Below are 57,671 nucleotides of genomic sequence, written 5' to 3'. Positions count from 1 at the left end.
TGGCGAAGGGATTGCTGCGCGCCGCATCGAGCACGATGACGCCCGCCTTGATCGGCAGCGCCGATAATTGATGGCTGTAATCGGAGATGCGGATCGCCTCGACCGGCACGTCGGTGTCGCGGGCGATCTTGGCGTCGACCGGCACGAAGTAGTTCTCGCCGGTGAGCTGCACGCCGTAGCCGGCGAGATAGACGAAGGCCACGGCATTGGGCCCCGCGTCCTGCACCTTCTGAATGAAATCGCGGAACGATTTGCGCAGCGTCTCGCCATCGAGGTCGCGCGCTCCGACCACGTCGAAGCCTGCGGCCTGCAACGTCTGCGCGATCAGGCCGGCATCGTTTGCGGCGGTCTGCAACGCACCGGCCTGATAGGCGCCGTTGCCGACCACGAGCGCGAGACGTTTCTCCTGATCCTGCGCATGGACGGGAAGCGACGAGAGCGACACCAGACCGACGATCAATGCCCACAGAATGCGCGCCATAGTGGTCGTCCCTTTTCTTCTCGAGAGTTGGCGTTACGGATGGAAAAGCTACTTCCGTGAATGCGCGCTGAACAGGATTGCGGCAATTGTGGCAATCCTTGGTCTGCACGGTCGCAGGCAACCCGGAATCGGCTTCCCGGGCGCGCGCTATCAGGCGATATTACGCAGATAAAACAGGCAAAAAAGGAGCGCTCGATGCCAATCGCCGGACAAGGTATGCTGTTGACCTCGATGGATATCGCCAGCTTACACGAAGCTGAATTCAACCGCTGGTACGATCGCGAGCATCTCGAAGAACGGATCGCGATCGATGGATTCCTGGAGGCCCGCCGCTACGTCGCTCATGACGGCAGGCCGAAATATCTCAGCCTCTACTCGACCGCGACCTTCGAGGTGCTCGAGAGCCCCGCCTACCGCAAGGCGCTCGCCAACCAGACCGACTGGTCGAAGGCCAACATCGCGCGCTTCCGGAACATGATCCGCGGGGTTGCGCGCATCACGGTCAGCCACGGCGTCGGCCGAGGCGCAGCCCTCGGCATCATCCGCCTGCGCCCGCCGGCCGAAGGGGCGGACAGACTCCGCGCTGCATTGCGGGAGCAACTCGATCCGGCCGCGCGCGACGGCATCATCTCGATGCACCTGTTGGAGAACGACCCCGTGCTGTCGAAGCCGCTGACGCCGGACGCCGGGAAAGCCGATCCCGGTGCCGGCGACTGGTTCGTGCTGATCGACGCCACAGATGTCGGCGCGGTCCCCGCAGCCGCAGCAGGCATCACCGGCAATGCAGCCTTGAAGCCGCTGGTGGTCACCAGCGGCGTCTACCGGCTGTTGTGCGATGTCGCGAAGAGCGATCTTCCGCGCAACTGAAGCGGTCCGGAAAAGTGCGAACCGGTTTTGCCTTGCGACCAACGCGCAGCGCTTGCGCGGAGATCATGCTCGAACAAGCGGGGTATCGCGGGCGGATCATGCTGCACCGCCACATAACGCAAACGAGATTAACGCTAGACGCGCATCAGCCGCGCGAAAGCTGATGATCGGACAATTTAGCCTTTGCCTTCTCTGGAACGGCCCTAATAAGATAAGCCTATGATCCAATTCAAAAACCAGAACAACGCCATGTGAGCGTTGGTCGTCAACGATAAGGCCGCGCGGCAAGCATTTTTCGCGCGGGTCAAAGGTAGGAATGAAACCGACTGATATCTCGGCGCCGGATTACTTTCATAAAGTAGTCGATTGCCAATGGGCCTGTCCCGCACACACCCCCGTTCCCGAGTACATCCGGTTGATTGCTGAGGGGCGTTACAGCGACGCCTACATGATCAATTGGAAGTCCAACGTGTTCCCCGGGATTCTCGGGCGCACCTGTGACCGTCCCTGCGAGCCGGCGTGCCGCCGCGGGCGGGTCGAGGACACTCCGGTCGCGATCTGCCGCCTGAAGCGCGTCGCCGCCGACTTCAAGGACGACATCAAGCACCGGCTGCCGAAGCCGGGGCCGAAGAACGGCAAGCGCATCGCGCTGGTCGGCGGCGGCCCCGCCTCGCTGACCGTGGCGCGCGATCTCGTCCCGCTCGGCTATCACTGCACCGTGTTCGACGGCGATCCCAAGGCCGGCGGCATGATGCGCAGCCAGATTCCAAAATTCCGCCTGCCCGACAACGTGATCGATGAGGAGACCGACTACATCCTCAACCTCGGCGTCGAGTTCAAGGGCGGCCAGCGCGTCGACAGCCTGAAGCAGCTGCTCTCCGAGAATTACGACGCGATCTTTGTCGGAAGCGGCGCGCCGCGCGGCCGCGAGCTCGACATTCCCGGCCGCAAGGAGGCCGCCGCCAACATCCATATCGGCATCGAGTGGCTGGCCAACGTGTCGTTCGGCCACGTCGAAAAGATCGGCCGCCGCGTCATCGTGCTCGGCGGCGGCAACACCGCGATGGATTGCTGCCGCACCGCGCGCCGCCTCGGCGGCGAAAGTGTCAAGGTGATCGTCCGCTCCGGCTTCGAGGAAATGAAGGCCTCGCCCTGGGAGAAGGAGGACGCGCTTCACGAGGACATTCCGATCCTCAACTACATGGTGCCGGTGGCATTCAAGCATGTGGCCGGCAAGCTGATTGGCGTCACCTTCCAGAAGGTGAAGGCGGAATACGACGCCAAGGGCCGGCGCAATCTGGTGCCCTCGGGCGAGCCGGACGAGACCGTGTCCTGCGACGATGTGCTCGTTGCGGTCGGCCAGGAGAATGCGTTTCCCTGGATCGAAGCCGATTGCGGCATCGAATTCGACAAGTGGCACATGCCGAAGGTCGATCCCAAGACGTTCGTCTCGACCAATCCGAAGGTGTTCTTCGGCGGCGATGCGGCGTTCGGGCCGAAGAACATCATCTGGGCGGTGGCGCACGGCCATGACGCCGCGCTGTCGATCCACCGGATGCTGTCCGGCGAGGACATCAACGAGCGCCCGCTGCCCGAGGTGCAGATCTCCTCGCAAAAGATGGGCATCCACGAGTGGAGCTACGACAACGACATCTCCGCCGACAAGCGCTTCAAGGTGCCGCATCGCGACAAGGTGATCGCGCTGAAGGACATCCGCGCCGAAGTCGAGCTCGGCTACGACCTCAAGCTCGCGCTCGGCGAGGCGCAGCGCTGCCTGAATTGCGACGTGCAGACGGTATTCTCCGCGCCGCTCTGCATCGAATGCGACGCCTGCGTCGACATCTGTCCGATGGACTGCATCACCTTCACCGAGAACGGTGAGGAGGCTGACCTGCGGCAGCGCCTGAAAGCCCCCTCGCCGCATCACGACCAGGCGCTCTACGTCTCCGGCGACCTGAAGACCGGTCGCGTCATGGTGAAAGACGAAGACGTCTGCCTGCATTGCGGGCTGTGTGCCGAGCGCTGCCCGACCGGCGCCTGGGACATGCAGAAGTACCTCATCGATATGGTTCAAGCGGGATCAACATGTCAGTCCAAAGCCCGATCAGCAGCGTAAACGACTTCGTCGTCCGCTTCGCCAACGTCAACGGTTCGGGCTCGGCCTCCGCCAACGAACTGTTCGCGCGTTCGATCCTGCGTCACGGCGTGCCGGTGTCGCCGCGCAACATCTTCCCGTCCAACATCCAGGGGCTGCCCACCTGGTATGAAGTGCGCGTCACCGAGGAGGGCCATCTCGGCGCCCGCGGCGGCGTCGACATGATGGTGGCGATGAACCCGCAGACCTGGGACAAGGACGTCGCCTCGATCGAGCCCGGCGGCTACCTGTTCTACGATTCGACCAAGCCGATGCCGACGTCGAAATTCCGCGAGGACATCACCGTCATCGGCGTGCCGCTGACCGCGATCACCAATTCGACCTACACCGATCCCAGGCAGCGCCAGCTGTTCAAGAACATCATCTATCTCGGCGCGCTCTGCGCCCTGCTCGACCTCGACCCCAAGCTGGTCGAGCAGCTGATCGGCGAGCAGTACAAGGGCAAGGAGAAGCTGCTCTCCTCCAACGTCCATGCGCTGCACCTCGGCCGCGACTGGGCGCTGCAGAACCTGAAATGTCCGATCGGGCTTCGGGTGAAGAAGTCCGACAAGGTCGGCGACCGCATCTTCGTGGAAGGCAACAGCGCCGCCGCGCTCGGCGCCGTCTATGGCGGCGCCACCGTGTGCGCCTGGTATCCGATCACGCCGTCATCGTCGGTCGCGGAAGCCTTCACCAGCCACTGCAAGAAGTACCGCCACGATCCCGAGACCGGCAAGGCGAAGTACGCGATCGTCCAGGGCGAGGACGAGCTCGCCTCGATCGGCATCGTGATCGGCGCCTCCTGGAACGGCGCACGGGCCTTCACCGCGACCTCGGGTCCGGGCATCTCGCTGATGACCGAGTTCATCGGTCTGTCCTACTTCGCCGAGATCCCGGCCGTGATCATGAACATCCAGCGCGCCGGTCCCTCGACCGGCATGCCGACCCGCACCCAGCAATGCGATGTGATCGCCTGCGCCTATGCCTCGCACGGCGACACCAAGCATGTGCTGCTGTTCCCGGAAGATCCGGCGGAGGCGTTCGAATTCGCCGCCGCCGCCTTCGATCTTGCCGAGCGGCTGCAGACCACGATCTTCCTGATGCTCGATCTCGACATCGGCATGAACCACCGGCTGTGCCGCCCGCTGAAGTGGGACGACGCCAAGCAATACGACCGCGGCAAGGTGATGACGGCGGAGATGCTCGAGGAAGGCCGCGACTTCGGCCGCTATCTCGACGTCGACGGCGACGGCATCCCGTATCGCACCTATCCGGGCACGCATCCGACCAAGGGCTCCTACTTCACCCGCGGCACCTCGCGCGACCGCTATGCGCGCTACTCCGAGGAAGGCGCTGTCTACGCCGACAACATGCAGCGCCTGGTGCGCAAGTTCGAGACCGCGCAGGACATGGTGCCGCGGCCGCTGCAGGCCAACGCGGCGAAGCCGACCAAATACGGCGTGCTCTATTTCGGCTCGACCTCGCCCGCGATGGACGAGGCGATCGGGATCCTGGAGGCGCGCGGCCATCAGCTCGACCGCATGCGCATCCGCGCCTTCCCGTTCCATTCCAGTGTCGCGAGCTTCATCGCCGACCACGACTTCGTCTACGTGGTCGAGCAGAACCGCGACGCGCAGCTCCGTCAGCTGATCGTCAACGAGAACGGCATCGACCCGGTGCGGCTGGTGCCGATCCTGCACTATGACGGGACGCCGATCACCGCGCGCTTCATCGCGGGCGCGATCGGCGACCACCAGGATCATCTCAAGGTGACCCCTCTCCGCAAGGCCGTGACATGACCTACATTGCAAAGCCGAAGTTTCATCATCCCGGCCTGAAGAAGAACGAGCTGGGCTATACCCATCGCGACTACGAGGGGAAGATCTCGACCCTGTGCGCCGGCTGCGGCCACGATTCGATCACCGCCTCGATCATCGAGGCCTGCTACGAGCTCTCGATCGAGCCGCACCGGGTGGCGAAGATTTCCGGCATCGGCTGCTCGTCGAAGACCCCGGACTATTTCCTCGGCAACTCGCACGGCTTCAACTCGGTGCACGGCCGCATGCCGTCGGTGCTGACCGGCGCCAACCTCGCCAACCGCGACCTGATCTATCTCGGCGTCTCCGGCGACGGCGATTCCGCCTCGATCGGTTTCGGCCAGTTCGCGCATTCGATCCGGCGCGCGGTCAACATGACCTACATCGTCGAGAACAACGGCGTGTACGGCCTGACCAAGGGCCAGTTCTCGGCGACGGCCGACCGCGGCTCGAAGTCCAAGAAGGGCGTCACCAACACCGACAATGCAATCGACCTGGTCGCGATCGCCCTGCAGTTAGGGGCCACCTTCGTGGCGCGCAGCTTCTCCGGCGACAAGGCCCAGCTGGTGCCGCTGATCGCCGCTGCGATCCGCCACAAGGGCGCGTCCTTCATCGACGTGATCAGCCCCTGCATCGCCTTCAACAACCACGCCGGCTCGACCAAGAGCTTCGACTATGTCCGTGAGCACAATGACGCGGTGAACCGTCTCGACGTGCTGGTCGGCCGCGATCCGATCAGCGTCGATTACGCGCCCGGCACCGTTCAGGTGGTCGAGCAGCATGACGGCACGCGGCTCGCTCTGCGCAAGCTCGACGCCGATTACGATCCGCATGATCGGCTCGGAGCACAGACCTTCCTGCAGAAGCACGCGGCCAAGGGCCAGATCGTCACCGGGCTCCTTTACGTCGATCCGGATGCCGAGGACCTGCACACCCATCTCGACACCGTCGAGACGCCGCTCAACACGCTGGACGAGAAGGCGCTCTGCCCCGGCTCGGCCGTGCTGGACAAGATCAACGCCAGCCTGCGTTGAGCACGCATCCTCGCCGTCACAATGGCGTGGCAAGGATGTGCAACAAACTTCGTGTCGTCCCTGCGAAAGCAGGGACGACAGCGGAGTTGGTGACGGCTATTTGTCGTTCAGCGCCGTAGGCTGGGCAAAGGAGTAGCGTCGCGCCAACCTTCACGCGCCCTGCTCGCGATGGTGGGCTGCGTGTCGTCCCTGCGAACGCAGGGACCCATAACCACCGATGCAGATTGTCGAGCTACGCTGGAACGACGTGTCCCATTCACAACAGCAGCCGCAGCGTATGGGTCCCTGCGTTCGCAGGGACGACAGCGGAGCTCGCGACGGCTACTTGTCGCTCAAGACGTCGCCGAACAGCGCCCAGGAGTTGCCGTCGAACCGCGCCATCTGGATCTGGCGGATCGGCGTCACATTGTCGGGCTCGGTTTGCACCTTGATGCCCGGCAGCAGCATCGGCAATTCGAGCGCCTTCAGATTGGTCGCCTGCTTGATGATGTTGTCGCGGCTGTAATCGCCGTTGCAGTTCTTCAGCACCGCCGTCATGACCTGCGCGATGGTGTAGCCCTGCACGTTGAAGAGATCGCCCGGGCTCGCATTCGGCTGATACTTCTTCATCCAGGCGGAGAACTCCTTCTGCGCCGGATCGTCGGCCCAGCGCGGATCGGTCGGGTCCTTCAGATAGAGCCCGGTCACGACACCGACGACGTTATCGAGCCCGGCCGGCTCAAGCACCGCGGAGACCGAGTTGGAGACGGTCGGCAGGATCGTGAGCGGTTTCCACCCCATGCTCGCCGCCTTGCGCAGCGCCTGCGCCGCGAATTTCGGCGTCGCTTCGGCGAAGAACACGTCGGCACCGGACTCGCGCATCGTCACCATCTGGGAATCGATGGTCGGATCGGTCGTGAGGTACGTGGTCTCCGCAACGATCTGGCCGACATGCTCCCCGAGCCCATCCTTGAAGCCCCTGAGATAGTCCTTGCCGGCGTCCTCGTTCGGCGTGATGACGGCGATCTTCGCGTCCGGCTTGGTCTTCAGGATGTACTTTGCATAGAGCCGGCCTTCGAGCTCGTAGGTCGGATTGAAACCGACCGTCCACGGGAACTGCTTCGGATCGTTCCAACGCGTCGCGCCTGAGGACACGAACAGCTGAGGCACGTGCTTGATGTTCAGATACTTCTGCACCGAGATGTTGGGCGCGGTGCCGACCGCGCTGAAGATCGCGAGCACCTCATCCTGCTCGACCAGCTTGCGGGTCTGCTCGACGGTCTTTGACGGCGAATAGGCGTCGTCGAGACTCTCGAAATCGATCTTGCGGCCGCCGATGCCGCCCTGATCGTTGAGCATCTGGAAATACGCGGCTTCGGCGCGTGCGATCGTGCCGTAGGCCGACGCCGGGCCGCTATAGGGTGCGGTATTTCCTATTCTGATCGCGGAATCGGCTGCAGCGGACGGCGAGATCGACGAGGCTGTGAGCGCGGTGAAGGCGAGAAAGCCCGCCAGGCGGGAGCGAGTTGACAAGAGCGTATCCTTTTCTTGGTTTTCTTGACGCGGCGCACATTATCAATCGCGCCCGCGCAGGCAATCACCAAGAAGACTTCAACGAGATTTCCGCATGCCGGCAGTCACGTTCGCAGGGAACATGACGCGCTTTCAATGTCGGAATGTTGCCGGGATGTTCATGCTGCGAGCCTTCGATAGACACGAAGGTTCACCAAGCAAGACTCGCATTCCGCGCGACGGTCTCCGCGCACGGACCGCTGCGTGAGCGCACTCCTCAGGCGGCGACCGCAGCCGCGCGCGGGCTGACGACGTATTCCTTCAGCACCTTGTCGGCGCCGTCGAGTTCGGTGAGTGCCACGTCGTAGGTCCACAGATCGGCGAGATGCTGCAGCACGCGCCGCGCGTCGGTCTCGTTGAGCTGCGCGCCCTTCACGGTGGTGTGACGCAGCATCAGCCGGCGATCGCCGTCGAGATCGACATCCACGACCTCGATATTGGCGTCGACGAAGCCGACGTCGTATTGCCGCGCCAGTTCGCGGCGCACCCGGCGGTAGCCGCGCTCGTCATGGATCGCGTCGACCTTGATGCCCTGGCTTTCGGCCGGGTCGTCGTGCAGATGGAACATGCGGAAGCGCCGGATCAGCGCCGGGCTGAGGAACTGGTTGATGAAGCTCTCGTCGCGGTAGTTGCTCCAGATCTCGCGCAGCACGCCCTCGACGTCGCCCTTGCCGGCGATATCGGGGAACCAGGCGCGGTCCTCGTCCTCCGGATTCTTCACGATCCGCTCGATGTCCTGCATCATGGCAAAGCCGAGCGCGTATGGATTGAAGCCGGAATAGCGGCGATCGTCGAACTCGGGCTGGAACACCACATTGGTGTGCGACTGCAGGAATTCGAGGAAATTGCCGTCGGTGATCCGGCCCTGCTGATGCAGCCGGTTCATGATGCGGTAATGGACGTAGGTCGCGGTGCCCTCGTTCATCACCTTGGTCTGGCCCTGCGGGTAGAAGTACTGCGCGATGTGACGCACGATGCGAATGAGCTCGCGCTGCCAGCCTTGCAGGCGCGGCGCGGTCTTCTCGAGGAAGTAGAGGATGTTTTCCTGGGGCAGGCCGAGCAGCGCGCGGCGGCGCTCGGCGCTGAGCGTAGCCTTGCTCTTGGCCTTGGTGTTCGGCACCGTCCGCCACAGATCGTTGAACACGGCTTCCTCGTGCTGCCGGCGCTCGCCGGCGCGCTTCTCCTCGGCACGCAAGTCGAGCGTCTTCTTTCCGGGATAGCGGTCGACGCCATGCGACATCAGCGCATGCGCGGCATCGAGCGTCCGCTCCACCGTCTCGCGGCCATGGCGATCCTCGCAGGCCGCGATGTAGCCCTTGGCGAATTCGAGATAATCGAGGATGCCGTCGGCATCGGTCCACTGCTTGAACAGATAGTTGTTCTTGAAGAAGTGATTGTGCCCGAACGCCGCGTGCGCGATCACCAGCGTCTGCATCGTCGCCGTGTTCTCCTCCATCAGATAGGAGATGCACGGCGAGGAGTTGATCACGATCTCATAGGCGAGGCCCATCAGTCCCTTGCGATAGGACGCCTCCTGGAACGCGAACTGCTTGCCGAACGACCAGTGCTTGTAGAACAGCGGCATGCCGACCGACGAATAGGCGTCGAGCATCTGCTCGGCGGTAATCACCTCGATCTGGTTGGGATAGACGTCGAGCCCGAGCTCCTTGCGCGCGATCTTCTCGCAGGCGTCGTGAACCCGTTGCAGGATCTGGAAATCCCAATCGGCGCCCTCGAACAGCAGCTCGCCGGAAGAACCCATCACGCTACACCCTTTCCTGCTTGCTGCGACGCTTGAACAGGTCCTGGAACACCGGGAAGATCTCGCCGCGCTCGCTCACCTTGCGCATCGACAACGGCGCGCCGTCGTTGCGCAGACGCTCATAGAGCGTCCAGAGCGAGGAGTCCGGCATGTCGAAGGTGTAGTTGGCGGCCTCGCCGACCTCGAGATATGCGAAGAACTGGCAGACCGGCAGGATCTTGTCGGTCAACAGATGCCCGGTCACCGCGCTGTCGGAGGTCATGTTGTCGCCGTCCGAGGCCTGCGCGGCGTAGATGTTCCAGTCGGCGGGACGGAAGCGGGTGCGGACGATGTCGTTCATCGCAACCAGCGCGCTCGACACCAGCGTGCCGCCGGACGCCGGTCCATGGAAGAACGTATCCTCGTCCACCTCCTCGGCGCGGTCGGTGTGCCGGATGAACACGATCTCGACATGCTTGTAGCGCCGCTTCAGGAAGACGTAGAGCAGCATGTAGAACCGCTTGGCCAGATCCTTCATGTGCTCGGACATCGAGCCCGAGACGTCCATCAGGCAGAACATCACGGCCTGCGCCACCGGCTTCGGCACCGTCTCGAAGCGGCGGTAGCGGATGTCGATCGGATCGATGAAGGGAATCCGCTTGGCCTTGGCCTTCAGCGCTTCGAGCTGCGCCAGCAACTCGCGGCGGCGCGTCTCGTCCTCGCACTCCGCAAGCTCCGCCTCGAGCGCCTCGATCTCGTCCTTGCTCGGCCGGCGCAGCGCCACGCGACGCGCCAGTGCCCGGCTCACCGTGCGGCTGATCGAGATGTTGGCGGGCGAGCCCGACGTCGCATAGCCGGCGCGCTGGATGCCCTCGCTCTCGGTTTGCGCGAGCTTGCGCTTGGCAAGGTCGGGCAGCTCGAGGTCATCGAGGAAGAGGTCGACGAACTCCTCGCGGCTCAGCACAAAGCGGAAGGCGTCCTCGCTGTCGCCCTCGCCCGCGCCGGAGCCCTTGGCGCCGCTCTGGTTCGGACGCTGCAGCCAGTCGCCCTCGACGAATTTCTTGTTGCCCGGCAGCACCATGTCACGCGTGCCGCCCTCGCGCCGGAACCGCGGCTCATCCATGCCGTCCAGCGGGATGGTCACCTCGCCACCCTCCAGGACATCCTTGATGTCCCGATCCTGCGACGACTTCTTGACGGCCCCCTGCACCAGCGCCTTGGCGCGCCGCAGGAAGCGCTGCCGGTTCTCCAGGCTCTTGCTACCCGGATTCAACCGCCGATCGACGATATGCATGACCACGTTGCATCTGCCTCGCGCCGGATGCGATCATGACAGTCGCACCGCATTCTTATTGGACGGGACGAAACGAGACGGAAAGCCGCTGCCGGCTTTCCGGATCGTGCACTAGCCGGCCTGCTTCACCCGCATGTACCACTCGACGAGCCGGCGGACCTGGCGCTCGGTATAACCGCGCTCCACCATCCGCTCGACGAACTCGCCGTGCTTCTTCTCGGTCTCGCCGTCCTTCTTGGAGCCGAACGAGATCACCGGAAGCAGATCCTCGACCTGGGAGAATATCCGCTTCTCGATCACGTCGCGAACCTTTTCGTAGGAGGTCCAGCTCGGGTTCTTGCCGCCATTGTGCGCCCGCGAACGCAGCGAGAACTTGACGACCTCGTTGCGGAAGTCCTTCGGGTTGGCGATGCCGGCCGGCTTCTCGATCTTGGTCAGCTCCTGGTTCAGGAGCTCGCGGTTCATCAGCTGGCCGGTGTCGGGATCCTTGAAGTCCTGGTCCTCGATCCAGGCATCGGCGTAGTCGACATAGCGGTCGAACAGGTTCTGGCCGTAGTCGGCGTAGGATTCCAGATAGGCCTTCTGGATCTCGTTGCCGATGAACTCGGCATAGCGCGGCGCGAGGTCGGCCTTGATGAATTCGAGATAGCGCTTCTCGACCTCGTCAGGCAGCTGCTCGCGCCGGATCGCCATCTCCAGCACATACATCAGATGCACCGCGTCGGCGCCGACCTCGGTGGTGTCGTGATTGAAGGTCGAGGCCAGTACCTTGAAGGCAAAGCGGGTGGAGACGCCGTCCATGCCCTCGTCGACGCCAGCGGCGTCCTTGTATTCCTGCACGCTGCGCGCCTTCGGATCGGATTCCTTCAGGCTCTCGCCGTCGTAGACCCGCATCTTGGCGAACAGCGTCGAGTTCTCGTGCTTGCGCAGCCGCGACATCACGGAGAAGCGGGCCAGCGTTTCCAGCGTTGCCGGCGCGCACGGCGCGTCGGCAAGCTCGGAGGTCTGGATCAGCTTCTCGTAGATCTTCTGCTCCTCGGTGACCCGCAGGCAGTACGGGACCTTGATGACGCAGATGCGGTCGATGAAGGCCTCGTTGTTCTTGTTGGTCTTGAAGCTCTGCCACTCGGCTTCGTTCGAGTGCGCGAGGATGATGCCGGTGAACGGGATCGCACCGATGTTCTCGGTGCCGATGTAGTTGCCCTCCTGCGTCGCCGTCAGCAGCGGGTGCAGCATCTTGATCGGCGCCTTGAACATCTCGACGAACTCGAGCACGCCCTGGTTGGCGCGATTGAGGCCGCCGGAATAGCTGTAGGCGTCGGGGTCGTTCTGGGCGTAGGTCTCGAGCTTGCGGATGTCGACCTTGCCGACCAGCGAGGAGATGTCCTGGTTGTTCTCGTCACCGGGCTCGGTCTTGGCGACCGCGATCTGGCGCAGCCGGGAGGGCTGGATGCGCGCGACGCGGAATTGCGAGATGTCGCCGCCGAAGGCCTCGAGCCGCTTGTAGGCCCAGGGCGACATCAGCCCGCTCAGCCGGCGGCGCGGAATGCCGTACTTCTCCTCGATCATCGGCCCGAGCTGCTCGGGGTCGAACAGCCCGAGCGGGCTCTCGAACACCGGCGACAGCTCGTCACCCGCCTTCAGCACGTAGATCGGATGAATCTCCATCAGCGCCTTGATGCGCTCGGCGAGCGACGACTTGCCGCCGCCGACCGGTCCGAGCAGATAGAGGATCTGCTTCCGCTCCTCGAGGCCCTGCGCGGCGTGGCGGAAGAAGCCGACCAGGCGTTCGATCGTGTCCTCCATGCCGAAGAAGCCGGCGAAGGCCGGATACGACCTGATCGTACGGTTCAAAAAGATACGGCCAAGGCGTGGGTCCTTGGCCGTGTCGATCATCTGGGGCTCACCGATCGCCGCTAATAACCGCTCGGCCGCATTGGCGTATCGCATCGGATCACTTCGACACGACTCCAAATACTCGGCCATCGACATGTCGGTCTGGCTTCGCGCTTCAAACGACCTTGCGAAGGCGTTGAACAAAGAATCGTTGTACATGATCCCTATCTCCACGATATGTATCGCCGCACGACTGACACGAGTCGCAACCAGAGCGTCCTAGGATCGAATCAGCGTCGGCACGCTGGGTCCATTGGACACTCGACCGACTCATTTCGGCAATGCACGGCGCGTGCAGCCTCTGCCTTATCAACAGGCAGGAAGCTTAATGGTTCATCAATATCCCCCGTTGGTAGCCTGATTTTAACGGTTGTAGCCCCTCAGCCACATCCGTGGTTTACCGGGGCCCAGGCTTCCGAGGCGGACATCCGAGCGGGGCAACTTCCCCGTCCGGCGATGAACGTTGGGCTCCCTGAAAAGGTGTGGCTGTCCTGCCTTGGCGTCAAGATGTGCACGTCACAGACTCTCATGAACAAACTGTCAGACGAGGTTGAACGTGCCTCCTTGTCGCCGCGACTAAGGCAACGAGCCCGCGCAGTTCCACGCGGCACCATTGCCGCGCATTAAAGATGACACCTTGGAGCGCGGGCTATTCCCGAGGCGGTCATGAAGCAGACGTTCCTTGTTGTCGCACTTGCCGCCGCAGCCTGCGCCGGCGCGGCGTCAACCGTCGAGGCGCAGGAAGGCGTCGACAAGGTCAAGGCGGCCGCCTTCGACAACAGGATGTTCGCAGGCCCGCCCGGCGCAAAGGCCTATGCCTGCCTCGTGCGGCGATACGATGCAAATCATCTGGCGCAGCATCCGAAGCAGAAGGTCAGCGCGATGAAGCTGCTCGTCGCCGCCGAGGATGCGCCGGAGGACAAGACCACCGACTACTCGTTCCGGCTCGGCGTCGCCTACCGCCACCGCCCCGGCAATTTTGACTCCAGCGGCTACTGCAACCACGCGGTCGCGACCGAATCCGGACGCGAGGTACGCTTCGAATGCAGCGTGGATTGTGAGGGCGGCGGTATCACAGTGGCGCTGTCGAAAGACGACAAATCCATGATCGCGCGCCTTGGCCGCATCGTGGTGTGGAATCGCAACAAGCCCGACGACGATGCGGGCGAAGCGCTGTTCGCCGGCGCCGACGACAAGATCTTTCGCGTCGATCGCGCGGACTTGGGCGAATGCGCCGAACTTGTGACCGACCGCAAGGAACTCGCTGCGCTTCGGCACAAGTGATAGGCTTTGCGCCGGGCCAACAATCATTGCGCGAGGGACGCCATGCAGCGACGCAGCATCCTGTGGGGCACCCTCTCGGCTATCGGTACTGCCTTTACAGCGTCACGGGCGAACGCCGCTACTGAGACCCCACCACCGGGAAAGCTGAAGGTGGCCTACCACCTCAACGACCTCGACAAGGTCAGTTTCGTGATCGGCAACATCCAGAACCACCTCGACGGCGTCGGCGGCCCCGGCAATGTGACGACCGCGCTGGTGGTGCACGGCCAGGCGCTGAAGGCGTTTCACGCGTCCGGAGCCAATGCCGACCTGTCGAAGCGGGTCGGCCAGTTCAGCAAGGACGGGATCGAGCTCGCCGCATGCCGCAATACCATGAAATCGCAGAAAATCGGCCTGAAGGAGCTGCTGCCCGGCTTCGTTGTGGCGGAACGCGGCGGCGTGGTCCCCCTCGCCGAGCCGCAATCCCAAGGCTACCTCTACTCCGGCCCTGACGCGCAGCCGCACGCCCGCAACGCGTCATAAAAATGTGCCGAGATCAGGGTCTGCTCGCACCCGCGTGCGAGGGGATCGAACTGTTGTGAATGGCGTTATCCCTTGGGAATGCTGATATTCCGCCCGGGCCCCAGCCATGTTGACAATCCGCCTCCACCCCCGAAAGCTGCCCGGGAACCCAAAAATCGACCCTCGATCGAACGAGAACAGGCACCCATGAACCCCGTCAAAGCACTCGAAAACCACCGCCAGGCCGTCTGGCTGGACTTCCTTGCCCGCGGCTTCGTCGCCAAGGGCGACCTGAAGCGGCTGATCGAGACCGACGGCGTCAAAGGCGTGACGTCCAACCCCTCGATCTTCGAGAAGGCGATCGGCAGCTCGGACGAGTATGACGGGGCGATCGGCAAGGCTCTCAAGAAGGGCGACCGCTCGGTCGCCGACCTGTTCGAACACCTCGCGGTCGAGGACATCCAGCACGCCGCCGACGTGCTGCGCCCGGTCTACGACCAGAGCCATGGCGGCGACGGCTTCGTCAGCCTCGAAGTGTCGCCGTATCTTGCGATGGACACCAAGGGCACGATCGCGGAGGCCGAGCGGCTCTGGAAGGACGTCCACCGCAAAAACCTGATGGTCAAGGTGCCGGCGACGCCGGAGGGCCTGCCGGCGGTCGAGTATCTGATCGGCGAAGGCATCAGCATCAACATCACGCTGCTGTTCTCGCAGAAGGTCTATCGCCAGGTCGCGGAAGCCTATCTCAAGGGCCTGGAGAAGTACGTCGCCAGGGGCGGCGATCCCTCGCATGTCGCAAGCGTCGCCAGCTTCTTCGTCAGCCGCATCGACAGCGCCGTCGACAAGCAGCTCGACGAGAAGATCGCGAAGGCCAACGATCCGCACGAAAAGGAGCGGCTCGCGGCCTTGAAGGGCAAGGTCGCGATCGCGAATGCAAAGCTCGCCTACCAGGACTACAAGCGCCTATTCTCCGGTCCGCGCTGGGACAAACTCACGGCCAAGGGCGCCAAACCGCAGCGGCTGCTGTGGGCCTCGACCGGCACCAAGAACAAGGACTATAGCGACGTGCTCTATGTCGAGGAGCTGATCGGCCCCGACACCGTCAACACCGTGCCGCCGGCAACGCTCGATGCCTTCCGCGACCACGGCAAGGTCCGCGACAGCCTCGAGGAGAATGTCGAGGATGCCCGCCACGTGCTGGAGGAACTGGAGAAGTCCGGCATCTCGCTCGATGCGATCACCGAGGAGCTGGTCAAGGACGGCGTCAAGCTGTTCGCCGACGCGGCCGACAAGCTGTACGGCGCGGTCGCCCACAAGCGCGCGACCTCGCTCGGCGGCGGCATCGACCATCAGAAGCTGGCGCTCGGCGCCGGCATCGAGAAGGCGGTCGAGAAAAGCACCGAGGAATGGCGTGCGTCGGCCAAGATCCGAAGGCTCTGGCACAAGGACAAGTCGGTCTGGACCGGCGATGACGAGGACAAATGGCTGGGCTGGCTGACCAGCGCCGCGACCGCCGATGTCGCCGACTACGAGGATTTCGCCAAGCGCGTGAAGGGCCAGAACTTCACCGACGCCGTTGTGCTCGGCATGGGCGGATCGAGCCTCGGGCCGGAGGTGCTGGCCCAGACCTTCCCGCACCAGTCCGGCTTCCCGCGGCTTCACGTGCTCGATTCCACCGATCCGGCGCAAGTGCGGGCGATGGAGGAGTATGTCGACATTGCGAAAACGCTGTTCATCGTCTCCTCCAAATCGGGCGGCACGACCGAGCCGAACGTGATGAAGGACTATTTCTTCGACCGGGTGGCCAAGGCGATCGGCAAGGACAAGGCCGGCCATCGCTTCATCGCGGTGACCGACCCCGGCTCGTCGCTGCAGAAGGTCGCGATCAGGCAGGGCTTTGCCCGCATCTTCTACGGCGATCCCGCGATCGGCGGCCGCTATTCCGTGCTGTCGCCGTTCGGCCTGGTGCCGGCGGCGGCCGCGGGCATCGACGTCCGCAGCCTGCTCGGCCATACGCTCGCCATGGTGCGCTCCTGCGGCGCCGACGTGCCGCCGCAGCAAAACCCGGGCGTCCAGCTCGGGCTTGCGATGGGCATCGCCGGGCTCGAAGGCCGCGACAAGGTGACGATCTTCGCCTCGCCCGAGGTCGCCGATTTCGGCGCCTGGGCCGAGCAGCTGATCGCGGAATCGACCGGCAAGGACGGCAAGGGCCTGATCCCGATCGAGGGCGAAACGATCGGCGACGCCGCGGTCTACGGCAACGACCGCTTCTTCATCGACCTGCGCACCGAGGGCGAGAACGACGCCGCGCATGAGGCAAAGCTCGCCGCGCTCGAGGCCGCCGGCCATCCCGTGGTCCGGATCGTGATGAAATCGATCGATCATATCGGCCAGGAGTTCTTCCGCTTCGAGATCGCGACCGCGGTGGCGGGCGCGATCCTCGGCATCAACCCGTTCAACCAGCCCGACGTCGAGGCCGCCAAGATCAAGACCCGCGAGCTGACGGCGGCGTTCGAGAAGACCGGATCGCTGCCGGCCGAGCAGCCGGTGGTGTCGGCGGATGGCGTCGAGCTCTACACCGACGCGCAGAACGCCGGGGAGCTGCGCAAGGCCGGCGCCAATGGCGACCTCAATTCCTGGATCAAGGCCCATCTCTCCCGCTCCGGCCGCGGCGACTATGTCGCCCTGCTCGCCTATATCGAGCGCGACGGCGACACCATCGATGCCATGCAGGCGATGCGGCTGAAGGTGCGCGACGCGAAACACCTTGCGACCTGCGCCGAATTCGGCCCGCGCTTCCTGCATTCGACCGGACAGGCCTACAAGGGCGGGCCCGACAGCGGCGTGTTCCTGCAGGTCACGACCGACGACAGCAAAGACCTGGCCGTACCCGGCCAGAAGGCGAGCTTCGGCGTGATCAAGGCGGCGCAGGCGCGCGGCGATTTCGACGTGCTCACCGAGCGAGGCCGGCGGGCGCTGCGCGTGCATCTCAAGGGCGATCTCACCTCCGGGCTTGCGGCACTCGATGCCGCGATCTCGGCCGCACTGAACTGACGGAGGCCAGGATGCAACTCGGCATGATCGGCCTAGGGCGGATGGGCGGCAACATCGTCCGCCGCCTGATGAGCAACGGCCACACCACCGTGGTCTACGACAAGGATCCGAAGGCGGTCGCGGCGCTGGTCGCCGACAACGCCACCGGTTCCTCGTCGCTGGAGGATTTCGTCCTCAAGCTGGAAGCGCCGCGCACCGCCTGGGTGATGCTGCCGGCCGGCAAGATCACCGAAGCCACCATCGAGGCGCTGTCGAAGCTGATGCAGCCCGGCGACGTCATCATCGACGGCGGCAACACCTTCTGGCAGGACGACGTCCGCCGCGGCAAGGCGCTTCGGGAGCGCGGGCTGCACTATGTCGACGTCGGCACCAGCGGCGGCATCTGGGGCATCGAGCGCGGCTACTGCATGATGATCGGCGGCGACAAGGGCGTGGTCGACCGGCTCGACCCGATCTTCAAGACGCTGGCACCGGGCATCGGCGACATCCCGCGCACCTCCGGCCGCGACGGCCGGGATCCCCGCATCGAGCAGGGCTATATCCACGCCGGCCCGATCGGCGCCGGTCATTTCGTCAAGATGATCCACAACGGCATCGAATACGGCCTGATGCAGGCCTATGCCGAAGGCTTCGACATCCTGAAGAACGCCAATATCGAGGCGCTGCCGCCGGAGCATCGCTTTGATCTCGACATCGCCGACATCGCCGAAGTCTGGCGGCGCGGCAGCGTGATCCCGTCCTGGCTGCTGGACCTCACGGCGTCGGCGCTGGCACAGAACCACACGCTCGACAATTACTCCGGCTTTGTCGAGGATTCCGGCGAGGGCCGCTGGACCGTCAACGCCGCGGTCGACGAGGCGGTGCCGGCCGAGGTGCTGACGGCGGCGCTCTACACCCGCTTCCGCTCGCGCAAGGACCACACCTTCGCCGAGAAGATCCTCTCGGCGATGCGCGCAGGGTTTGGCGGCCACAAGGAGCCGTCGAAAAAAACTTGAAGCGAACCGCGGAAGGTCACGTGCAGAAGAAACCCGATCCTTGCTCCTTCATCATCTTCGGCGCCACCGGTGATCTGACACACCGGCTGGTCGTCCCGGCGCTCTACAATCTCGCCGCCGGTAACCTGCTCCCGGAGAGATTCTGCGTCGTCGGCATTGTCCGCAAGGGCATGTCGAGCGAGCAGCTGACCGACAGCCTGATGCAGGGGCTGCGCAAGTTCGCCACCCGCCCCGTCGACGAGGCGATCGCGAAGCGGCTGTTCGAATGCGTCACCTCGATCGAGGCCGATCCGCGCGATCCCGCTTCGTTCGATGCCATGAACGAACGGCTCGACAAGCTCGAGACCGCGCGCGGCACCGGCGGCAACCGGCTGTTCTATCTCGCGACCCCGCCGAACGCCTTCCTGCCGATCAGCGAGCAGCTCGGACGCACCGGCATGCTGGAGGAGAACGGCGCCTGGCGGCGGCTGATCATCGAAAAGCCGTTCGGCACCGATCTGGCGTCGGCCAGGGCGCTGAACGCCGCGCTGCTGAAGCTGATGGACGAGCACCAGATCTACCGGATCGACCATTACCTCGGCAAGGAAACCGTCCAGAACATCCTGGTGCTGCGCTTTGCCAACGGCATGTTCGAGCCGATCTGGAACCGCAACCATATCGACCACATCCAGATCACCGTCGACGAGAAGCTCGGCGTCGGCCATCGCGGCAGCTTCTATGACGCCACCGGCGCGCTGCGCGACATGGTGCCGAACCATCTGTTCCAGCTGCTGTCGCTGGTGACGATGGAGCCGCCGGCGCGCTTCGACGCCCATGCGGTGCGCTCGGAGAAGGCCGAGGTGCTGAGCGCGATCCAGATCCAGAGCACGCAGGAGGCGCTGTCCAACTCGGTGCGCGGCCAGTATCGCAGCGGCCGGATCGGCGACACCGAGATCGAGGACTATCTCAAGACACCGGACGTGAAGCCAGACAGCTCGACCGAGACCTATGCCGCGCTGAAGCTGACCATCGACAATTGGCGCTGGGCCGGCGTGCCGTTCTATCTGCGCACTGGCAAGGCACTGACCACCAAGCGCACCGAGATCGCGATCAAGTTCAAGCAGGCGCCGTTCGCGATGTTCCGCGATACCGCGGTCGACCGCCTGTCGCAGAACTACCTGGTCATCTCGACCGAGCCGACCGAAGGCATCGAGCTGCAGTTCAACACCAAGGTGCCGGGCCCGGCTATCAACATCGACGGCGTCGAGATGAAGTTCCGCTACAAGGACTACTTCAAGGCCGAGCCGTCGACCGGTTACGAGACGCTGATCTATGACTGCATGATCGGCGACAATCTGCTGTTCCAGCGCGCCGACAGCGTCGAGGCCGGATGGCACGCGGTGCAGCCCTTCCTCGACGCCTGGAAGACTGCCGGCGGGCGTGGCCTGCAACCCTACAAGGCCGGCAGCGAAGGCCCGGAGGCGGCCAACGCGCTATTGACGCGCGACGGCCGCAGCTGGCGGAAGCTCAGCTGACCATGACCACGAGCGGCGAGCGCAAGATCATCACGGTCGCCGATCCGGCCGCACTGGCGCAGACCGCCGCCGAACGGGTGATCGCCAGGATCGACCAGAACAGCGGCCGGATCGCGGTCTGCCTCACCGGCGGCTCCAGCCCCAAGGCGCTCTACCAGCTGCTCGCGACACCGGACTATCGCCGGCGGATTCCATGGGATCGCATCAACTGGTTCATCGGCGACGAGCGCCTGGTGCCGCGCAAGGACAAGCTGCACAATATGAGCATGGCGCGCCAGGCCTTCCTCGACCGCTGCGCTCCGGCCGCCAACGTCCATCCGATCGCAACCGACACCGCCGATCTCAGGGATCCCGACGTCAGCGCGGCGCTGTACGAGAACGAGCTGATGGCCTTCTACGGTGCCGAACAGCTCGATCCGAAGCGGCCGCTGTTCGACCTGGTGCTGATGGGCATCGGGCCCGATGGCCACACCGCATCGCTGTTTCCGGGCTATCCCGCGGTCGAGGAAACAGAGCGCTGGGTGGTCGGGGTGCCCAAGGCGAATGTCGAGCCGTTCGTGCCGCGAGTCTCCTTGACCTTGCCCGCGCTCGCCTCCTGCCGCGAGATGCTGTTCGAGGTGGCGGGCGAAAGCAAGCGCGCGATCTTGACGCGCCTGTTCGCAGGCGAGAACCTGCCGGCAAACCGCGCGCGATCGCTGGGCGAGACCGTCTGGCTGATCGATCAGGCCGCGCTGCCGGAGGATTTTCGTGGATGATGCTCTTGGGTACTTCCTTGGGTGACTTTCTTGGGTGACGGACAAAACCCCTGCGCACTGGTCGTGATGGGCGTCTCGGGCTCGGGCAAGAGCACCATTGCCGACCGCCTTGCGATCAGGATCGGCTGGCGCTTCGAGGACGGCGACAGCTTTCACCCGCCGAGCAATGTCGCGAAGATGCATTCCGGCCAGCCGCTCACCGACGAGGATCGCTGGCCCTGGCTGCGCGCGATTGCCAATGAGATCGACCGCACCTGCGGCGTCCGCGAGCGCGCCGTCATCGCCTGCTCCGCACTGAAGCGCGCCTATCGCGACATCCTGGTGCACGGCCGCGACGACATCCGCATCGTCTTCCTCGACGGCACAGAGGAGCTGATCGCCACACGGCTGGCCGCGCGCAAGGACCATTTCATGCCGCCGGGCCTGCTCGCCAGCCAGTTCAAGACGCTGGAGCCGCCGACGCCCGACGAACGCCCGATCACGGTTGCGATCGACCGTTCGGTCGACACCATCGTCGAAGACATTGTCAGTCAACTGAAACTGGACCGCCCATGACCCGCATCGCCCTTGTCGTATCCGATGTCGACGGCACGCTGCTCACCAAGGACAAGACCCTGACCGACGGCGCCCTGACCGCGGTGCGCAGGCTGCATGAGGCGGGCATCGGCTTCACCATCGTCTCCAGCCGGCCGACGATCGGGATGGGTTTTCTGGTCGAGCCGCTCGCGATCACGCTACCGATCGGCGCCTTCAACGGCTCTTCGATCGTCGATCCGCAATTGCAGCCGATCGAGCAGCATGTGATCCCGCCGGCGGCCGCCAGGCGCAGCGTCGACCTGCTCCGCGAGCGCGGCGTCGACATCTGGCTGTTCACCAACGACCGCTGGCTGACGCGAAATCCCGACGGCGAGTACAACGCGCACGAAAAGCGCGCGATCAAGCATGATCCGACCATCGTCAGCGATTTCACGCCCTATCTCGACCAGGCCTGCAAGATCGTCGGCGCGAGCTCGGATGCGCCTCTGCTGCAGCGCTGCGAGGCGGAGATGCAGCAGATGGTCGGCAATGATGCGACCGCGGTCCGCTCGCAGACCTACTATCTCGACGTCACCCCGCCCGGCCACGACAAGGGCACCTTCGTCGAGGGCATCGCGAAACGCCTCGGCGTGGCGCTGGAGAATGTCGCCACGATCGGCGACATGCAGAACGATCTGCCGATGTTCGCGCGAAGCGGCGTCTCGTTCGCGATGGGCAATGCCAGCGACGACGTCAAGGCGCGCGCCAAGCATGTCACCGAAACCAACGAGCACGACGGTTTCGCGCGCGCGATGGACACGGTGCTGACGATGGGCCGTTAGGGTGGCTTTCTAAGAAGATCGTGCGCAAAGCAAAACCACGATCACGTCGACCGCTGCACCGCGGGTTTGTCGGCGTCGGCCCTGGCGGCGCTGAGATTGTGTGCGGTGTTGATCAGTGCGATATGGGTCAGCGCCTGCGGAAAGTTGCCGGTCTGCCGGCCGGCGCCGGAGTCGAACTCCTCCGCCAGCAGCCCGAGATCGTTGGCGACCGCCACCACGCGTTCGAACATGGTTTGCGCCTTGTCGAGATCTCCTGCCAGCACATGGGCGTCGGCAAGCCACAGGCTGCAGGCCAGGAACGCGCCCTCGATCGGCTGGATCTCGTCGGACACCTCGCGCGGATCGTGCCGCAGCACGAACCCATCGCGCATCATGCGCCGCTCGACCGCCGCGATCGTGCCGCGGATGCGCGGATCGGACGGCGGCAGGAAGCCGACCGACGGCAACAACAGCAGGCTGGCGTCGAGCATCTTTGAGTCATAGCTCTCGACGAAGCTGTTGAGATCAGGATCGAAGCCGCGCCGGCAAACGTCGCGATGAATGGCCTCGCGCAGCACCCGCCATTTGACCAGCGGCCCCTTGAAGCCGAACCGCTCCGCGCTCTTGATGGCGCGGTCGAAGGCGACCCAGCACATCACCTTGGAGAACACGTAGTGTCTGGGCGTGCTGCGGCGCTCCCAGATGCCGTGATCCGGCTGGTCCCAGACATCGGCGAGATGACTGACGACGGTGCATTCGAGCGACCAGCTCTGCTCATCGAGTTTCAACTTGGCCATGCGGGACTGGTGGAAGGCGTCGATCAGCTCGCCATAGACGTCGAGTTGCAGCTGCGCATGCGCGGCGTTGCCGACGCGGACCGGTCGCGCCCCCTCATAGCCGGGCAGCCAGCCGGCTTCCCATTCCAGCAGGCGCCGCTGCCCCAGGATGCCGTACATGATCTGCATGTCGGCAGGAGCGCCGGCCGCGGCCCGCAGCAGCCAGTTGTGCCAGGCGGCCGCTTCCTCGGTGTAGCCCGAATTCATCAGCGCCAGCAGCGTGAAGGTGGCGTCGCGCAGCCAGCAGAACCGGTAGTCCCAGTTGCGCGCGCCGCCGAGTTTTTCCGGCAATGACGTGGTCGGTGCGGCGACGATGCCGCCGGTGGGCCTGAAGGTCAGCGCCTTCAGCGTGATCAGCGAACGCATCACGAGGCTGCGCCGATAGCTGCCGTCATAGGTCGAACGGCTGCACCATTCCTTCCAGTATGCCTCGGTATCTTTCAGCGCCGCCTCGGGATCGATCGGCTCCGGCACCGGATGATACGACGCACCGTATGTCAGGACGAACGGCACGGTGTCGCCCTCGCCTACTTCGAACTCGGCAAGCGTGGTCAGGTCCTTGCCCAATGTCTTAACCGGCGTGCGCAGCACGGTCATGTCCTGTCCGCTGATCGCCAACAGTCCGTCGCCGTCCGGGTTCTTCTTCACCCAGGGGACATCGACGCCGAAGCCGAAGCGGATCACCAGCTCCATGTGCATCTTGACGCGGCCGCTGATGCCGCGAACCAGGCGGACCACGTCGGAGGCATTGCCGCGCGGCGGCATGAAGTCGATCAGCGCGACCACTCCATCCTCGGTCTCGAACCGCGTCTCGAGGATCAGCGTATCGTCCCAATAGTGGCGGGAGGTCTGTCTGACCTCCCCGGCCGGCGCCAGCAGCCAGCGGCCATTCCGAGACGTGCCGAGCAGCGCCGCAAAGCAGGCGTCGGAATCGAACGCCGGCCAGCACAGCCAGTCGATCGAGCCGTCACGGCCGACCAGCGCTGCGGTCTCGCAATCGCCAATCAGTCCATAGTCTTCGATACGAGAGGCCACGCGCCGTGCTCCGCGTTGTCAGGCGTGCGACCGTTCGCGGGTTGCACGCTTGAGCGCATCGATGTCGATCGCCGATGCGAGATGCTCGATCGAGACCGGTAGCCGCCGTTTCCAGTTCGGATGCTCATAGACGGTGCCGGGGATGTTCGGCTGCTCGACGATGCCGAGCAAATCCTCCATCGAAACCGCCATCATCCGCGACTGCGTCCGTGCCATGAAGTTCACCACCGAATAGAAATCATTGTGGTGGATGTCGTGACGGCGCAGCACGTCGTCGAGATGGCCGAGCGCATCCCAGCGCCCCTGGTCGGTCTCGCCGGGATCGATCCCGAGCGCGCGCTTGGTCTTGAGGTCGCTGAACGAGCGCCAGCCGGCGTAGGTCGACAGGTCGTGGGTGTTGAACGTCACCAGCGCATTCGGCAGATAGAAGTCGGCGTTGCGGAAGACGCCCTGGTCGTCGGTCTCGAACATCATCACGAGATAGGACCAGATGCCCCAGCCGTTCATCTGCTCGCGGAACCCCGGGGGCACGGTGCCGAGGTCCTCGCCGATCACGACGCAGCGGCTCGCAACGCTCTCCTGCGCGGTCGCCGCCAGCAACGCCTCGAACGGCATCAGCACATAGGCGCCATTGGCCGGGCCGAACCCGCGCGGCACGAGATAAAGCCGCTTCAGCCCGAAGGCGTGGTCGAGCCTGATCGCGCCGGCATGGTGCATCGAGGCGCGCAGCATCTGCCTGAACGGCTCGAACGAGCGCTGCTCGAGGCCCGCGGCATTGAAGCCGGCAAGCCCCCAGTCCTGGCCTGCGGTGTTGAGCGGGTCAGGCGGCGCGCCAACGCCGAGATGACGCGAGATCGCGACCTGCTCATTCCAGGCGTCGAAGCCATCCGACTGCACGCCGACGGCGACGTCGAGATAGAGCCCGACCCGCATGCCGAGCTTGTGCGCGAGCGCCTGGCAGGCGCCGAGCTGCCGGTCCGCCGTCCATTGCACGAATTCGACGAATTCGACCTCAGTGGCGGTGTCGCGCGCCCGGCGCAATTTCGCGCACGCCGTATCGTCGGGCTGCCGCCACTCGTCCGGCCATTCCCACCACGGCGTGTTGAGTTTGTGCCGCATCACCTCGAAGCAGGCGAAGCGCGACAGCAGCCCGCCCTGCTCCTTGCGATAGGCCTCGAAATCCTGCCAGCGGCCGAGGCCGGGATTGGCCTTGAAGGCCGCGAAGGCCGCGCGCAGCGCGGGCCATTTCAGCGCCGCGGCACCGACATAGTCGACCATGTCACGGCTGCGGAGCTGCGCGAGTGCGGCTTGCGTCTCTGCATCGGCGTGGAATTCGGGAATCTTCGCGACGTCGATATAAAGCGCGTTGAGGAATAGCCGGCTGTTCGGCGAGTATGGGCTGCAATCGCCAGGCCGATCGTCGAACAGCGCATGCAGCGGATTGAGCCCGATACCGTCGGCGCCGAGCCGATGGGCGAATTCGAGCAGGCCCTGCAGATCGGTGAAGTCGCCGATGCCCCAGTTGCGCGCCGACCGCACGCCATAGAGCTGGACCGCGATCACCCAGCAGCGGTCGAACGCGCCGCCGAATGCGCCGTCCGGCGCCACCAGAAACGGCAGTTCCTCGCTGCCCGAGGCGTCCTTGAGCTGCAACCGGTGCACGCCCTCGGGCAGGCCCGACGGCCACGTCACACTCCGCTCATGCGCCTCGCCTTGCGCGAGCACCGCAGTGCCGCTGGTGAGCTTCCATTGCACCGGAAGCCGGGGCGCCTCCGCGAGTTGCGTCTGTCCGCCATGGCCGCCTCTGACGACCACGGGATCGGCGATCATCCGACGCGGCGCCTGGGGCGGCAGCGCCGCGAGGATCGCCGTCAGCGCCTCGGGGGTTGTCACACGGCGGTGACCGCTCCCATCGATATACTCGGTCTGGATTCCCAGGGTCTGGGCTTTGGCGTAAAGGTCCATTCGGCACGCTGCCTGCTCGCAACGGTATTGGGATCGTTGCTAAATTGTACAGATACGGGAAAGGGATAGTTGATGTTCAACGCTCTACCCTATCCGGCGTTCCCACCGGGAACCAATGCCCGGCGAGCGGCTTTCTATATGGGTCTGGCGTGCCTCCTTCCCGGCGCGGGGACTTCATTTGCCTATTCAATGGCGGCATCACCGTGAACAAAACCGCCCGGCCTGTCGAGAGTGCCCACAGCACTTTTCATATTACCGATGTCTATCCGTCGGTTGATGGCGGCCGCTTTGCGGTCAAGCGCATCGCGGGCGAACCTGTCGAGGTGTGGGCCGACATCTACCGTGACGGACATGATGTGATCGCAGCGGCATTGGTGTGGCGGCATGAGGGCGACGGCGAATGGCAACACGCGCCGATGACGCCGCACAGCGACGACCGCTGGGGCGGCGCCTTCGTGCCCGACCGGCCCGGCCGCTACAGCTTCGCGATCGAGGCCTGGACCGACGAATTCGCCAGCTGGCGGCATCGCTTCGAGCACAAGCAGCGCGACGGTGGCGACCACACGCTGGATGCCGTCGAAGGCGCGGGCATGCTGACCCGGGCGCAGGCCGGTGGCCCGGCCGCGGCCGCAATCATCATCAGGCAGTGCGAAATCTTTCTGCAGACCGGCGAGCCGGGCGCGCTGCTCGCACCGGAATTGCGGGAGGCGATGGCCGACAGCCAGTTTCGCCGCGACCTGATGCGATCGCAGCTCTATCCTCTCACCGCCGACCGGCCGCGGGCGCGCAGCGGCGCCTGGTACCAGATGTTTCCGCGCAGCCAGGGCAAGACACCGGGCGTGCACGCGACCTTCAACGACTGCATCGCGCGGCTGCCCGATATCGCGGCGATGGGCTTCGACGTTGTGTTGCTGGCGCCGATCCACCCGATCGGGCGGACCCATCGCAAGGGCCGCAACAATGCCGCCATCGCGCAGGCGGTCGATCCCGGCAGCCCCTACGCGATCGGTGCGGCCGAGGGCGGCCACGACGCGGTCCATCCGGAGCTTGGCACGCTCGACGACTTTCGCGCCTTCGTCGCGGCATGCCAAGCCCATGGCCTCGAGGTCGCGCTCGATTTCGCCGTGCAATGCTCGCCCGATCATCCCTGGCTCACCGCGCATCCGGAATGGTTCAAGCGGCGTCCGGACGGGTCGATGCGCACGGCCGAACATCCGCCGCAGCGCTGGGACGATGTCGTCAATCCGGATTTCGGATCCGCGGATGCCGCGGCGCTCTGGCGTGCGCTACGCGACGTGGTGCTGTTCTGGGTCGAACAGGGTGTGAAAATCTTCCGGGTCGACAATCCGCACACCAGGCCGCTGGCATTCTGGGAATGGCTGATCCGCGAGGTGCAGGACCGCGATCCGGACGTGCTGTTCCTTTCGGAGGCTTTCGCGCGGCCGAAACTGATGAAGGGTCTCGCCAAGCTCGGCTTCACGCAGTCGTACACTTACTTCACCTGGCGCACCCAGCGTTCCGAGCTCGAACAGTATCTCGGCGAGTTGATATCCTATCCCGATCGTGACTTTTTTCGGCCGAATTTCTTCGTCAACACACCTGACATCCTGCCCTTCCACCTGCAAAGCGGCGAATCCTGGATGTTCAAGTCGCGTCTCGCGCTGGCCGCGACGCTTTCAAGCAACTACGGCATCTATAGCGGCTTCGAGCTGCTCGAGCACACACCGGTGCCCGGCCGCGAGGAATATCTCAACTCCGAGAAATACGAAATCAGGGTTCGCGACTGGGATCAGGCCGGGAACATCAAGCCCTATATCGCGGCGCTCAACCAGATCAGGCGCGGCAATCCGGCCCTGCAACAATTCGCCAATCTGCGCTTTGTCAACGTCGATGACGGCGGCGTGATCGGCTTCGTCAAGGAGGCGGCCGATCAGGGCAATGTGATCGCGGCCGCGATTGCGTTATCGTCCGAGCCCCGCGACGTCTGGCTTCCGCTCGGCGACGTCACGGTCGGTGGCGATGCCCGCCGCCCCGTCACCGCCGTGGAACACCTTGTCACCGGCGAGCGTCATGCGCTCGAATGGGGAGGCATCCGCCTGCATCTGGATCCTGCGCGCGATCCCGCGTTGCTGTTGCGCTGTGTCGCCTGAAGGAGCCGTCATGAACGTATTCTCCTCCGTCAATAGCCAGGAGAAGGTCGCGACCGAGACCGCGGACCAGCTGTGGTACAAGGACGCCATCATCTACCAGCTGCACGTCAAGGCGTTCGCCGACAGCAACAATGACGGCATCGGCGACTTCGCAGGCCTGACGGAGAAGCTTGGCTATCTGCAGGAGCTCGGCGTCACCGCGCTGTGGCTGCTGCCGTTCTATCCCTCGCCCGGCCGCGACGACGGCTACGACATCGCCGATTACGGCGACATCAATCCCGATTTCGGAACGATGAAGGACTTCAAGCGCTTCATCCAGGAGGCCAAGAAGCGCGGTCTGCGCGTCATCACCGAGCTCGTCATCAACCACACCTCGGACCAGCATGCCTGGTTCAAGCGCGCGCGCCGCAGCCCGCCGAATTCGAGCGCGCGCAGCTGGTACGTCTGGAGCGACACCGACCAGAAATACCTCGATACAAGGATCATCTTCACCGACACGGAGAAGTCGAACTGGACCTGGGATCCGGAGGCCGGCCAGTTCTATTGGCACCGCTTCTTCTCGCACCAGCCGGACCTCAACTTCGACAATCCGCGCGTGGTGCGCGCCATCGTGCAGGTGATGAAGCGCTGGCTCGACACCGGCGTCGACGGCTTCCGGCTCGACGCGATTCCCTATCTGTGCGAGCGCGACGGCACCAACAATGAGAACCTGCCGGAGACGCATGCCATCATCAAACGGCTGCGCCAGGAACTCGACGCCTATGCCAAGGGCAAGGTCCTCTTGGCCGAGGCCAATCAATGGCCGGAAGACGTGCAAGAATATTTCGGCCATGGCGACGAATGCCACATGGCCTACCACTTCCCGCTGATGCCGCGCATCTACATGGCGATCGCGCAGGAAGACCGCTTTCCGATCACCGACATCCTCAGGCAGACGCCCGACATCCCGTCAGCCTGCCAGTGGGCGCTGTTCCTGCGCAATCACGACGAGCTGACGCTGGAGATGGTCACCGACGTCGAGCGCGACTATCTGTGGTCGACCTACGCCAACGACCCGCGCGCCCGCATCAATGTCGGCATCCGCCGCCGCCTTGCGCCGCTGATGGACAACGACCGCCGCAAGATCGAACTGATGAACTCGCTCCTGCTATCGTTCCCCGGCACGCCGATCATCTACTACGGCGACGAGATCGGCATGGGCGACAACATCTATCTCGGCGACCGCAACGGCGTGCGGACGCCGATGCAGTGGTCGCCGGACCGCAACGGCGGCTTCTCGCGCGCCGACCCGGCGCGGCTCTACGCGCCGACGATCATGGACCCGGTCTATGGCTATGAGGCCGTCAATGTCGAGGCGCAATCGCGCAGCCTGTCGTCGCTGCTGTCGGCGACCAAGCGGCTGATCGCGGTGCGCAAGTCGACGCTTGCCTTCGGGCGCGGCACCATGACCTTCATCCGCCCCGAGAACCGCTCGGTGCTCGCCTATGTCAGGCAGTACCAGGGCGAGGCGATCCTGTGCGTCGCCAATTTGTCGCGCTCCGCGCAGGCCACCGAGCTCGACCTCTCCGCCTTCAAGGACCGCATTCCGCTCGAGATGCTCGGACGCACGCGCTTCCCGGCGATTGGCGAGCTGCCCTACATGATCACGCTGGCGCCCTACGGCTTCTACTGGTTCCAGCTGCAGGAGCGCGACAAGTCCGAGCCGGTGAAGCCGCGGGCGGTGCCGGAGTTCGAGACGCTGGTCGTACCGCTCGGTTCGACCTGGACGTCGCTGGCGCGGGAGCGCGGCGTGTTCGAGCACGACGTGCTGCCCGGCCATCTCGCCCGCTCGCGCTGGTACCCGGAGCATTCCGCGAAAGCGATCCAGCCGACGCTGGTGTCCGCGATCCCGTTCTGCGACATCGGTGACAACCGGCCCTGGCTGATCTTCTTCGAAACCACGGAGCGCGGCACCACCAGCCGCTACGTGCTGCCGATGCAGATCGAATGGGTGCGCTTCGACCGCGAGCGCTACAACCCGCGCGCCTTTGCCGCGATCCGTCAGGGCGCGCGCGAGGGCACGCTGCTCGATGTCGCCACCGACCAGATCTTCACCGGCCTGTTCCTGCGCAATCTCAGGGAAAACCTCACGGTCGACGAGAGCGAACAGGGCCTGAAGCTCGAATTCCGGCCGACCAGCCGCTTCTCCGACCGCCCGGTCCGGCAGCCCGAGCGGATCCGCGTCTTCGAGAACGATCAGCCGCATTCGACTGCGCTGGTCGACAACGAATATGTCACCAAGATTTACCGGAAGCTCGAGGTCGGCATCAATCCGGAGATCGAGATGGGCCGCTTCCTCACCGAAGTGGTCAATTTCCCCAACACACCGGCATTGCTCGGCACATCGGAACTGGTGGAGGGTGACAATCGCAGCGCGATCGCGGTGCTGCACGCCATGGTGGTTAACCAGGGCGACCTCTGGACCGTGGCCGCTGCGCACCTCGATCGCCTCGTCGAGCGGCAGCGCCTGCTGGCGGCGAGCGAAAATCCCGATGAGAACGGCGATCATGCGACTTACCTGCGCCATCTGTCGCACGGCGGAAAACGTCTCGCCGAGCTGCACATCGCGCTCGCCAGCAACCGCGACCTGCCGGATTTCGCACCCGAACCGACCAGGCCCGAAGACCTGCAGCGCTGGAGCGACGAGATCATGGCGCGCGCCGAACGCGTGTTCGACACGCTGAAGCAGCGGCGCGGCACCCTGAAAGAGGCCGACCGGCTGCTGGCCGATCAATTGCAGGCCCAGCACGACATGCTGCCGGACCGGCTCAAGGCCCTGCTGCCGCGCGAGACCGACGGCTTCAGCATCCGCCACCATGGCGACCTGCATCTCGGCCAGTTGCTGGTCGTCAAGGACGATGTCTTCATCATCGATTTTGACGGCGGGCCGGGCCGCACCATCGCCGAGCGGCGCCGCAAGGCACCGGCGGCGCGCGACGTCGCCGGCCTGATCCGCTCGATCGACTATGCTGCGACTGCCGCGCTGGAACGGGCCCTCAAGGTCGCGCCTGACGAGAGCGGCAGGCTGAGCCTCGCTTTGGCCGAATGGCGCGACCAGGCCGCGGATGCCCTGCTGGCGGCCTATCGCGAAACCATGGCCGGGCAGCGGCTGTGGCCCGCCGACGCCAGGGCGGCCGACCGCCTGCTCAACTTTTTCCTGCTTGAGAAAGCCTTCTACGAGATCGAGTATGAGCTGGCCAACCGGCCGGATTGGCTCCGCGTCCCACTGGCTGGCCTGTTGAGACTCCTGGCCCAACAGCCGCATGAGGTTGCATGAATAAGTTGCCCGCCGAGGCCTATGCCATCATCGAGGGCCGCCACTCCGATCCCTTCCACTATCTCGGCCTCCACGCCGAGGGAGATCGCAACGTCGTGCGCGCCTTCCTGCCTGACGCCAGCAATGTCGAGGCGATCGGGGAGCATGGCGAGACGGCGCCGCTGGCCAAAATCCATGACGCCGGCCTGTTCGCGGGTCCCTTGCCGAACGGCTCGACGCGCTACCAGCTCCGCGCCCGCTTCGGCGACAACGTCGTCGAACTGGAAGATGCCTACCGCTTTCCGCCGATCCTGAGCGATTTCGACCTCTATCTGCTCGGCGAGGGGACGCATATGCGCGTCTACGACACGCTCGGCGCGCATCCGATGACGCTCGACGGCGTCGACGGCATCGGCTTCGTGGTGCTGGCGCCCAACGCGCGGCGGGTCAGCGTGGTCGGCGACTTCAATTTCTGGGACGGACGGCGCCATCCGATGCGCGTCCGCGGCCCGGGCTATTGGGAGCTGTTCATCCCGCGCGCACGCGTCGGCGACCACTACAAGTTCGAGATCATCGGGCGGAACGGCCAGCATCTGCCGCTGAAGTCCGATCCGCTGGCGTTCGCCGCCGAGGTGCGTCCGAAGACCGCCTCGATCGTGATCGACGAGCGCAAGATCCCGCATCCGCGCCCGGCGCCCGATCGCGTCAACGCACTGAGCTCGCCGATGTCGATCTACGAGGTTCATCTCGGATCGTGGCGCCGCAAGGGCCGCAATGAGTGGCTGACCTATCGCGAGATGGCGGAGCAGCTTCCGGCCTATGCCAGCGACATGGGCTTCACCCATATCGAATTCCTGCCCATCACCGAGCATCCGTTCGACGGCTCGTGGGGCTATCAGCCGACCGGCATGTTCGCGCCGACCAGCCGTTTCGGCTCGCCCGACGATTTCGCCGCGCTGATCGACGCCTGCCACGGCGCAGGCCTCGCCGTGCTGCTCGACTGGGTCCCCGGGCATTTCCCCGACGATCCGCACGGTCTCGGCAATTTCGACGGCACCGCGCTCTACGAGCACGCCAATCCGTTGCAGGGCCGCCACCTCGATTGGGGCACGCTGATCTACAATTACGGGCGCACCGAGGTCACCAACTTCCTGGTGTCGAACGCGCTGTTCTGGCTCGATCGCTACGGCATCGACGGGCTGCGCGTCGATGCCGTCGCCTCCATGCTGTATCTCGACTACAGCCGTCCGGCCGGCGGCTGGATTCCGAACAAATATGGCGGCCGCGAGAATATCGAGGCGATCGACTTCCTGCGCCGCTTCAACACCGAACTCTACGCACACTTCCCGCAGGCGATGACGGCGGCGGAGGAATCCACCGCGTGGCCGCAAGTGTCGCGGCCCGTCGAATATGGCGGGCTCGGCTTCGGCTACAAGTGGAACATGGGCTGGATGCACGACACGCTGAAATATATCAGCAAGGATCCCATCCACCGCAAATTCCATCACGGCGACATCCTGTTCGGCCTGCACTACGCCTTCTCGGAGAACTTCATCCTGCCGCTGTCCCACGACGAGGTCGTGCACGGCAAGCGCTCGATCCTTGGCCGCATGCCCGGCGACGACTGGCAGCGCTTTGCCAATCTGCGCGCCTATTACAGCTTCATGTTCGGCCACCCCGGCAAGAAGCTGATGTTCATGGGCTGCGAGTTCGGCCAGGAGCGCGAATGGAATCACGACCACTCGATCGATTGGCATTTGCTGCAACAGCCGAGGCATGGCGGCATCCAGAACCTGGTCCGCGACCTCAACCGGCTCTATCGCGCGCTGCCGGCGCTGCACGAGCTCGACTGCGACCAGGCCGGCTTCGAATGGGTCATCACCGACGACGCCAGCAACAACGTGTTCGGCTGGATCCGCAAGGGCAATGATGCGCGCGCCCGCTGTCTCGTGGTCCTGAACTTCTCGCCCAACGTCTACCGCAACTATCGCGTCCGGGTGCCGTTCGCGGGCAAGTGGCACGAGGTGTTCAACTCGGATTCCTCCCACTACGGCGGCACCAATGTCGGCAATATCGGCGAGGTCCGTGCCTCGGAGGGCGCCACGCCCGAGCTGAGCCTGACCATTCCGCCGCTGGCTGCGATCTTTCTCGTACCGGAAAGCTGATCCATGCGACTGACCGGGGGTACGTCCGCACGGCTCGGTGCAAGCTGGGACGGCAGAGGCACCAATTTTGCGTTGTTCTCAGCGAATGCGGAGAAGGTGGAGCTGTGCCTGTTCGACGGCCAAGGCCGCCGCGAACTCGAGCGGATCGAGATGCCGGAGCGCACCGAGGACGTCTGGCATTGCTATCTCAACGACGTCTCGCCGGGCCAGCTTTATGGGTATCGCGTCTACGGGCCCTACGCGCCGGAGCGCGGCCACCGCTTCAACGCCAACAAGCTGTTGCTCGATCCCTATGCCAAGCGGCTCGCCGGCCGGCTGGTGTGGAGCGATGCGCATTTCGGGTATCGTACCGGCAGCGCGCGCGAGGATCTTTCGTTCGACCGGCGCGACAATGCCCGCGGCATGCCGAAGGCCGTGGTGGTCGACGAGACCTTCAACTGGGGCCGCCGCGAGATCCGGCCGCAGGTTCCCTGGCAAGACACCATCATTTATGAAGCCCACGTCAAGGGCCTGACGCAGAAGCGCGAGGACGTGCCGCCGAACCTGCGCGGCACCTATGGCGGGCTGTCGTCGCCGGCGATGATCGACCACCTCAAGCGGCTCGGCGTCACCACCATCGAGCTGTTGCCGATCCACGGCCTGATCGACGACCGCGTTTTGGTTGAGAAGAAGCTTTCGAACTACTGGGGCTACAACACCATCGCCTTCTTCGCGCCCGAGGCACGCTACGCCCAGGACAATGCGCTGGACTCGTTTCGCACCACGGTGGCGCGGCTGCACGATGCCGGCATCGAGGTGCTGCTCGACGTCGTCTACAACCACACCGCCGAGGGCAACCACATGGGCCCGACGCTGTGCTTCCGCGGCATCGACAACGCCTCCTATTACTGGCTGAACCGCGAGAACCCGCGCTTCTATGACGACTTCACCGGCTGCGGCAGCTCGGTCAACCTCACCCATCCGCGCGTGCTGCAGATGGTGATGGATTCGCTGCGCTACTGGGTCGAGGTCTGCCATGTCGACGGCTTCCGCTTCGATCTCGCCACGACGCTGGCGCGCGGACCCAACGGGTTCGATCGCAACCATCCCTTCCTCACCGCGATCCGCCAGGACCCGGTGTTGGCAACCGCCAAGATGGTCGCCGAGCCCTGGGACCTCGGTCTCGGCGGCTACCAGGTCGGCGCGTTTCCGTCGCAATGGTCGGAATGGAACGACCGCTATCGCAGCGCGATGCGGCGCTACTGGAGCGGCGAAGGCAGCTTGATCGGCGATATATCGGGCCGCATGACCGCGTCCTCGGATCTATTTCACCACGACAACCGCGCGACCCGCGCCAGCGTCAATCACATCACGGTGCATGACGGCTTCACGCTCGCCGATCTCTTCAGCTACAACGAGAAACACAATGAGGCCAATGGCGAGGACAATCGCGACGGCTCGAACGACAATCACAGCAACAATTGCGGCCATGAAGGCCCGACCGATGATCCCGCGATCATCGCGCTGCGCCGCCAGCTCAGGAAGAACGCACTGGCCTGCCTGCTGCTCGCACAGGGCACGCCGCTGATCCTTGCCGGCGACGAGGTCGCCAACACGCAAGCCGGCAACAACAACGCCTATTGCCAGGATAACGAAACAGGCTGGATCGGCTGGGAGAACCTCGGCACGGACGACGACGCCGTCGCCTTCATCGGTCATCTCACCGCGCTGCGCCAGCGCTTTGGCCAGATCCGCTGCCAGAGCTGGCTCGACGGCCGCCGCGCCGACGGCACCTATGGCGTGATCTGGCTGACGCCATCAGCGGAGGAAATGACGGAGTCCGACTGGAAATTCCCGGAAAGCCGGTTCCTCGCCTACGTGCTGGGGCCGTTGGAACAAGGGCAGGCGCCGATCTTTATCGTGCTGAACGCCGCGCCGCAGGAGATCGTGTTCAGGATGCCGAGGATGGCGGAATACAAGAGCTGGCAGCAAGTCTTGAACACGACCATGGCAGAACAAACGGCCGAGCAATTCGCCGCCGGCGCCGACGCCACGGCACCGCCGCGCTCGGTGCTGGCATTTGCAGGCGCCGCATGAGCGCGCAGCATTTCGGCCCCGAGCTGACCCCTGACGGCACGCGCTTCCGACTCTGGGCGCCGGCGGCCAAACGCGTCGACGTCCTGCTCGACAAGCCGCATACGCAGAGCCGCGATGTGCATACGCTGACCCGCGACGCCGCCGGCTGGTACGTCGCCGAGATCGCGGGCGCGCGCGCCGGCACGCGTTACAAGTTCCGCATCGACGACGAGGTCGACGTGCCCGATCCAGCCTCCGCATTCCAGCCGGACGACGTGGTCGGCCCGAGCGAGGTGATCGATCACTCAACCTTCAAATGGCGCGCGACGGAATGGCGCGGCCGGCCCTGGCACGAGGCCGTCATCCTCGAGGCCCATGTCGGCACCTTCACGTCGGAAGGCACCTACCGCGCCATGATCGACAAGCTCGATCATCTGGTGGCAACCGGCATCACCGCGCTCGAACTGATGCCGCTGGCGGATTTCGCAGGCAAGCGCAACTGGGGCTATGACGGCGTGCTGTGGTATGCGCCCGACGGCGCCTACGGCCGCCCCGAGGACCTCAAGACCCTGATCGACGAAGCGCATCTGCGCGGGCTAATGGTGATGCTCGACGTGGTCTACAACCATTTCGGCCCGGAAGGGAATTACCTCGGCCGCTATGCGCCCACTTTCTTCAGCGACGCGCATACGCCATGGGGCAGCGCGATCGATTATCGCGTACCCGAGGTGCGCGCGTTTGCGATCGGCAGCGTGGTCAACTGGCTGCGCGACTATCGCTTCGACGGGCTGCGCTTCGACGCGGTCAACACCATCGTCGAAGCCGGCGAAATCTCCATCCTGCATGACTTCAGCATGGCTGCCGGCAAGCTCGCCACGGAGACCGGCCGGCACATCAACCTCGTGCTCGAGAACGGCGACAACATTGCAAGCCTGCTCGATGCCGCCGAGGACCCGCCGCACGGCAAATTCCGCGGCCAATGGAACGACGACTATCATCACGCCTGGCATGTGCTGCTGACCGGAGAAAGCCAGGGCTACTACGGCGACTACCGGACGCCGAAGCAGGACCTCGCACGCGCGCTGTCGTCCGGCTACATCTACCAGGGCGAAGTCTCGGAGTTCTGGGGCGGCAAGGCCCGCGGCGAGCCGAGCGGCGCGCTGTCGCCGACCTGCTTCATCAACTTCCTGCAGAACCACGACCAGATCGGCAACCGGCCGCTGGGCGACCGTCTCGAGAGCATTGCAAAACCGGCGGCGATCGAGGCGGCGCTGGCGGTCACGCTGATCGCGCCGACCACGCCGATGCTGTTCATGGGCGAGGAATGGGGCGCGACGACACCCTTCCCGTTCTTCTGCGATTTCAAGGGCGACCTCGCCAACGCCGTCCGCGCCGGCCGGCGCAAGGAATTCGCCTGGGCCTACGCCAAATATGGCGGCGACATTCCCGATCCGCTTGCCGAGGAGACGGCGCGATCGGCGGTGCTCGACTGGGCTGCGCTCGAGCGCCATCCCGGCCGCGCCAGGCTGGCGCTGGTCCGCGACCTGCTCGCCGTGCGGCGGCAAGAGATCATGCCGCGGCTCCAGGGATCCCGTTTCTGCGACGCCGTCGTGGCCGGCAAGCTTTTGACGGCGCATTGGCAGATGGGCGACGGCAGCACGCTGCGGCTGACGGCCAATTTGTCGGATCGCGACATCACCGACGCACCCGAGCCTAAGGGAACTGCGATCTGGGGCGGCGCGTTGTCGAGCGACCTCCCCGGCTGGGCGGTGCGCTGGCACATCGGATAGTAAAATGCCTCCGGCGATCCCGATCGCAACCTACCGACTGCAACTTACTGCCGATTTCGACTTCGATGCCGCCGCCGCGGTGGCGCCGTATCTGAAGGCGCTCGGCATCAGCCATGTCTATGCCTCACCGTTCATGAAGGCGCGCAAGGGATCGACCCATGGCTATGACGTCGTCGACCACACCAAGTTCAACCCAGAGCTCGGCGGCGAAGAGGGCTTCGCGCGTCTGAGCGACGCGCTGAAGCGCAATGATCTCGGCCTGATCCTGGATTTCGTCCCGAACCATGTCGGCGTGCATTTTGCCGACAATCCGTGGTGGCTCGATGTGCTGGAATGGGGGCCGTTGTCGCCGCACGCGGTGTCCTTCGACATCGATTGGGACCAGCTGCCATATCGCGCGCGCGGCGGCGTGCTGCTGCCGATCCTCGGCTCGTCCTACGGTCAGGCGCTGGAGCGCGGCGAGATCGAACTGCGCTACGATGCGAGCGAAGGCAGTTTCTCCGCCTGGTATTTCGAGCACCGCCTGCCGATCGCGCCGGAGCGCTATGGCGGGGTGCTGCGGACCGTCGTCCGCGAGGCAGGCGCCGAAGACAGTCCGGCCGGGCGCGCGCTACTCGAACTCGCCGCCAGGTATCGCGGGCTGCGTCACCCGAACCGGCAGGAGGCACCGACGCTGAAGGCGGCGATCAAGGCGATCGAAGGCGGCGCCGAGCTCATCGCGCACGGACTCGACGCCTATCGCGCCGGCGAGGATCGTCCCACCCAGACGCTTGCACTGCATCATCTTCTGGAACGCCAGCACTACAAGCTCGGCCACTGGCGGCTTGCTTCCAGCGACATCAATTATCGCCGCTTCTTCGACATCAACACCCTGGCCGGCCTCAGGGTCGAGGACGCCGCTACCTTCGAGGCGAGCCACAGTCTCGTGAGGCGGCTGATTGCGGAAGACCGGCTGCAAGGCCTGCGGCTCGACCATATCGACGGCCTGCGCGATCCGGCCCAATACTTCCAGCGCCTGCGCCGCCTGATCCGCTCCGCGCAGGGCGCCAAGGCCAAGCCGATCTACATGGTGATCGAGAAGATCCTCGGCGAGGACGAGAAGCTGATGAAATTCAGCGGCGTCCATGGCACCACCGGCTATGAATGGATGAACACGATCAGCCAGGTGCTGGTCGACGGCGGCGGGCTCGATCTGATCAACGAGATCTGGCGCCAGATCAGCAACCAGTCGCCGAATTTGACGCCGGTGCTGCGCGCGGCCAAGCGCCGCGTGCTGGAGACCTTGCTGACCAGCGAATTCACCGTGCTGGCGCGGCTGCTCGCGCGTATCGCCAGCGGGCACTATTCGACCCGCGACTTCTCCGCCGACAGCCTGCGGCAGGCGCTCGAGCTCTATGTGCTGCACTTCCCGGTCTATCGCACCTATCTCGCCGCCTCCGGCCCGACCGCGCATGACCGCGCGCTGATCAGCGCGACCATCGAGCGCGCCCGTGCCGACTGGTTCGCCGCCGACGAAGGCATCTTCGACTTCCTGCGCGATGCCCTGACCATGGACCTCTTGAAGCCCGGCCGGCCGCCGCACGGTGCGCCACGGATCCGGCGCTTTGCGCTGAAGGTGCAGCAATTCACCGGGCCGATGATGGCGAAGTCGCTGGAGGACACCACCTTCTATCGCTACCACCGCCTGCTGGCACTCAACGAGGTCGGCGGCGATCCGGCGGCGAGCGCGATTGCGCCCGAGACCTTCCACGCCATGATGCAGACCCGCGCCCGCGAATGGCCGCACGGCATGACGGCGACCGCAACCCACGACACCAAGCGCGGCGAGGATGCCCGCGCCCGGATCATGGCGCTGGCGGAGATCCCCGGCGAATGGACCAGCGCGGTGGCGCGCTGGAAGGTTCTGAACGCGCCGCATCTGGTGCTCGACGGCGAGATGCGCGCCCCATCGGCAACGTTCGAATACATGCTGTATCAGACCCTGCTCGGCGCCTGGGACCCGGACAACAGTTCGCTGGTCGGGCGCATCCAGGCCTATGCCCTGAAGGCCGCGCGCGAGGGCAAGCAGGAGACCAGCTGGCTCAATCCGCACGAAGCTTACGAGGCGGGCGTGAAGACCTTCGTCGCGCGGATCCTTGATCGCACCGCCTCGCCGGAATTCCTCGACGCGCTGGACACGCTGGCACAACGCACCGCGCTGATCGGCGCGTTGAACTCGCTGAGCCAGATCACCCTGAAAGCGACGATGCCCGGCGTGCCGGATTTCTACCAGGGCACCGAAAGCTGGGATCTTTCGCTTGTCGACCCCGACAACCGTCGTCCGGTCGATTTTGCCGGTCGCGCGGACATGCTTGCGGCGCTGGAGACGCCGGATTGGAACGCACTGGCGCAAAGCTGGCACGACGGCCGCCTGAAGTTCGCCTGGACGCGGCAATTGCTGCGGCTGTGCAACGAGCTGCCCGCGGTCTTCGGCAGCGGCGACTACCAGCCGCTCACGGTCAGCGGCCCGCATCGCGATCATGTCATCGCCTTCGCACGGCGTCATGGCCGCGAGGCAGTCGTCGTCGCGGTGGCGAAATCATTTGCCCCGTTCACGCAGGGCGGACGCAGCTGGCCGCGTCCCGAAGCCTTTGAAGGCGAGATCGACCTGGCTGGATACGCGCTCGCCGGCGGTGAAAGCAGGATTCAGCTCTCGACGCTGTTCGCCAGGCTACCGGTCGCCGTGCTGAAGGCGAAAGCCGCGGCTGGAACGAAGCAAGCCCCAAAACGCGCACGCGCACACAGCTAACGTCGCGCGTCAACGCTTGGTCAGCAGCAACTGCCCGCGCTTCTGAATAGCGGCCTGCGCGACCTCGGCGAAGCGCTGCAGCAGCCACGGCAGCGTCACCTCCAGCCGCACATGGGTATCCTCGACATCGAGATGGCCGGCCGCGACCTGCCCCAACGCGCGGACGCGGAAGCTCATGCGGTTATCCTCCCAGCGCTCTTCGTCGACGCTCATCACAGGCACGTTCGCCGCTGCGCGCGACAGGCCTGTCTTCAGGCGGCGCATCGCCTCGTCGCGGCCGAGGCTGTGGGGAATCGAGACAATCAGCGGAGCCGACATCGCGGTGCACTCCTCCATGGATTCGCTTGATGTAATTGTGTTCCAGCGCGAACGGAAGGACCACACAGGTTTATCGCACCGCCGAATCCGGAACCTTCGTAGTTCCCACGTGTTTCCTTTCCCGAAGGGCAGAGATCATGGGCCCACGGGCTGAGGAGAGACTCAATGTCAATTGGAACGATCATTCTTATCATTCTGGTCATCGCGCTGCTCGGCGGCTTCAGCGGCATCGGCGGCGGACCGTTCTACGGCACCGGCTATTATGGCGGCGGCGGCCTCGGCCTCGTGATCGTGATCCTGCTGATCCTGCTGCTATTGGGACGCCTGTAGCCTGCGCGGATGTCGCGCACAATCCGCATCAACAACTGTCATCACCCGCGAAAGCGGGTGATCCCGTATTCCAGGCACGTCGACGATTGAACCGATGAGCCGTAGCGTACTGGATACGTCGCTTTCGCGGGGTATGACGGCTAAGCCAGCGGCACAAGCTTGCCTAAACGTTTGCTACTCGGCCGCGAGCTTCTTCATCGCTGCTTTGATCGACGAGGCCACATCCTCATAGCCGTCCCACGCCTTGCTCTTTGCAAGCAGCGCCGGCACCGACCGCACCGTATATTTCTTCGGATCGAGATCGCCGCGCACCTGGGTCCAGGTCAACGGCATCGACACCGTGGCGCCCGGCCGCGCCCGCGGCGACAGCACCGCGACCGCGGTCGAAAGCCGGTCGTTGCGCAGGTAGTCGAGGAAGATCTTTCCGGTGCGCTTGGCCTTGGACATGTTGATCAGATAGCGCTCGGGATCGTCCTGCGCCATCCACTGGCAGATCGCCTGCGCGAACGCCTTGGCCTCCTTCCACGTCACTCTGTCCCTGGCACCTGCGAGCAGCGGCGCCACGACATGAAGGCCCTTGCCGCCGGTGGTCTTGCAGAAGCTCTCGAGGCCGACTGCCGTGAGTCGCTGGCGCATGTCCTTGGCGGCCTCGATCACGTCGGAGAACGCGACGTCGGGCGCGGGATCGAGATCGAACACCAGCCGGCCCGGCGTGTCATAGGCATCGGGCGCGCAATTCCAGGGATGCAGCTCGAGGCCACCGAGCTGCGCGACCGCCGCCAGGCCCTCGACCTGGTCGATTTGCAGGTAGGGTTTGCGGTCGCCGGAGACCTTGGCGAGCTTGAGGAGCTTCGACGTGCCCGCCATCGCGTGGCGCTGGAAGAACGTCTCGCCCTTGATGCCGTCAGGGGCGCGCACGATCGAGCACGGCCGGCCCTTGAGATATCCGATCATCCATGTGCCAACCGCCTCGAAGTAATTGGCGAGATCGAGCTTGGTGACCGGCTCGCCGTCGCCGGCATCGGGCCACAACGCCTTGTCCGGATGGGAGATGGCGACACCCATCACCGCGCTGGACTTTCCTTTGGCCATCGGCTTCACCACTCTGGTTACGACCGGCCGTTCGGCCTCGACCTCGCGCGCCGGCTTGTCCTGGCGCAGGCCCTTGAAGGCCGCCTGGCGGATGTTGCCGGCGTCGGTCCAGCCGGCGAACTCGATCTCGGCGACCAGTTCGGGCTTCAGCCAATGCACGTCGCGGGTCTTCTTCGGCGCATCCTTGCCGCCAAACGGGCTGGTGTCTGACGCCGCCGCCTTCAGCGCCGGCATGATGCGGCGGACCGTGTCCTGGCCGAAGCCGGTGCCAACGATGCCGACAAAGACCAGATGATCGCCGCGATAGACGCCCGCCATCAGCGAGCGGAATTTGCCGTTGGTGGTCTTCCAGCCACCGATCACTACTTCATGGCCGGCGCGGATTTTCGCTTTCGTCCAGTCGTCTGAGCGCCCGGAGCGATAGGCGCCGTGGAGCCGCTTGGATACGATGCCTTCCAGCCCGAGCTTGCGCGCGGACTCCAGCACGGCGTCGCCATGCTCCTCGAAATGCTCGACATAGCGGATCAGCTTGCCCTTGCGCACGGCGAGCAGCGCCTGCAGCCGCGCCTTGCGCTCGCTGAGCGGCAGCGGCCGGAGATCCTCGGAGCCGGCAAACAGCAGATCGAACGCGTAGAAGATCAGCTTCTCAGTCTTGCCGTCGGACAGCGCCGCCTGCAGCGCCGAAAAATGGGGGATACCGTTCCCGTCGAGCGCGACGATCTCGCCGTCGATCAGGGCATCCGGCAGCTTGCCGGCCTCCTTCACGATCGCGCCGAACTTGTCGGTCCAGTCGAGCCCCTTGCGGGTCTTCACCACGGCCTCGCCATCCTGGATGCGAAACTGCACGCGATAGCCGTCGAACTTGATCTCGTGGCACCAGCCCGCTCCGTTGGGCGGGCTCTCGACCGCGGTGCAGAGCTGCGGCGAAACGAAGTCCGGCATCTCCGTCACCTGCTTCGGTTGCGCTTTCGTCCTCGCCTTCAATTGCGCCTTGAGTTTTTCCCTGGGCGCCGGCGCCTTGGTCCTGGCGCGCGCGCCGGCGGCCCTGCCGTGATTGGACTGCCAGACCGCATCCGCTTTGGCCTTGCCCTTACCCTTGGCCAGCATGAACGGCTTCGGCGCCCGGCCCTTGCCGGCCGCGATCTCTGCCATCGAGCGGCCGGAGGCGACCGAGCGGTCCTCGCCCAGGACCGCGTCGCCGTTGCCGTCCACGGCGTATTCATCGCGGTGCTTGATCAACAGCCAGTTGGTGCGCTTGCCGCCGAAACGGTCGTTCTTCATCCGCACCAGCACCCAGCTGCCGTGCAGCTTGTCGCCGTGCAGCGTGAATTTCAGGTCGCCCTTCTTGAAGCCGCGCTCGGGATCGTCGGATTCCCAAGTGCCGCGATCCCAGAGCTGCACCGTGCCGCCGCCATACTGGCCTTCCGGAATGGTGCCTTCGAAGTCGCCATAGTCGAGCGGATGGTCCTCCACCTCGACTGCCAGCCGCTTGTCATGCGGATCGAGCGAGGGCCCGCGCGTCACCGCCCAGGACTTGAAAACGCCGTCGAACTCCAGCCTGAAATCATAGTGCAGCCGCGTCGCGTCATGCTTCTGGATGACGAAGCGCCGCTGCTTGCCGGGCGCCACCTTGACGTCGCCCGACGGCTCATTGGTCTTCTCGAAGTCGCGCTTCTTGCGATAGGTGGTGAGATTTCTCAGCGACACGTGATTTCTCAGCTACACTTCCAGGTCTCGGCGCAAACCCCGGCCGCCGCCCTCGGAGCAGCCATCAGGAACCAAAACCTACGGTATCCGTTCAAGTTCCAAACTCAAGCTGTTTGGAGACGATCATGGCCGCTCCCCGCGCCTACTGGAAAGGCACGCTCAAACTCTCGCTGGTGTCGTGCCCCGTGGCGCTTTACCCGGCCTCGACTACGGTCGAGAAAACCCGCTTTCACATGATCAACCGGGAGACCGGCAACCGGCTGAAGCAGCAGATGGTCGATACCGAAACCGGCGACGTCGTCGAGGGCGACCAGAAGGGTCGCGGCTACGAGGTCACCAAGGGCAAATATGTCGAGATCGATAAGGACGAGCTCGATGCTGTCCAGATCGAAAGCAACCACACCATCGACATCGACAGGTTCGTGCCGGAGGGCGAGATCGACAAGCGCTATCTCGACCACCCCTATTACATCAGGCCCGACGGCAAGGCCGGCGTCGACGCATTCGCCGTGATCCGCGACGCCATGAAGGATCAGGACCGCGTCGCGCTGGCGCGGATCGTGCTGACCAATCGCGAGCACGTGATCGCGATCGAGCCGCTCGACAAGGGCATGCTTGGCATGACCCTGCGCTACCCTTACGAGGTGCGCGATGCCGGCGACTATTTCGACGACATCAAGAGCCCGAAGGTGACCAAGGACATGGTCGAGCTCGCCGGCCACATCCTCGACAGCAAGGCCGCGCATTTCGATCCATCGAAATTCAAGGACGAGTACGAGACCGCGCTGAAGGCGCTGGTCCGCCGCAAGGCCGCCGGCAAACCGATCAAGGCCGCCGCGCGCGAGGAGAAGCCGAGCAACGTGGTGAACCTGATGGACGCGCTGAAGCAGAGCCTGAAGGACCGGAAGGGTGGCGCCAGGCGATCGGGATCGTCCGCGCGACGCCAGACCGCGCACCGCCGCGCCCCCAAGAGGGCGCACCGGCCGAGTGCGCGGTCGCGCAAGGCGGGGTAGGCCTCTCCACGTCATTGCGAGGAGCGAAGCGACGAAGCAATCCATCTTTCCGCAGACGTGGACAGATGGATTGCTTCGCTTCGCTCGCAATGACGACAGGATAGGTTTGGCGTCCTACTTCTTCTTCGAACTCTTCCGCTTCTTCGACGTCTTGCGCGTCTTCGCCGTCTTCTTGGATGCCTTCTTCGGCACTTTCCGCCCCTTGGCGCGGGCCTCTGACAGACCGATCGCGATCGCCTGCTTGCGGCTCTTCACCTTCTTCTTGGAGCGGCCGCTGCGCAGTGTGCCGGCCTTGCGCTTCTTCATCACACGCTCGACATCGCTTGATGCCTTCCGCGAGTATTTTCTTGCCATGGCTTCTCTCCCGGTAACGGAAAACAAGCCTCGATCAGGATGAAAGTTCCGACCATGTCGTCGCCCGGCTCGACCGGGCGACCCAGTATTCCAGAGACGCCAATGGTTGAGCGGAGAAGCCGCGGCGTACTGGATGCCCCGCTTGAAGCGGGGCATGACAGGTCAGTCCGCCGCGCGCAGCCGATAGCCGATGCCGGTCTCGGTCAGCACGAATTGCGGACGCTCGGGGTCGGCCTCGATCTTCTGGCGGAGCTGGCGCACATAGACGCGTAGATATTGCGCGTCGGTCAGCTCGTCCCACAATTCCTTCAGGAGGAAGCGGTGGGTCAGCACCTTGCCGGCATGCTGCACCAGCACGCGCAGGAGATCATACTCCTTCGGTGACAGCTTGATCTCCCTGTCGCCGACCTTGACGATCCGGCGCACCAGATCGACCGAGAGATCGCCGGAGCGGAACACTGGCCGCTCGCCCTGCACCTGCAACTGGTGGCGCAGCGCCGCGCGCAGCCGCGCCAGCAATTCGTCCATGCCGAACGGCTTGGTCAGGTAGTCGTCGGCGCCGAGGTCGAGCGCCTGCACCTTGCCGGCCTCGTCGCCGCGGCTCGACAGCACCACGATCGGGACGCTCTCGTTGCGGCCGCGGATCATGCGCAAGAGATCGTGGCCCTGGATGTCGGGCAATCCGAGATCGAGGATGATCAGTGCCGGCCCCTCGCCCAGCATCTCCAGCGCAATCTTGCCGTTGGAGGCTTCGAGAATGTCGTAGCCCTGCGTGCTCAGCCCCATCCGCAGCAACTTGCGGATCGGCGGCTCGTCGTCGATGACCAGGACTTTGATCGGCGTCGCGTTCATGCGGCAGTGTCCAGCGCGTTGGTGTCGGCCGGGATCGGCAGGCGGATGGTGATGACGGCGCCGCTCCGGTCGGAGCGATTGGCCGCCGCGATCGTGCCGCGCATCGCCTCGACGAAGCCGCGCGAGATCGCAAGGCCGAGGCCGGTGCCGGGGCGGACATGGTCGCCCTTCTCGGCGCGGTAGAACTTGTCGAACACGCTTTCGAGCTCGCCGGCCGGAATGCCGTTGCCCTCGTCGAGGATCTGCAGCGCGATGGTGTCGCGGTCGCGCGCGCCGCGGATCGAGATCGTGGTATCCCAGGGGGCGTATTTGGCGGCATTGTCGAGCAGGTTGAACAGCACCTGCTCGAACAGCACGGCGTCGAGCTCCAGCATTGGCAGGTCGGCCGCGAGCTCCAGCGACACCCGGTGATGCACCAGGATCTTGGCGGCGCGGCGCAGCGCGCTGCCGACGATCTCGCTGACATCGTGCCGCGCGGTATTCGGCACGATCGCGCCGGATTCCAGCTTGGTCATGTCGAGCAGATTGGCGATGAAGCGATTCAGCCGCTCGGACTCGTCGATCACGGTCGCAAGCAGATCATGCTTCTGGGCATCGCTCAGGTTGGTGCCGAGATCGCGCAGCGCCGAGGCCGAGCCGAGCACCGAGGCCAGCGGCGTCTTGAGGTCGTGCGAGATCGAGGTCAAGAGCGCGCCACGCAGCCGATCGGACTCGACCGTGCGCTTGACGCGATCCATGTCTTCGACCAGCAGCACACGCTCGATCGCCAGCGCGCCCTGGTCGACCAGCGCGTCGAGCAGCCGGCGCTGGTCCGGCGTCAACAGCGGCCCGGTGCGGTCGTCGTCGATGCCGATCACGCCGATCGGGCCGCGGCCGGTGCGCATCGGCAGGAACAAGCGCTTGCCGCCCGGCAGCGTGTCGGAGCCGCGGCCGGCCGGGCGATCGTTGTTCCAGGCCCAGTTGGCGGCGGCGAGATCGGCCTGGTCGAGCTGGTCCTCCGGCGGATAGCCGCTCTTGACGGTCAGCATGCCGTCCTCCGGCAGCAGCAGCACCACGCGCACCTTCAGCATCAGGGCGATCTGGTAGGCGGTCGCCCACAACACGTCGTCGAGCGTCGCGGTGCCGGCGAGCTTGCGGCTGAACGCATAGAGCGACTCGGTGGTGCGGACACGACCGATCGCGGTATCGGCCTGCACGCGCACCCGCGCCGCGACGTTGGAGACCAGAAGCGCGATCAGCATGAAGAAGAAGAACGCCGCGACGTTGGTCGGGTCGGTGATGGTGAAGGTGTAGACCGGCGGCAGGAAGAAGAAATTGTAGCACAGCGAGGCCGCGACGCTGGCCAAGAGCGACGGCCACAGGCCGTAGCGCGCCGCAGCGCCGACCACCGCGGTGATGAAGACGAGATCGACATTCTCGATGCCGAAGAACGGCTGGATCAGCTTGGCCGCGCCGAGCCCAATGGCCGTCAGCAGCAGCGCCATCAGATAGGGCCGCGGGTTGAACGGCTCCTGCCGCTGCGCGGTCTGCACCGCCGCCTTGCCGACCGGCAGCTCGTCGCCGGCGATCACGTTGACGCTGATATTGCCCGCGCGGCGCACCAGATCGTGCACCACCGAGCCGCGCGTCAGCTCGAACCAGCGCGAGCGCGTCGACTTGCCGATGATGATCTGGGTGACGTTGTTGGCCTGGGCGAAATTGATGACGTCGTCGGCGATGCGGCGGCCGACGCCGGGAATGGTCAGCGCCTCGCCGCCGAGCGACTCGGCAAGCCGCATGGTGTCGGCCAGCCGGTCGCGCTGCTCGTCGCTCAGCTGCAGGCTGCGGCGGGTCTCGATGCTGATGGCGGTCCATTGCGCATGCAGCCGGTCAGCCAGACGCTTGGTGTAGCGCACGAGGCCGGCCGCGCGCGGATCCTCGCTCAGGCACACCAGGATGCGCTCGCCGGCGGCCCAGGGCCCCTGGATGGCATTGGCCTGCATGTGGGTGAGCAGCTGCTCGTCGACCCGCTCGGCGGTACGGCGCAGTGCGAGCTCACGCAGCGCGGTGAGATTGCCCGGCGAGAAATAGTGCTCCAGCGCCCGCTCGGCCTGTTTGGGCACATAGACCTTGCCCTCCTTCAGCCGCTGGATCAGGTCGTCGGGCGTGAGGTCGATCAGCTCGATGGCATCGGCGCGATCGACCACCGAATCGGGGACGGTCTCGCGCACCCGCACATGGGTGATCTGCGCGACGACGTCGTTGAGGCTCTCGATGTGCTGGATGTTGATCGCAGTGTAGACGTCGATGCCGTGCGACAGCAATTCCTCGACATCGAGATAGCGCTTGGGATGCCGGCTGCCCGGCGCATTGGTATGGGCGAGCTCATCGACCAGCGCGAGCTGCGGCCGCCGCGCGATCAGGGCGTCGAGGTCCATCTCCTCGAGCGTCTGGTCGCGATAGGCTAACCGCTTCCGCGGTATGAGCTCAAGGCCCTTCAGCAGTGCCTCGGTCTCCGCCCGTCCGTGGGTTTCAACGACACCGACCACGACGTCGACGCCCGCCTTGAGGCGGGCGTGGGCGCTTTGCAGCATCTCGTAGGTCTTGCCGACACCGGGGGCAGCGCCGATGAAGATCTTCAGCCGCCCCGATCGATCGGTCTCCCGGCGCGCCGCTTCCAGCAACGCATCCGGCGAGGGTCGTTTATCGGGGTCACGCTGATTGGCCATACCGCAATATAGTCATCCTGCGAGAGCGGGCCTACTCCCCTATTTCGCCTTTGCCGCATCGAGCGCCAGGTTGAGCGCAAGAACGTTAACGCGGGGCTCACCGATCACGCCGACGAAGCGGCCGTGCGTGTTCTGCGTCACCAACTCGCGCACCGCGTCCTCGGACAGGCTGCGCGCCTTGGCCACCCGCGGCACCTGGAACAGCGCAGCGTCCGGCGAGATGTCCGGATCGAGCCCGCTGGCCGAGGTGGTCACGAGATCGACCGGCACGTTGGCCGACGGATTCTCCGCCTTCAGCTTCTCGACATCCTCCTTGACCCGGTCGTTCAGCGCCTTGCTGGTCGGGCCGAGGTTGGAGCCGCCCGAGTTGGCCGCGTTGTAGGGCGCCGGCACGGTCTTGGAGGCATCGTTCGGATCGGGCGCGACCGTCGCCGACGGCCGGCCGTGGAAGTATTTATCCTCCTTGAACTCCTGCCCGATCAGGGCGGAGCCGATCACCTTGCCGTCCTTCTCGATCAGGCTGCCTTGCGCCTGGTTCGGAAAGATGACGCCGGCGATCGCCGTCATGGCGAGCGGATAGGCAAGGCCCGTGATCGCGGTCAGTAGGACCAGCACGAGGATGGCGGGGCGGATTTCTTTAAGCATTGTAGGTCTCCTCAGTCTGCTTCGTCATTGCGAGCGAAGCGAAGCAATCCGTGGCTCGGCACGGCTATCGATGGATTGCTTCGTCGCTTCGCTCCTCGCAATGACGGTTGTGGTTACGCCAGGCCCAGGGCGGCGACGATGAGGTCGATCGCCTTGATGCCGATGAACGGGATGATGATGCCCCCTAAGCCATAGATCATCAGGTTGCGGCTGAGCAGCGCGCCGGCACCGACGGCGCGATACTTGACGCCCTTCAGCGCCAGTGGAATCAGCGCAATGATGATCAGCGCGTTGAAGATGATCGCCGACAGGATCGCGCTTTGCGGGCTCGCCAGGTGCATGATGTTGAGCACCTGAAGCTGCGGATAGAACGCGAGGAACATCGCCGGGATGATCGCAAAGTACTTTGCGACGTCGTTGGCGATCGAGAAGGTCGTCAACGCACCGCGGGTCATCAGGAGCTGCTTGCCGATCTCGACCACCTCGATCAGCTTGGTCGGGTTGGAGTCGAGGTCGACCATGTTGCCAGCCTCGCGGGCCGCCTGCGTGCCGGTATTCATGGCGACGCCGACGTCGGCCTGCGCAAGCGCCGGCGCGTCGTTGGTGCCGTCGCCGCACATCGCGACCAGCTTGCCCTTGGACTGCTCGTCGCGGATCAGCTTCAGCTTGTCCTCAGGGGTCGCCTGCGCCAGGAAGTCGTCGACGCCGGCTTCAGCTGCGATCGCCGCCGCCGTCATCGGGTTGTCGCCGGTGATCATCACCGTGCGGATGCCCATGCGACGCAGTTCGGCAAAACGCTCGCGGATGCCACCCTTGACGATGTCTTTGAGGTGGATCACGCCGAGCAACCGGCCATCCTTGGCGACCGCCAGCGGCGTGCCGCCCGACTTGGCGATCTCATCGGCAATCGCCTGCAACTCGCGCGCGGCGTCCGTGTTGACATTCGCTTGGATGGCGCGAACGGCACTGCCATTGGTGATCGACGACGCGGTGCCGCCGCCGATGTAGTTCAGGATCGCATCCACCGCGCCCTTGCGGACGGCGGAAGAGCCGGCATCGATGCCGCTCATCCGCGTCTGCGCGGTGAACGGCACGAAGGTCGCCGCGAGTTCCTTCATGTCACGGCCGCGGATGCCGTATTTCTCCTTCGCCAAGACGACGATGGAGCGGCCCTCGGGCGTCTCGTCGGCAAGCGACGCCAGTTGCGCCGCATCTGCAAGCTCCTGCTCACTGACGCCGCGGACCGGGCGGAACGCCGTCGCCTGGCGGTTGCCCAGCGTGATGGTGCCGGTCTTGTCGAGCAACAGCGTATCGACGTCGCCGGCGGCTTCCACTGCGCGGCCGGACATCGCCAGCACGTTGAAGCGTACCAGGCGGTCCATGCCGGCGATGCCGATCGCCGACAGCAGCGCACCGATCGTGGTCGGGATCAGCGTGACGAACAGCGCGACCAGAATCACGACCGAGATCGAGCCGCCGGCATAGGCCGCGTAGCTCGGGATCGTCACCGTCGCGAACACGAAGATGATGGTGAGGCCTGCGAGCAGGATATTGAGCGCGATCTCGTTCGGCGTCTTCTGCCGCTCGGCGCCCTCTACCAGCCTGATCATGCGGTCGATGAAGGTCGAACCTTGCGCCGCGGTGATGCGGACGCGGATCCAGTCCGACAGCACCTGAGTGCCGCCGGTCACCGCCGAACGGTCGCCGCCGGATTCGCGGATCACTGGCGCGGATTCGCCGGTGATCGCCGCCTCGTTGACCGAGGCGACGCCTTCGATCACCTCGCCGTCGGACGGGATGTTGTCGCCGGCCTCGACCAGCACGACGTCGCCGACCTTCAGCGAGGTGCCCGGCACCAGTCGATAGATCCGGTCCGAACCGGTCAGCAGCTTGGCCTGGCTCTCGGTGCGGGTCTTCTTCAACGATTCCGCCTGCGCCTTGCCGCGGCCTTCGGCCACCGCTTCGGCGAAATTGGCGAACAGCACGGTGAACCAGAGCCAGAGGATGATCTGGAACGTGAAGGCGAGGTTCGCACCGCCGGTGACGAGGTCACGGACGAAGATGATTGTGGTCAATGCGGCCACCACCTCCACCACGAACATCACGGGGTTCTTCATCATCAGCCGTGGATCGAGCTTGACGAAGGCCGACCAGATCGCCGGCACTAGGATTTTCGGGTCGAGCATCGTCGACGCCGTCACCCTTTTCTGCAGTTTCATGGTTTCCATGGATGTCACTCCAGTCGTATCAGGTCAGAACAGGGTGTTGGCGTTCATTGCGAGGTGCTCGACGATCGGCCCGAGCGCGAGCGCCGGGAAGAAGGTGAGGCCACCGATGATCAGGATGACGCCGACAACAAGGCCGACGAACAACCCGCCCGTCGTCGGGAACGTGCCGGCGGAAGGCGGATGGGATTTCTTGCTGGCGAGCGAACCGGCGATCGCCATGGCCGGGATGATCATGAAGAAGCGCCCGACGAACATCGCGACACCGCCGGTGATATTGTAGAAGGGCGTATTGCCGGTCAGACCCGCGAAGGCCGAGCCGTTGTTGCCGGTCTGCGAGGTATAGGCATAGAGCACTTCGGAGAAGCCGTGCGGGCCGGCATTGGCCATCGAGGCGACTGCCGAGGGCAGCACCACGGCGACCGCGGTCCAGCCCAGGATCATCAGCGGCAGGATGAGGATGGCGAGCATCGCCATCTTGACCTCGCGCGCCTCGATCTTCTTGCCGACATATTCCGGGGTGCGGCCGACCATCAGGCCCGCGACGAAGATCGCGAGGATGACGAACAGCAGCATGCCATACATGCCGGCACCGACGCCGCCGACAACGATCTCGCCCAGTTCGATGTTGATCAGCGGGATCATGCCGCCGAGCGCGGTGAAGCTGTCATGCATGGCGTTGACGGCGCCGCAGGAGGCGGCCGTGGTGATCACGGCAAACAGTGAGGACGCCACGATGCCGAACCGGACTTCCTTGCCTTCCATATTGCCGCCGGTCAGGCCCAGCGCGCTGAGCGTGCTGGTGCCGTTGGCTTCTGCCCAGTATGTGACGGCCACGCCGGCGATGAACAGCACGCCCATCACCGCGAGGATGGCCCAGCCCTGGCGTTGATTGCCGACCATGCGGCCGAACACATTGGTCAGCGCCGCGCCCAGCACGAAGATCGACAGCATCTGAACGAAATTCGACAGTGCGGTCGGGTTCTCGAACGGATGCGCAGCATTGGCGTTGAAAAAGCCGCCGCCATTGGTGCCGAGCATCTTGATCGCAACCTGCGAGGCCACCGGCCCGAGCGCAATGGTCTGCTTGCCGCCCTCCAGCGTGGTGGCATCGACATAGGCGCCGAGGGTCTGCGGCATGCCCTGCGAGACCAGGAACAGCGCATAGACGACGCAGATCGGCAGCAGGACATAGAGCGTGCAGCGCGTGACGTCGACCCAGAAATTGCCGACGGTCCGCATCGACGAGCGCGAGAAGCCGCGGATCAGCGCCACAGCAAGCGCGATGCCAGTCGCCGCCGAGAGGAAGTTCTGGTGGGTCAGGCCGAGCATCTGGACCAGATAGGACAGCGTGCTTTCGCCGCCGTAATTCTGCCAGTTGGTATTGGTGATGAAGGACACCGCGGTGTTGAAGGAGAGATCCTCGGCAACGGCGGATTGGCCGGCCGGATTGAACGGCAACAGCGCCTGCAGCCGCATCAGGCCGTAGATGATGAAGAAGCCGCCGACATGGAACAGCAGCATGGCGACCGTATAGGTCAGCCAGTGCTGCTCGCGCCGCTCGTCGACGCCGCCGACCCAGTAGATGCCGCGCTCGACCGGGCGCAGCACGGGTGAGAGGAAGGTGCGCTCGCCGTTGAACACGCGGGTCATGTACCAGCCGAGCGGTTTGACCAGCGCGACCACGATCGCGCAGAACAGAATAATTTGAATCCAACCGATGACGGTCATTGCGTCAAACCTTTCGAATGGGTACGAAGCGCAGCAGCGACGCGAACACGCCGAGCAACAGCCCGGTCAGCACCGCGTCGGCCAACAGAATTGTGCAAAGCGCTGACATCGCGGGCCGCCTAGAAGCGTTCGGGCCGCAGCAGTGCGTAGGTGAGGTAGAACAGCAGGCCGAGCGAGACGAGGCCGGCGAGCGAGTAATCGAAGATCATCGCCGCCTCCCTTAAAGCCGTTCGCAGGCGTAGGCATAACCGATGCCGGCCGCGAAGAAGCCGATCGCGAGCGCCGCCATGAGAATGTCCATCATGAGAGACTCCTATGCGTCACAGGGCGCGGGCGAGCGTATAAGCGCTCCGCGCCGGATGGTCGTGACGTGCCATCCTGCGCATAGGTTTTCGAGATGTAGTGAATAACGACATTATAGGAATCCTATAAAGGCCCGACGTCCTCTATCCAGCTTACGCCCGCGGCAGCTTCAGATGTTGACATGGCGCAATTCGCCGCGCCCGCGCTGGACAGGGCACGCCTTGTCAGATCGACACGTCTTGCGGCTTTCGCGAGGACCACAAGGTCACCAATCTTTATGGAATCCCTATATCTCCGCCCCTCGCCTCATCTCGTTTTCAAATGGCCATCGGGCCATTTTGGGCCTGTGGCCAATACCTTCGGCCGCATCTTCGACGAGATGACGCCATGTCCGTGCTATCCCAACCCACCTCCGCCGACCTCGGCGACCGGCTACGCGACGCCTATACAGTCACTGCCGATTTCATGGCCGAGATCATCAGCCAGACCTGCCGGCGCTTTCCCTCGGTCGGACAGAGCGGCAAGACCTCCCGTGTCGAGCGCCTGATCCAGTCGGGCGCCTGGACCGACGCCGCGATCGCGCTGCTCGATCTCGAGCTGCCGCAATGGCAGATCCGCCGCCTGGTCTATGACGAGGGCGAGTGGTACTGCGCATTGTCGCGCGAACGCGAGTTGCCCGACTGGCTCGACCAATCGATCGAGGCCCACCATGCGGACCTCGCGCTCGCGATCCTCAGCGCCTTCGTCGAGGCGCAGCGGATCTCGGCGCCCGAGAGCCGCACCAGCGTGCCAACCGTCCGTCGCGGCATCAGCTCGCTCTACGAGCCGATGCTCGTCGACAATATCGGCTGATGGCGGCGCCGTCGTGAACGCAAAACAACTGCCGCAGCAGCTGCAGTCGGTCCAGGTCATGGTCCGGTTCGGTTTCCGGCTTGCCATCATGATCGGATTCGCCGTCTTCGCGGGCGCAGGCTTCGGCAGAGGCCTCGTCACGCTGCTCTGGATGTCGGCGCTGATCTGCGCGCTCGCTGGCCTCGTCAAGCGCGAGATGCCGTTCGCGGCGAACCTCAATCACTGGGACGAGATGACCGCCTATGTCGCGCTGTGCGCGCTCGGCACCGGCATCGTCCAGCACATCTAGGCCACCCCCTCAAATCCTATGCCGCTCCTATGAAGTCGGCCGTCCGCCGCGCTCGATTTCATATCCGGCAAAACGGACATTGAACGCGTGACTTCCACCTGAAGGACTATCACCGTGAAACTCGTCGAACCTCCCTCGTGTAGCGCTGTGTCCACCATTGTCTTCATCGGCCGCAATCACCGCGGCCAGTGGGTCGCCCAGCAGCAGAACGGCCTCTATGGCGGCCTGTTCGTCAACCGCGCCCAGGCCGTCAAATACGCGCTGTTCGAGAACGGCCAGCACCCCGAAATGATCGTCGAGCTGTCGCGCGAGCTCGAGCTCGATATGCGCGGCGAAACCGCGCCCCTCCCCGCAATCCGCGTGGCCTGAGCCACTCCCATGATTGCGAAAGTCACTTCGAAAGCGGATTCGGCGGCGTGGCTGTCCGGCTTCATCCCCGATCTTCCGACCCCCTTCAATCACCGGGACGAAATCGACGCTGATGCGTTCGGCCGGCTGTGCGAGCGCCAGATCGCGGCTGGCGCCTCGGCGCTGGTGGTCGGCGAGACCGCGGGTGAAAGTTCGACGCTGGAGCCCGCGGAGCGCGCGCAGCTGGTCCGCATCGCGGCCGGTGTCGCACGCAAGCGGGTCCGCATCATCGCCGGTGCCGGGTCGAACGCGACGGATCGCGCCGTCACGTTCACGCGCGCGGCGGAAGCGGCCGGCGCCGACGCCATCATGTCGGTCGTGCCGTATTACAACAAGCCGATGCCGCGGGGCATGGCGGCGCATTTCCGCGCCGTCGCCGCCGCCACGACACTGCCCGTGATCCTGCACGACATTCCCGCGCGGACGGTGAAAGGCCTCACGGACGAGACGCTGGTTGAGCTCGCAGCATCGCCGCGCATCATCGGACTGCGCGACGGCAGCAGCGATGTCGCCCGCCTCAGGCGCCTGCGTCCACGCCTGCCGGCGACATTCCGGATGCTGACCGGCGACGACACCATGTCGCTCGCCTATATGGCCGCGGGCGGTGATGGCTGCATCTCGTCGGTCTCGAACGTCGCGCCCGATTTGTGCGTGGCAGTGGCCCGGCATCTGCGTGAAGGCCGGTTGTATCAGGCGCGCGAGCTGCATCAGCGGCTGGTGCCGCTCGCGACGCTGCTGGAGCGCGAGCACCCCGCCGCCCTGAAATTCGCACTGGCGCTCCTGGGGTTCATGCAGCCGGCGACGCGGCTGCCGATCGTTCAGCTCAACGGACCAGCGAAGGCCGAGCTCGCGCAGGCGATGGCTGAGCTTGCCGACGAGTACCTCGCCGCTGCGCAGTGAGCTTTACCGACCCGACGCCAGCCATCGCGATGCACAATGGATCAGCGAACGGCGTCCGTGACACCGCGCCATATTGAGGTTCCGGACCGACATCCCATATCCACGGCAAGGGAGTGCTTGCCGTGCAGACCTTCAAGGCGGCTCTCGTTGTGGCGATCGCCCTGGTCGCGCTGGTTGTTTCCATTGGTCCCGGTACGGCCGCGGACAACAACCGTCTTGCCCTGACCATTTCAATCGACGGAGCGATCGGGCCGGCATCGGCCAGCTACGTCAAGGACGGCCTGGCGAAGGCGGCCGAGCGGCACGCCGAGATCGTCATTCTGCGGCTGAATACGCCGGGCGGTCTCAGCACCAGCATGCGCGAGATCATCACCGACGTGCTGGCCTCGCCCGTTCCCGTCGTCGGCTATGTTGCGCCCTCCGGCGCCCATGCCGCGAGCGCCGGGACCTACATTCTCTATGCGACCCATCTCGCAGCCATGGCGCCCGGCACCAATATCGGCGCCGCGACGCCGGTGCAGATCGGCGGCCCGATGCCGGGTTTGCCGGGCAGCACCCCGGACAAGGACGGCAAGGACCAGAAGGACGGCGGCAACCCGTCCACGACCAAGGATACCATGACGGCGAAGGTGACGAACGATGCCGTTGCCTTCATCCGCAGCCTCGCCGAACTGCGCGGCCGCAATGCCGACTGGGCCGAGAAGGCGGTCCGCGATGCCGCCACTCTCTCCGCCAACGCAGCGTTGCAGGCCCGTGTCATCGAATTCACTGCGCATGATCCGGCCGACCTGCTCAGACAGATCGACGGCCGGACGGTGGAGCTTGCCGGCGGCAAGACACAACGCCTGGCGACGAAGGATGCCGTGATCGAAGCCATCGAGCCCTCCTGGCTCTCGCGCGTGCTTGCCGTCATCACCGATCCCAACATCGCGTTCGTCCTGCTGATGGTGGGCATCTACGGCCTGATCTTCGAATTCATGTCCCCCGGTGCCGTGGCGCCCGGAGTTGTCGGCACGATCTGCCTGCTGCTCGGCCTTTACGCGCTCAACATGCTGCCGATCAACTATGCCGGCTTCGCCTTGATGCTGGTCGGGATGGCGCTGCTCGCGATCGAAGCCTTCAACCCGACCGTCGTGATCGGCCTCGGAGGCATCGTCGCCTTTGTCCTGGGAGCCGCCATGCTGTTCCGGATCGAGGCGCCCGGATACCACCTGTCATGGCCGCTCATCGGCATCGTCGCGGCGATGTTCGCAGGCCTCATTCTCGTCGTGCTCGGGGCGCTGGGCCGCGCGCGCAACGGTCCGCTGCGGACAGGTGCGCAAGCCATGCGCGGGCTGCCGGCCGAGGTGCTCGACTGGTCCGAGACCACGGGTCACGTCTTCACCAATGGCGAACGCTGGCAGGCGCGGGGCACCGAGACGTTCAAGACCGGAGAGACGGTCGAGGTGGCCAGCATCGTCGATTTGACGCTGGTGGTGCGGCGTGCGCCGGCTTCCGCCGGCGAAGGAGGTACAGCATGATGCTTGATTACTTCACCTATGCGGCGATCGCGCTGCTGATCATTATCTTCCTGACCCAGGCCGTGCGCGTGCTGCGCGAATACGAGCGCG

Annotated in this window: 42 protein-coding genes (2 of these 42 running past the window's edge); 26 read left to right on the top strand and 16 right to left on the bottom strand. The window is 64.8% G+C overall.

The window, feature by feature from the left end; translation table 11 throughout:
* Positions 1-481: the start of a caspase family protein gene (locus ACVW1C_RS31195; protein WP_456761543.1), read on the bottom strand. Its footprint begins 1,817 nt before the window's first position; the window shows 481 of its 2,298 coding nt (coding positions 1-481); the start codon lies at positions 479-481; its stop codon lies off the left edge, out of view.
* A 195-nt stretch (positions 482-676) separates the two neighbouring features.
* Between ACVW1C_RS31195 and ACVW1C_RS31190 the strand changes: the two genes are divergently transcribed.
* The 4 genes from ACVW1C_RS31190 (at position 677) to ACVW1C_RS31175 (ending at position 6,333) form a co-directional block, all read left to right on the top strand.
* The gene (locus tag ACVW1C_RS31190; protein WP_456761542.1) at positions 677-1,348 is read left to right on the top strand and encodes a hypothetical protein; all 672 of its coding nucleotides are present in this window, start codon (positions 677-679) and stop codon (positions 1,346-1,348) included.
* Between the two features lie 316 nt (positions 1,349-1,664).
* Positions 1,665-3,464 carry an FAD-dependent oxidoreductase gene (locus ACVW1C_RS31185; RefSeq protein ID WP_456761541.1) on the top strand — a complete coding sequence of 600 codons (1,800 nt, stop codon included), beginning with the start codon at positions 1,665-1,667 and terminating at the stop codon, positions 3,462-3,464.
* Positions 3,434-5,281, top strand: coding sequence for a 2-oxoacid:acceptor oxidoreductase subunit alpha (locus ACVW1C_RS31180; RefSeq protein WP_456761540.1), 1,848 nt, complete (start codon positions 3,434-3,436; stop codon positions 5,279-5,281). Before ACVW1C_RS31185 ends, ACVW1C_RS31180 begins: the two co-directional genes overlap by 31 nt.
* Entirely contained in the window at positions 5,278-6,333 is a 1,056-nt protein-coding gene (locus ACVW1C_RS31175; protein WP_456761539.1) for a 2-oxoacid:ferredoxin oxidoreductase subunit beta, read from the top strand. The genes ACVW1C_RS31180 and ACVW1C_RS31175 overlap by 4 nt, the downstream gene beginning before the upstream one ends.
* A gap of 321 nt (positions 6,334-6,654) precedes the next feature.
* On the opposite strand, the gene ACVW1C_RS31170 is transcribed toward ACVW1C_RS31175, so the two are convergent.
* The 4 genes from ACVW1C_RS31170 to ACVW1C_RS31155 form a co-directional block, all read right to left on the bottom strand.
* Positions 6,655-7,845: an ABC transporter substrate-binding protein gene (locus tag ACVW1C_RS31170; RefSeq protein ID WP_456761538.1), complete on the bottom strand. Its 1,191-nt coding sequence runs from the start codon at positions 7,843-7,845 to the stop codon at positions 6,655-6,657.
* 256 nt (positions 7,846-8,101) lie between these two features.
* Positions 8,102-9,646 (bottom strand): SpoVR family protein, encoded by a 1,545-nt coding sequence (locus ACVW1C_RS31165; protein WP_456763224.1) that lies wholly within the window; start codon positions 9,644-9,646, stop codon positions 8,102-8,104.
* A 4-nt stretch (positions 9,647-9,650) separates the two neighbouring features.
* A complete protein-coding gene (locus ACVW1C_RS31160) occupies positions 9,651-10,919 on the bottom strand; it encodes a YeaH/YhbH family protein (RefSeq protein ID WP_456763223.1) in 1,269 nt (422 codons plus the stop codon).
* A gap of 111 nt (positions 10,920-11,030) precedes the next feature.
* Positions 11,031-12,974: a PrkA family serine protein kinase gene (locus ACVW1C_RS31155; RefSeq protein WP_456761537.1), complete on the bottom strand. Its 1,944-nt coding sequence runs from the start codon at positions 12,972-12,974 to the stop codon at positions 11,031-11,033.
* Between the two features lie 507 nt (positions 12,975-13,481).
* Between ACVW1C_RS31155 and ACVW1C_RS31150 the strand changes: the two genes are divergently transcribed.
* The 8 genes from ACVW1C_RS31150 (at position 13,482) to ACVW1C_RS31115 (ending at position 22,276) form a co-directional block, all read left to right on the top strand.
* On the top strand, positions 13,482-14,099 hold the full coding sequence (locus ACVW1C_RS31150) for a hypothetical protein (protein ID WP_456761536.1): 618 nt from the start codon (positions 13,482-13,484) through the stop codon (positions 14,097-14,099).
* 42 nt (positions 14,100-14,141) lie between these two features.
* Positions 14,142-14,621 (top strand): DsrE family protein, encoded by a 480-nt coding sequence (locus ACVW1C_RS31145; protein WP_456761535.1) that lies wholly within the window; start codon positions 14,142-14,144, stop codon positions 14,619-14,621.
* A gap of 186 nt (positions 14,622-14,807) precedes the next feature.
* Complete coding sequence (locus tag ACVW1C_RS31140; protein WP_456761534.1) at positions 14,808-17,654, top strand: bifunctional transaldolase/phosoglucose isomerase; 2,847 nt, start codon at positions 14,808-14,810, stop codon at positions 17,652-17,654.
* A gap of 11 nt (positions 17,655-17,665) precedes the next feature.
* A complete protein-coding gene (gene gnd, locus ACVW1C_RS31135) occupies positions 17,666-18,649 on the top strand; it encodes a phosphogluconate dehydrogenase (NAD(+)-dependent, decarboxylating) (RefSeq protein ID WP_456761533.1) in 984 nt (327 codons plus the stop codon).
* A 20-nt stretch (positions 18,650-18,669) separates the two neighbouring features.
* A complete protein-coding gene (gene zwf / locus ACVW1C_RS31130) occupies positions 18,670-20,163 on the top strand; it encodes a glucose-6-phosphate dehydrogenase (RefSeq protein WP_456761532.1) in 1,494 nt (497 codons plus the stop codon).
* 2 nt (positions 20,164-20,165) lie between these two features.
* Positions 20,166-20,918: a 6-phosphogluconolactonase gene (gene pgl / locus ACVW1C_RS31125; protein WP_456761531.1), complete on the top strand. Its 753-nt coding sequence runs from the start codon at positions 20,166-20,168 to the stop codon at positions 20,916-20,918.
* Positions 20,919-20,984: 66 nt separating this feature from the next.
* On the top strand, positions 20,985-21,473 hold the full coding sequence (locus tag ACVW1C_RS31120) for a gluconokinase (protein ID WP_456763222.1): 489 nt from the start codon (positions 20,985-20,987) through the stop codon (positions 21,471-21,473).
* The gene (locus ACVW1C_RS31115; RefSeq protein WP_456761530.1) at positions 21,470-22,276 is read left to right on the top strand and encodes an HAD family hydrolase; all 807 of its coding nucleotides are present in this window, start codon (positions 21,470-21,472) and stop codon (positions 22,274-22,276) included. The genes ACVW1C_RS31120 and ACVW1C_RS31115 overlap by 4 nt, the downstream gene beginning before the upstream one ends.
* Positions 22,277-22,317: 41 nt before the next feature.
* Here ACVW1C_RS31115 and ACVW1C_RS31110 read toward each other — a convergent pair whose 3' ends face one another.
* Together ACVW1C_RS31110 and malQ are read right to left on the bottom strand one after the other, a co-directional pair.
* Entirely contained in the window at positions 22,318-24,126 is a 1,809-nt protein-coding gene (locus ACVW1C_RS31110) for a glycoside hydrolase family 15 protein (RefSeq protein ID WP_456761529.1), read from the bottom strand.
* A gap of 18 nt (positions 24,127-24,144) precedes the next feature.
* The gene (gene malQ / locus ACVW1C_RS31105) at positions 24,145-26,091 is read right to left on the bottom strand and encodes a 4-alpha-glucanotransferase (protein ID WP_456761528.1); all 1,947 of its coding nucleotides are present in this window, start codon (positions 26,089-26,091) and stop codon (positions 24,145-24,147) included.
* A 203-nt stretch (positions 26,092-26,294) separates the two neighbouring features.
* Between malQ and ACVW1C_RS31100 the strand changes: the two genes are divergently transcribed.
* From ACVW1C_RS31100 to treY, 6 genes are read left to right on the top strand one after another with little or no spacing between them, the layout of a single operon-like run.
* Positions 26,295-28,241 carry an alpha-1,4-glucan--maltose-1-phosphate maltosyltransferase gene (locus ACVW1C_RS31100; RefSeq protein WP_456761527.1) on the top strand — a complete coding sequence of 649 codons (1,947 nt, stop codon included), beginning with the start codon at positions 26,295-26,297 and terminating at the stop codon, positions 28,239-28,241.
* 10 nt (positions 28,242-28,251) lie between these two features.
* Positions 28,252-31,557 carry a maltose alpha-D-glucosyltransferase gene (gene treS, locus ACVW1C_RS31095; protein WP_456761526.1) on the top strand — a complete coding sequence of 1,102 codons (3,306 nt, stop codon included), beginning with the start codon at positions 28,252-28,254 and terminating at the stop codon, positions 31,555-31,557.
* The gene (gene glgB / locus ACVW1C_RS31090; protein ID WP_456761525.1) at positions 31,554-33,701 is read left to right on the top strand and encodes a 1,4-alpha-glucan branching protein GlgB; all 2,148 of its coding nucleotides are present in this window, start codon (positions 31,554-31,556) and stop codon (positions 33,699-33,701) included. The genes treS and glgB overlap by 4 nt, the downstream gene beginning before the upstream one ends.
* 3 nt (positions 33,702-33,704) lie before the next feature.
* Complete coding sequence (gene glgX / locus ACVW1C_RS31085) at positions 33,705-35,777, top strand: glycogen debranching protein GlgX (RefSeq protein ID WP_456761524.1); 2,073 nt, start codon at positions 33,705-33,707, stop codon at positions 35,775-35,777.
* A complete protein-coding gene (gene treZ, locus ACVW1C_RS31080; RefSeq protein WP_456761523.1) occupies positions 35,774-37,546 on the top strand; it encodes a malto-oligosyltrehalose trehalohydrolase in 1,773 nt (590 codons plus the stop codon). Before glgX ends, treZ begins: the two co-directional genes overlap by 4 nt.
* A gap of 4 nt (positions 37,547-37,550) precedes the next feature.
* The gene (gene treY, locus ACVW1C_RS31075) at positions 37,551-40,334 is read left to right on the top strand and encodes a malto-oligosyltrehalose synthase (RefSeq protein WP_456761522.1); all 2,784 of its coding nucleotides are present in this window, start codon (positions 37,551-37,553) and stop codon (positions 40,332-40,334) included.
* 9 nt (positions 40,335-40,343) lie between these two features.
* On the opposite strand, the gene ACVW1C_RS31070 is transcribed toward treY, so the two are convergent.
* Positions 40,344-40,652: a polyhydroxyalkanoic acid system family protein gene (locus tag ACVW1C_RS31070; RefSeq protein ID WP_456761521.1), complete on the bottom strand. Its 309-nt coding sequence runs from the start codon at positions 40,650-40,652 to the stop codon at positions 40,344-40,346.
* Positions 40,653-40,817: 165 nt separating this feature from the next.
* Here ACVW1C_RS31070 and ACVW1C_RS31065 point away from each other — a divergent pair, with 165 nt between their 5' ends.
* Positions 40,818-40,982 carry a DUF3309 family protein gene (locus ACVW1C_RS31065; protein ID WP_021080901.1) on the top strand — a complete coding sequence of 55 codons (165 nt, stop codon included), beginning with the start codon at positions 40,818-40,820 and terminating at the stop codon, positions 40,980-40,982.
* Positions 40,983-41,156: 174 nt separating this feature from the next.
* On the opposite strand, the gene ligD is transcribed toward ACVW1C_RS31065, so the two are convergent.
* Entirely contained in the window at positions 41,157-43,781 is a 2,625-nt protein-coding gene (ligD, locus tag ACVW1C_RS31060; RefSeq protein ID WP_456761520.1) for a DNA ligase D, read from the bottom strand.
* 125 nt (positions 43,782-43,906) lie between these two features.
* Here ligD and ku point away from each other — a divergent pair, with 125 nt between their 5' ends.
* Entirely contained in the window at positions 43,907-44,794 is an 888-nt protein-coding gene (ku, locus tag ACVW1C_RS31055; RefSeq protein ID WP_456761519.1) for a non-homologous end joining protein Ku, read from the top strand.
* A gap of 114 nt (positions 44,795-44,908) precedes the next feature.
* Here ku and ACVW1C_RS31050 read toward each other — a convergent pair whose 3' ends face one another.
* From ACVW1C_RS31050 to ACVW1C_RS31020, 7 genes are all read right to left on the bottom strand, one after another.
* Positions 44,909-45,148: a DUF6496 domain-containing protein gene (locus ACVW1C_RS31050; RefSeq protein WP_456721561.1), complete on the bottom strand. Its 240-nt coding sequence runs from the start codon at positions 45,146-45,148 to the stop codon at positions 44,909-44,911.
* 162 nt (positions 45,149-45,310) lie between these two features.
* Positions 45,311-46,000 (bottom strand): response regulator, encoded by a 690-nt coding sequence (locus ACVW1C_RS31045; RefSeq protein ID WP_456761518.1) that lies wholly within the window; start codon positions 45,998-46,000, stop codon positions 45,311-45,313.
* Entirely contained in the window at positions 45,997-48,708 is a 2,712-nt protein-coding gene (locus tag ACVW1C_RS31040; RefSeq protein ID WP_456761517.1) for a DUF4118 domain-containing protein, read from the bottom strand. The genes ACVW1C_RS31045 and ACVW1C_RS31040 overlap by 4 nt, the downstream gene beginning before the upstream one ends.
* Positions 48,709-48,747: 39 nt before the next feature.
* Positions 48,748-49,353: a K(+)-transporting ATPase subunit C gene (locus tag ACVW1C_RS31035; RefSeq protein WP_456761516.1), complete on the bottom strand. Its 606-nt coding sequence runs from the start codon at positions 49,351-49,353 to the stop codon at positions 48,748-48,750.
* Positions 49,354-49,466: 113 nt separating this feature from the next.
* Positions 49,467-51,581, bottom strand: coding sequence for a potassium-transporting ATPase subunit KdpB (gene kdpB / locus ACVW1C_RS31030; protein WP_456761515.1), 2,115 nt, complete (start codon positions 51,579-51,581; stop codon positions 49,467-49,469).
* Between the two features lie 24 nt (positions 51,582-51,605).
* Complete coding sequence (gene kdpA, locus ACVW1C_RS31025) at positions 51,606-53,309, bottom strand: potassium-transporting ATPase subunit KdpA (RefSeq protein WP_456761514.1); 1,704 nt, start codon at positions 53,307-53,309, stop codon at positions 51,606-51,608.
* A 119-nt stretch (positions 53,310-53,428) separates the two neighbouring features.
* Positions 53,429-53,518 (bottom strand): K(+)-transporting ATPase subunit F, encoded by a 90-nt coding sequence (locus ACVW1C_RS31020; RefSeq protein WP_016846764.1) that lies wholly within the window; start codon positions 53,516-53,518, stop codon positions 53,429-53,431.
* 481 nt (positions 53,519-53,999) lie between these two features.
* On the opposite strand from ACVW1C_RS31020, the gene ACVW1C_RS31015 reads away from it, so the two are divergent.
* From ACVW1C_RS31015 to ACVW1C_RS30990, 6 genes are all read left to right on the top strand, one after another.
* Positions 54,000-54,464, top strand: a complete 465-nt coding sequence (locus ACVW1C_RS31015; RefSeq protein WP_456761513.1) for a hypothetical protein — start codon at positions 54,000-54,002, stop codon at positions 54,462-54,464.
* A 13-nt stretch (positions 54,465-54,477) separates the two neighbouring features.
* Positions 54,478-54,753, top strand: a complete 276-nt coding sequence (locus ACVW1C_RS31010) for a hypothetical protein (protein WP_092116205.1) — start codon at positions 54,478-54,480, stop codon at positions 54,751-54,753.
* Positions 54,754-54,867: 114 nt separating this feature from the next.
* Entirely contained in the window at positions 54,868-55,122 is a 255-nt protein-coding gene (locus ACVW1C_RS31005; RefSeq protein WP_456761512.1) for a hypothetical protein, read from the top strand.
* Between the two features lie 9 nt (positions 55,123-55,131).
* The gene (dapA, locus tag ACVW1C_RS31000) at positions 55,132-56,061 is read left to right on the top strand and encodes a 4-hydroxy-tetrahydrodipicolinate synthase (protein ID WP_456761511.1); all 930 of its coding nucleotides are present in this window, start codon (positions 55,132-55,134) and stop codon (positions 56,059-56,061) included.
* A 122-nt stretch (positions 56,062-56,183) separates the two neighbouring features.
* A complete protein-coding gene (locus ACVW1C_RS30995; protein WP_456761510.1) occupies positions 56,184-57,581 on the top strand; it encodes an NfeD family protein in 1,398 nt (465 codons plus the stop codon).
* Positions 57,578-57,671: the 5' portion of a slipin family protein gene (locus ACVW1C_RS30990; RefSeq protein WP_456761509.1), read on the top strand. 668 nt of this gene lie beyond the right edge of the window; 94 of the gene's 762 nt are visible here — the first part of the coding sequence; the start codon lies at positions 57,578-57,580; the stop codon falls past the right edge of the window. Before ACVW1C_RS30995 ends, ACVW1C_RS30990 begins: the two co-directional genes overlap by 4 nt.

It is taken from the genome of Bradyrhizobium sp. USDA 4011 (genome assembly GCF_054063415.1).
The sequence above is the reverse complement of the archived record's forward strand: the minus strand, read 5'-3'. Positions and strand labels throughout refer to the sequence as shown.

Coding starts and splice junctions, on each gene's coding strand:
- ACVW1C_RS31190 (WP_456761542.1), top strand. CDS start 677: ATGCCAATCGCCGGACAAGGTATGCTGTTGACCTCGATGGATATCGCC.
- ACVW1C_RS31185 (WP_456761541.1), top strand. CDS start 1,665: ATGAAACCGACTGATATCTCGGCGCCGGATTACTTTCATAAAGTAGTC.
- ACVW1C_RS31180 (WP_456761540.1), top strand. CDS start 3,434: ATGTCAGTCCAAAGCCCGATCAGCAGCGTAAACGACTTCGTCGTCCGC.
- ACVW1C_RS31175 (WP_456761539.1), top strand. CDS start 5,278: ATGACCTACATTGCAAAGCCGAAGTTTCATCATCCCGGCCTGAAGAAG.
- ACVW1C_RS31165 (WP_456763224.1), bottom strand. CDS start 9,646: ATGGGTTCTTCCGGCGAGCTGCTGTTCGAGGGCGCCGATTGGGATTTC.
- ACVW1C_RS31160 (WP_456763223.1), bottom strand. CDS start 10,919: ATGCATATCGTCGATCGGCGGTTGAATCCGGGTAGCAAGAGCCTGGAG.
- ACVW1C_RS31155 (WP_456761537.1), bottom strand. CDS start 12,974: ATGTACAACGATTCTTTGTTCAACGCCTTCGCAAGGTCGTTTGAAGCG.
- ACVW1C_RS31150 (WP_456761536.1), top strand. CDS start 13,482: ATGAAGCAGACGTTCCTTGTTGTCGCACTTGCCGCCGCAGCCTGCGCC.
- ACVW1C_RS31145 (WP_456761535.1), top strand. CDS start 14,142: ATGCAGCGACGCAGCATCCTGTGGGGCACCCTCTCGGCTATCGGTACT.
- ACVW1C_RS31140 (WP_456761534.1), top strand. CDS start 14,808: ATGAACCCCGTCAAAGCACTCGAAAACCACCGCCAGGCCGTCTGGCTG.
- gnd (WP_456761533.1), top strand. CDS start 17,666: ATGCAACTCGGCATGATCGGCCTAGGGCGGATGGGCGGCAACATCGTC.
- pgl (WP_456761531.1), top strand. CDS start 20,166: ATGACCACGAGCGGCGAGCGCAAGATCATCACGGTCGCCGATCCGGCC.
- ACVW1C_RS31120 (WP_456763222.1), top strand. CDS start 20,985: ATGGGCGTCTCGGGCTCGGGCAAGAGCACCATTGCCGACCGCCTTGCG.
- ACVW1C_RS31115 (WP_456761530.1), top strand. CDS start 21,470: ATGACCCGCATCGCCCTTGTCGTATCCGATGTCGACGGCACGCTGCTC.
- malQ (WP_456761528.1), bottom strand. CDS start 26,091: ATGGACCTTTACGCCAAAGCCCAGACCCTGGGAATCCAGACCGAGTAT.
- treS (WP_456761526.1), top strand. CDS start 28,252: ATGAACGTATTCTCCTCCGTCAATAGCCAGGAGAAGGTCGCGACCGAG.
- glgB (WP_456761525.1), top strand. CDS start 31,554: ATGAATAAGTTGCCCGCCGAGGCCTATGCCATCATCGAGGGCCGCCAC.
- glgX (WP_456761524.1), top strand. CDS start 33,705: ATGCGACTGACCGGGGGTACGTCCGCACGGCTCGGTGCAAGCTGGGAC.
- treZ (WP_456761523.1), top strand. CDS start 35,774: ATGAGCGCGCAGCATTTCGGCCCCGAGCTGACCCCTGACGGCACGCGC.
- treY (WP_456761522.1), top strand. CDS start 37,551: ATGCCTCCGGCGATCCCGATCGCAACCTACCGACTGCAACTTACTGCC.
- ACVW1C_RS31070 (WP_456761521.1), bottom strand. CDS start 40,652: ATGTCGGCTCCGCTGATTGTCTCGATTCCCCACAGCCTCGGCCGCGAC.
- ACVW1C_RS31065 (WP_021080901.1), top strand. CDS start 40,818: ATGTCAATTGGAACGATCATTCTTATCATTCTGGTCATCGCGCTGCTC.
- ku (WP_456761519.1), top strand. CDS start 43,907: ATGGCCGCTCCCCGCGCCTACTGGAAAGGCACGCTCAAACTCTCGCTG.
- ACVW1C_RS31050 (WP_456721561.1), bottom strand. CDS start 45,148: ATGGCAAGAAAATACTCGCGGAAGGCATCAAGCGATGTCGAGCGTGTG.
- ACVW1C_RS31045 (WP_456761518.1), bottom strand. CDS start 46,000: ATGAACGCGACGCCGATCAAAGTCCTGGTCATCGACGACGAGCCGCCG.
- ACVW1C_RS31040 (WP_456761517.1), bottom strand. CDS start 48,708: ATGGCCAATCAGCGTGACCCCGATAAACGACCCTCGCCGGATGCGTTG.
- ACVW1C_RS31035 (WP_456761516.1), bottom strand. CDS start 49,353: ATGCTTAAAGAAATCCGCCCCGCCATCCTCGTGCTGGTCCTACTGACC.
- kdpB (WP_456761515.1), bottom strand. CDS start 51,581: ATGGAAACCATGAAACTGCAGAAAAGGGTGACGGCGTCGACGATGCTC.
- kdpA (WP_456761514.1), bottom strand. CDS start 53,309: ATGACCGTCATCGGTTGGATTCAAATTATTCTGTTCTGCGCGATCGTG.
- ACVW1C_RS31020 (WP_016846764.1), bottom strand. CDS start 53,518: ATGATCTTCGATTACTCGCTCGCCGGCCTCGTCTCGCTCGGCCTGCTG.
- ACVW1C_RS31015 (WP_456761513.1), top strand. CDS start 54,000: ATGTCCGTGCTATCCCAACCCACCTCCGCCGACCTCGGCGACCGGCTA.
- dapA (WP_456761511.1), top strand. CDS start 55,132: ATGATTGCGAAAGTCACTTCGAAAGCGGATTCGGCGGCGTGGCTGTCC.